Origin of the sequence: Paenibacillus sp. ALJ109b, assembly GCF_010747435.1 — a bacterium.
In the GTDB taxonomy this organism is placed as follows: domain Bacteria; phylum Bacillota; class Bacilli; order Paenibacillales; family Paenibacillaceae; genus Paenibacillus; species Paenibacillus taichungensis.
On record NZ_JAAIFP010000023.1, the window covers coordinates 115,343 to 173,013 of the forward strand.

The 57,671-nt window shown below is 46.6% G+C and carries 51 protein-coding genes, 2 tRNA genes and 1 riboswitch (2 of these 54 running past the window's edge); of the genes, 8 read left to right on the top strand and 45 right to left on the bottom strand.

Features of this window, described 5'->3' with window-relative positions:
* Positions 1–211 carry the 3' end of a YitT family protein gene (locus G3352_RS20995; RefSeq protein ID WP_076289902.1) on the top strand. 695 nt of this gene lie to the left of the window's left edge, so only the last 211 of its 906 coding nucleotides appear in the window; its start codon lies beyond the left edge, outside the window; it ends in the stop codon at positions 209–211.
* Positions 212–312: 101 nt separating this feature from the next.
* Here G3352_RS20995 and G3352_RS21000 read toward each other — a convergent pair whose 3' ends face one another.
* The 6 genes from G3352_RS21000 to metA form a co-directional block, all read right to left on the bottom strand.
* Positions 313–1,326, bottom strand: coding sequence for a zinc-binding alcohol dehydrogenase family protein (locus G3352_RS21000; protein ID WP_163759438.1), 1,014 nt, complete (start codon positions 1,324–1,326; stop codon positions 313–315).
* The gene (locus G3352_RS21005) at positions 1,323–2,300 is read right to left on the bottom strand and encodes an aldo/keto reductase (protein WP_163759440.1); all 978 of its coding nucleotides are present in this window, start codon (positions 2,298–2,300) and stop codon (positions 1,323–1,325) included. The genes G3352_RS21000 and G3352_RS21005 overlap by 4 nt, the downstream gene beginning before the upstream one ends.
* Positions 2,301–2,551: 251 nt before the next feature.
* Positions 2,552–3,688: a cyclic dehypoxanthinyl futalosine synthase gene (mqnC, locus tag G3352_RS21010; RefSeq protein ID WP_063564227.1), complete on the bottom strand. Its 1,137-nt coding sequence runs from the start codon at positions 3,686–3,688 to the stop codon at positions 2,552–2,554.
* Between the two features lie 243 nt (positions 3,689–3,931).
* Positions 3,932–5,125 carry a trans-sulfuration enzyme family protein gene (locus G3352_RS21015; protein ID WP_163759449.1) on the bottom strand — a complete coding sequence of 398 codons (1,194 nt, stop codon included), beginning with the start codon at positions 5,123–5,125 and terminating at the stop codon, positions 3,932–3,934.
* Positions 5,118–6,305 carry an aminotransferase class I/II-fold pyridoxal phosphate-dependent enzyme gene (locus G3352_RS21020; protein WP_163759451.1) on the bottom strand — a complete coding sequence of 396 codons (1,188 nt, stop codon included), beginning with the start codon at positions 6,303–6,305 and terminating at the stop codon, positions 5,118–5,120. Before G3352_RS21020 ends, G3352_RS21015 begins: the two co-directional genes overlap by 8 nt.
* 24 nt (positions 6,306–6,329) lie before the next feature.
* Positions 6,330–7,247: a homoserine O-acetyltransferase MetA gene (gene metA / locus G3352_RS21025; protein ID WP_063564335.1), complete on the bottom strand. Its 918-nt coding sequence runs from the start codon at positions 7,245–7,247 to the stop codon at positions 6,330–6,332.
* 234 nt (positions 7,248–7,481) lie between these two features.
* Positions 7,482–7,606, bottom strand: a riboswitch (SAM riboswitch).
* Positions 7,607–8,059: 453 nt separating this feature from the next.
* Here metA and corA point away from each other — a divergent pair.
* Positions 8,060–8,995, top strand: a complete 936-nt coding sequence (corA, locus tag G3352_RS21030; RefSeq protein ID WP_163759453.1) for a magnesium/cobalt transporter CorA — start codon at positions 8,060–8,062, stop codon at positions 8,993–8,995.
* A 92-nt stretch (positions 8,996–9,087) separates the two neighbouring features.
* Here the strand turns inward: corA and G3352_RS21035 are convergent, their stop codons facing one another.
* From G3352_RS21035 to G3352_RS21070, 8 genes are all read right to left on the bottom strand, one after another.
* Positions 9,088–10,089 (bottom strand): HRDC domain-containing protein, encoded by a 1,002-nt coding sequence (locus G3352_RS21035; protein WP_163759454.1) that lies wholly within the window; start codon positions 10,087–10,089, stop codon positions 9,088–9,090.
* 183 nt (positions 10,090–10,272) lie between these two features.
* Complete coding sequence (locus G3352_RS21040; RefSeq protein WP_063564224.1) at positions 10,273–11,151, bottom strand: ROK family protein; 879 nt, start codon at positions 11,149–11,151, stop codon at positions 10,273–10,275.
* A 71-nt stretch (positions 11,152–11,222) separates the two neighbouring features.
* Complete coding sequence (locus tag G3352_RS21045) at positions 11,223–11,918, bottom strand: MOSC domain-containing protein (RefSeq protein WP_163759456.1); 696 nt, start codon at positions 11,916–11,918, stop codon at positions 11,223–11,225.
* A gap of 29 nt (positions 11,919–11,947) precedes the next feature.
* Complete coding sequence (locus G3352_RS21050) at positions 11,948–13,054, bottom strand: phosphodiester glycosidase family protein (protein WP_205524979.1); 1,107 nt, start codon at positions 13,052–13,054, stop codon at positions 11,948–11,950.
* 5 nt (positions 13,055–13,059) lie between these two features.
* Positions 13,060–13,953: a 5'-3' exonuclease gene (locus G3352_RS21055; protein ID WP_072734037.1), complete on the bottom strand. Its 894-nt coding sequence runs from the start codon at positions 13,951–13,953 to the stop codon at positions 13,060–13,062.
* A gap of 404 nt (positions 13,954–14,357) precedes the next feature.
* Positions 14,358–14,723, bottom strand: coding sequence for an arsenate reductase family protein (locus G3352_RS21060; protein WP_163759460.1), 366 nt, complete (start codon positions 14,721–14,723; stop codon positions 14,358–14,360).
* Between the two features lie 326 nt (positions 14,724–15,049).
* Positions 15,050–16,033, bottom strand: a complete 984-nt coding sequence (locus tag G3352_RS21065; RefSeq protein ID WP_163759462.1) for an RluA family pseudouridine synthase — start codon at positions 16,031–16,033, stop codon at positions 15,050–15,052.
* The gene (locus G3352_RS21070; RefSeq protein ID WP_163759464.1) at positions 16,030–16,611 is read right to left on the bottom strand and encodes a cob(I)yrinic acid a,c-diamide adenosyltransferase; all 582 of its coding nucleotides are present in this window, start codon (positions 16,609–16,611) and stop codon (positions 16,030–16,032) included. The genes G3352_RS21065 and G3352_RS21070 overlap by 4 nt, the downstream gene beginning before the upstream one ends.
* Positions 16,612–16,836: 225 nt before the next feature.
* Between G3352_RS21070 and G3352_RS21075 the strand changes: the two genes are divergently transcribed.
* Positions 16,837–17,448, top strand: a complete 612-nt coding sequence (locus tag G3352_RS21075; RefSeq protein ID WP_163759466.1) for a DedA family protein — start codon at positions 16,837–16,839, stop codon at positions 17,446–17,448.
* Positions 17,449–17,551: 103 nt separating this feature from the next.
* On the opposite strand, the gene G3352_RS21080 is transcribed toward G3352_RS21075, so the two are convergent.
* The 7 genes from G3352_RS21080 to G3352_RS21110 form a co-directional block, all read right to left on the bottom strand.
* Entirely contained in the window at positions 17,552–18,088 is a 537-nt protein-coding gene (locus tag G3352_RS21080) for a bifunctional adenosylcobinamide kinase/adenosylcobinamide-phosphate guanylyltransferase (protein WP_163759469.1), read from the bottom strand.
* 37 nt (positions 18,089–18,125) lie between these two features.
* Positions 18,126–18,677 carry a type 2 periplasmic-binding domain-containing protein gene (locus tag G3352_RS21085; protein ID WP_063564218.1) on the bottom strand — a complete coding sequence of 184 codons (552 nt, stop codon included), beginning with the start codon at positions 18,675–18,677 and terminating at the stop codon, positions 18,126–18,128.
* A 159-nt stretch (positions 18,678–18,836) separates the two neighbouring features.
* The gene (locus G3352_RS21090; protein ID WP_053780449.1) at positions 18,837–19,103 is read right to left on the bottom strand and encodes an aspartyl-phosphate phosphatase Spo0E family protein; all 267 of its coding nucleotides are present in this window, start codon (positions 19,101–19,103) and stop codon (positions 18,837–18,839) included.
* Between the two features lie 145 nt (positions 19,104–19,248).
* Entirely contained in the window at positions 19,249–20,457 is a 1,209-nt protein-coding gene (locus G3352_RS21095; RefSeq protein ID WP_090895166.1) for an aminotransferase class I/II-fold pyridoxal phosphate-dependent enzyme, read from the bottom strand.
* A 13-nt stretch (positions 20,458–20,470) separates the two neighbouring features.
* Complete coding sequence (locus tag G3352_RS21100) at positions 20,471–20,971, bottom strand: Lrp/AsnC family transcriptional regulator (RefSeq protein WP_024628343.1); 501 nt, start codon at positions 20,969–20,971, stop codon at positions 20,471–20,473.
* 158 nt (positions 20,972–21,129) lie between these two features.
* Complete coding sequence (locus G3352_RS21105) at positions 21,130–21,525, bottom strand: spore coat protein (protein WP_076289917.1); 396 nt, start codon at positions 21,523–21,525, stop codon at positions 21,130–21,132.
* Between the two features lie 35 nt (positions 21,526–21,560).
* Positions 21,561–21,794: a hypothetical protein gene (locus G3352_RS21110; RefSeq protein WP_053780447.1), complete on the bottom strand. Its 234-nt coding sequence runs from the start codon at positions 21,792–21,794 to the stop codon at positions 21,561–21,563.
* Positions 21,795–21,894: 100 nt separating this feature from the next.
* On the opposite strand from G3352_RS21110, the gene G3352_RS21115 reads away from it, so the two are divergent.
* Entirely contained in the window at positions 21,895–23,115 is a 1,221-nt protein-coding gene (locus tag G3352_RS21115) for an NAD(P)/FAD-dependent oxidoreductase (protein WP_163759472.1), read from the top strand.
* Positions 23,116–23,178: 63 nt separating this feature from the next.
* Here G3352_RS21115 and G3352_RS21120 read toward each other — a convergent pair whose 3' ends face one another.
* From G3352_RS21120 to G3352_RS21135, 4 genes are all read right to left on the bottom strand, one after another.
* Positions 23,179–24,393, bottom strand: a complete 1,215-nt coding sequence (locus tag G3352_RS21120; protein WP_163759475.1) for an MFS transporter — start codon at positions 24,391–24,393, stop codon at positions 23,179–23,181.
* A 128-nt stretch (positions 24,394–24,521) separates the two neighbouring features.
* Positions 24,522–25,088 (bottom strand): hypothetical protein, encoded by a 567-nt coding sequence (locus G3352_RS21125; RefSeq protein WP_113051626.1) that lies wholly within the window; start codon positions 25,086–25,088, stop codon positions 24,522–24,524.
* 120 nt (positions 25,089–25,208) lie between these two features.
* Entirely contained in the window at positions 25,209–25,628 is a 420-nt protein-coding gene (locus G3352_RS21130; RefSeq protein ID WP_162842430.1) for a DUF350 domain-containing protein, read from the bottom strand.
* A 72-nt stretch (positions 25,629–25,700) separates the two neighbouring features.
* Positions 25,701–28,070: an endonuclease MutS2 gene (locus G3352_RS21135; protein WP_163759478.1), complete on the bottom strand. Its 2,370-nt coding sequence runs from the start codon at positions 28,068–28,070 to the stop codon at positions 25,701–25,703.
* Positions 28,071–28,258: 188 nt separating this feature from the next.
* Between G3352_RS21135 and G3352_RS21140 the strand changes: the two genes are divergently transcribed.
* Together G3352_RS21140 and G3352_RS21145 are read left to right on the top strand one after the other, a co-directional pair.
* Positions 28,259–28,624: a phage holin family protein gene (locus G3352_RS21140; RefSeq protein WP_053780442.1), complete on the top strand. Its 366-nt coding sequence runs from the start codon at positions 28,259–28,261 to the stop codon at positions 28,622–28,624.
* Positions 28,625–28,829: 205 nt separating this feature from the next.
* On the top strand, positions 28,830–29,213 hold the full coding sequence (locus G3352_RS21145; RefSeq protein ID WP_163759480.1) for a cupredoxin domain-containing protein: 384 nt from the start codon (positions 28,830–28,832) through the stop codon (positions 29,211–29,213).
* A 104-nt stretch (positions 29,214–29,317) separates the two neighbouring features.
* Here G3352_RS21145 and zapA read toward each other — a convergent pair whose 3' ends face one another.
* The 15 genes from zapA to leuB form a co-directional block, all read right to left on the bottom strand.
* The gene (gene zapA / locus G3352_RS21150) at positions 29,318–32,026 is read right to left on the bottom strand and encodes a cell division protein ZapA (RefSeq protein WP_163759483.1); all 2,709 of its coding nucleotides are present in this window, start codon (positions 32,024–32,026) and stop codon (positions 29,318–29,320) included.
* A gap of 138 nt (positions 32,027–32,164) precedes the next feature.
* A complete protein-coding gene (pheT, locus tag G3352_RS21155) occupies positions 32,165–34,618 on the bottom strand; it encodes a phenylalanine--tRNA ligase subunit beta (RefSeq protein ID WP_163759486.1) in 2,454 nt (817 codons plus the stop codon).
* Between the two features lie 72 nt (positions 34,619–34,690).
* On the bottom strand, positions 34,691–35,725 hold the full coding sequence (gene pheS / locus G3352_RS21160) for a phenylalanine--tRNA ligase subunit alpha (protein ID WP_024628331.1): 1,035 nt from the start codon (positions 35,723–35,725) through the stop codon (positions 34,691–34,693).
* Between the two features lie 458 nt (positions 35,726–36,183).
* Positions 36,184–38,076: a ribosomal protection-like ABC-F family protein gene (gene abc-f, locus G3352_RS21165; protein WP_163759490.1), complete on the bottom strand. Its 1,893-nt coding sequence runs from the start codon at positions 38,074–38,076 to the stop codon at positions 36,184–36,186.
* Positions 38,077–38,567: 491 nt separating this feature from the next.
* Positions 38,568–38,638: transfer RNA gene (locus G3352_RS21170), tRNA-Gly, on the bottom strand.
* 11 nt (positions 38,639–38,649) lie between these two features.
* Positions 38,650–38,723 (bottom strand) — tRNA-Pro (locus G3352_RS21175).
* Positions 38,724–38,865: 142 nt separating this feature from the next.
* Complete coding sequence (locus G3352_RS21180; protein WP_163759493.1) at positions 38,866–40,992, bottom strand: bifunctional diguanylate cyclase/phosphodiesterase; 2,127 nt, start codon at positions 40,990–40,992, stop codon at positions 38,866–38,868.
* A 405-nt stretch (positions 40,993–41,397) separates the two neighbouring features.
* Complete coding sequence (locus G3352_RS21185) at positions 41,398–42,354, bottom strand: aldolase catalytic domain-containing protein (RefSeq protein ID WP_063564204.1); 957 nt, start codon at positions 42,352–42,354, stop codon at positions 41,398–41,400.
* Between the two features lie 83 nt (positions 42,355–42,437).
* On the bottom strand, positions 42,438–43,754 hold the full coding sequence (locus G3352_RS21190; protein ID WP_163759496.1) for a DUF4129 domain-containing protein: 1,317 nt from the start codon (positions 43,752–43,754) through the stop codon (positions 42,438–42,440).
* Complete coding sequence (locus tag G3352_RS21195; RefSeq protein ID WP_163759499.1) at positions 43,751–44,866, bottom strand: DUF58 domain-containing protein; 1,116 nt, start codon at positions 44,864–44,866, stop codon at positions 43,751–43,753. Before G3352_RS21195 ends, G3352_RS21190 begins: the two co-directional genes overlap by 4 nt.
* A gap of 3 nt (positions 44,867–44,869) precedes the next feature.
* Positions 44,870–45,838, bottom strand: coding sequence for an AAA family ATPase (locus tag G3352_RS21200; RefSeq protein WP_163759503.1), 969 nt, complete (start codon positions 45,836–45,838; stop codon positions 44,870–44,872).
* Between the two features lie 127 nt (positions 45,839–45,965).
* Complete coding sequence (locus G3352_RS21205; protein WP_076289929.1) at positions 45,966–47,069, bottom strand: ATP-binding protein; 1,104 nt, start codon at positions 47,067–47,069, stop codon at positions 45,966–45,968.
* A gap of 443 nt (positions 47,070–47,512) precedes the next feature.
* Positions 47,513–47,929 (bottom strand): hypothetical protein, encoded by a 417-nt coding sequence (locus tag G3352_RS21210; RefSeq protein WP_024628323.1) that lies wholly within the window; start codon positions 47,927–47,929, stop codon positions 47,513–47,515.
* Positions 47,930–48,286: 357 nt separating this feature from the next.
* Positions 48,287–48,826 carry a peroxiredoxin gene (locus G3352_RS21215; RefSeq protein ID WP_024628322.1) on the bottom strand — a complete coding sequence of 180 codons (540 nt, stop codon included), beginning with the start codon at positions 48,824–48,826 and terminating at the stop codon, positions 48,287–48,289.
* Between the two features lie 273 nt (positions 48,827–49,099).
* Positions 49,100–50,185: a 3-isopropylmalate dehydrogenase gene (leuB, locus tag G3352_RS21220; RefSeq protein ID WP_024628321.1), complete on the bottom strand. Its 1,086-nt coding sequence runs from the start codon at positions 50,183–50,185 to the stop codon at positions 49,100–49,102.
* A 231-nt stretch (positions 50,186–50,416) separates the two neighbouring features.
* Here leuB and G3352_RS21225 point away from each other — a divergent pair, with 231 nt between their 5' ends.
* Positions 50,417–51,397 (top strand): aldo/keto reductase, encoded by a 981-nt coding sequence (locus tag G3352_RS21225; protein ID WP_163759506.1) that lies wholly within the window; start codon positions 50,417–50,419, stop codon positions 51,395–51,397.
* 226 nt (positions 51,398–51,623) lie between these two features.
* Here the strand turns inward: G3352_RS21225 and G3352_RS21230 are convergent, their stop codons facing one another.
* The 5 genes from G3352_RS21230 to G3352_RS21250 all read right to left on the bottom strand — a co-directional run bounded on the left by G3352_RS21230 (position 51,624) and on the right by G3352_RS21250 (position 57,041).
* A complete protein-coding gene (locus G3352_RS21230) occupies positions 51,624–53,165 on the bottom strand; it encodes a 2-isopropylmalate synthase (RefSeq protein WP_064639488.1) in 1,542 nt (513 codons plus the stop codon).
* A gap of 123 nt (positions 53,166–53,288) precedes the next feature.
* On the bottom strand, positions 53,289–54,281 hold the full coding sequence (ilvC, locus tag G3352_RS21235; RefSeq protein WP_024628318.1) for a ketol-acid reductoisomerase: 993 nt from the start codon (positions 54,279–54,281) through the stop codon (positions 53,289–53,291).
* Between the two features lie 301 nt (positions 54,282–54,582).
* Positions 54,583–55,065: an acetolactate synthase small subunit gene (ilvN, locus tag G3352_RS21240; protein WP_091001074.1), complete on the bottom strand. Its 483-nt coding sequence runs from the start codon at positions 55,063–55,065 to the stop codon at positions 54,583–54,585.
* Positions 55,062–56,813: a biosynthetic-type acetolactate synthase large subunit gene (ilvB, locus tag G3352_RS21245; protein WP_063564197.1), complete on the bottom strand. Its 1,752-nt coding sequence runs from the start codon at positions 56,811–56,813 to the stop codon at positions 55,062–55,064. Before ilvB ends, ilvN begins: the two co-directional genes overlap by 4 nt.
* A 78-nt stretch (positions 56,814–56,891) precedes the next feature.
* Positions 56,892–57,041: a hypothetical protein gene (locus tag G3352_RS21250; protein ID WP_163759509.1), complete on the bottom strand. Its 150-nt coding sequence runs from the start codon at positions 57,039–57,041 to the stop codon at positions 56,892–56,894.
* Between the two features lie 373 nt (positions 57,042–57,414).
* Between G3352_RS21250 and G3352_RS21255 the strand changes: the two genes are divergently transcribed.
* Positions 57,415–57,671: the 5' portion of a GNAT family N-acetyltransferase gene (locus G3352_RS21255; RefSeq protein ID WP_163759649.1), read on the top strand. Its footprint extends 187 nt past the window's final position; the window shows 257 of its 444 coding nt (coding positions 1–257); its start codon is at positions 57,415–57,417; the stop codon falls past the right edge of the window.

The window sequence follows — 57,671 nt, forward strand, 5'->3', positions numbered from 1 at the left end:
TGAAAAAGCCATCCGTAAACGGCTGCGCCGTGAACCTGGAACATTGGATCCTTCAGCGGATTCAGGACACCCTGCTGTAGCTGAAGGTTGGATCCAACACGTTCCGGGAGCACTCTACTATGAGATTCATTTCCTTGAAATGATCTGGCTCAAATCCATTGTGCGTCATATTGATCCACATGCAGGTATTGTGACGAACCCGGAAAAATAATCAAGATTTCTATAGGCTAGGCGCACAAAAACTCTCTCTGATTTCCCATGGATGTTAACCATTCATTCAGGATCAGAGAGAGTTTTTTTCAGTTATTCTTTTTATAACTCCACTATCGCTTTCACTACATGCGAATCCGGTTGTAACCAGGTGTCGATCGAATCAGGCAATTGATCAAAACTCGTCCGGTGTGTAATGTAGCCGTCCATGTTCAACTTCTTCTCCCGTAAGATCGACATGACCTGTTCAAAATCTTCCCGTGTGGCGTTTCGGCTACCTAAAATGCTCATCTCACGCTTGTGAAAGTCTGGATCATGAAAGGAAATATCGGCTTTGACCAGTCCAACAAAGATTAATTGTCCACCATGAGCCACGTACTCGATGGCATTATTCATCGATTGCATGTTTCCTGTTGCATCAAAGACAGCCGTCGCATAGTCCCCATTCGTGATTTCAGCAACTTGCTGTGCCGCTTGTTCATTGGCCTGAACCATAGCATCCACTCCGGCCCATGTGCGGCTAAGTTCCAGCCTGTCCAGATTCCGGTCAATAGCAATGACCCGAGCACCCGCCTGTTTGGCAAATGCCATCACACCCAGACCAATAGGTCCAGCTCCAACGACAACAACCTGTTCACCAGGCCTTAGGGCTGCTCTTCTGACCGCGTGAGCACCAATACTGAGCGGTTCTACCATCGCAGTTTCATCCAGTGTAAGTCCTTCAGCTTGGATCAGATGGGAGACAGGCACAACGATTCTCTCTCGCATGCCGCCGTCCACGTGTACACCCATCACCTGCATGGACACACAACAATTCGTCTTCCCTGATCGACAAGCGATACAATGACCACAATGCAAATATGGAATAATACTAACCTGATCTCCCTTCTTCAGTCCCGCTTCATTGTCCCCAATTTCTTCAATAATTCCTGCAAGCTCATGACCCAGTACACGAGGATAGGTGAAAAAAGGCTGATTACCTTTGTAGGCATGCAGATCTGTGCCACAGATTCCAATTCGGCGGATGGTTACCAGCGCCTGATTCTCGTTTCTTTCAGGTTCAGCTATGTCTCGCAACGCCAAACGATTTATTTCTTCACATATAACAGCTCTCATTCCTGTTCCCCCTCGGATGATGCTTGTGACTTCATGTTATGTTCAATGTTATATTCAGGGCGTCCGCTGGCCCAGCTTTCATTACGAATTGGAGCCAGAATACGCAGCACCTCTGATAACAGTTCCTGGTCTAATGGTTCCTCAATCCAGGCTGCATTGTTGCGGATATTATGTTCACTTGCACTGCTGACCAGTGTTGTTGGAATCCGTTCATTGGCTGTTGCAAATTGCACGGCAAGCTTCGCAATATCAGTGCCCTGTTCCGCGCAGAACCGCGCCGCTTGCAGGCAAATCTGCTTCACGCGATCATCTGCCGGGTGCCAGGCTGGAGCTCCTCTTGTGCTTAATAAGCCCATAGAAAGAGGCGAAGCATTCACAAGGCCAACTTCTTTCTTTTCCAAAAGCGGCAGCAAGGACAGCAGTGAAGTATCATTTAATGCATAATGGCAGTAGGAAATGATGGCATCGGCATCAATCTGTGGCAACACTGTTTCGAATAACGTCAGCGGTAAGCCACAAATCCCTGCATGGCGAATGACTCCCTGCTCTTTCAGGCGAAGCAAGGTTGGGAAAGCTTCTTCAATAATAATATCGGCCGGGACAAACTCAATGTCATGCAAGAACAGGATATCGATATAATCGGTATGCAGTCGATCCAGACTCTCTTGTACACTATCATGTATCCGCTTACGCGAAAAATCAAATGCATTCTCCCCATAACGTCCAGCCTTGGTCGACAACGTAAACGAACTACGTGGCAAACTACGGATGGCTTCTCCAAGCACCGATTCAGCCTTCGTTAATCCATAATAGGGCGAAACATCTATATAGTTCATCCCTGCATCTACAGCGGCGTGAACCGTACGAACACCCTCACCTCGGTCAATATCACGAAATACTGAACCTAGAGAGGATGCTCCAAAGCTCAGTACAGGTACTTCCAGTTCCGTCTTACCAAGTCTTCTTGTTTTCATCGGCCTGCCCCTTCCCAGCATGTCTGCTTACTCACGTGTCCTTTCATTGTAACAGTTGAATTTCAAACTAAAATATCGCCAAATGTGTAATATGTACTGTTTAATGATCTGTGAATAATCGCTTGGTGTGAAGTGAAATTAAAAAGTCCGCCGATTCCCCTTATAAAGAGTAATCGACGGACTTCATATCCACACTGACTGAATGATCTTATCCATTCATTTCATCAGCGTGAGGTGCTATAAAATAAAAATTAGTTCTGCATTACAAAATCTTGTTGAATGGCATTATTCTCATCAAACGTCCGCAGGATATCATATCTCGTGTTACGCTGTGCTGGAATATAACCGGACTCCCGAATCAGTTGCGTAATGGAACCAATGTTGACTTTGTACGTTGCGCCTGCAGCAGATACCACGTTCTCTTCAATCATGGTGCTACCAAAGTCGTTGCAGCCAAATTCAAGTGATTTTTTGCCGACTTCAGGTCCCATCGTTACCCATGAGGATTGAATGTTTTTGATGTTGTCCAATACCAGTCGACTGATCGCTACCGTCTTCAGGTACTCTTCTGGCGTCTGACGTTCCAACTTCAGATTCGTATTATCCGGTTGGAATGTCCAAGGAATGAACGCCAGGAATCCTTCGGAATCATACTTGTTCGCAATGCACTCATCCTGAGCTTCACGTACACGAAGCAGATGCAGTGCGCGCTCTTCCATCGTTTCACCAAGACCGATAACCATCGTTGCCGTTGTGTTCATACCGATACGGTGAGCTGTCTGCATAACGTCCATCCAATCGCGCCATGAACCTTTCAAACGGCTGATTTTGCGGCGTGTACGGTCATCCAGGATTTCGGCACCACCACCAGGCAGGGAATCGAGTCCCGCTTCGTGAATTGCACGTACAACCTCTTCCAGAGTAAGACCGTCGGACACTTCAACCATTTTCATGATTTCGGCTGGCGAGAAGGAGTGCATTGTAATATTAGGGAAACGCTCCTTGATCGCTTTGAGCAGGTCGGTGTAATAACTAAACGGCAGATTCGGATTCGTACCGCCTTGCATCAGAATCTCGGTACCATTCACGTCTTCGGTTTCTTGGATCTTCTGGAAGATGACTTCATCGGGAAGTACATATCCTTCGTCAGAGCCAGGTCTGCGGTAGAAAGCACAAAAACGGCAGTACACATCACACACGTTCGTGTAGTTGACGTTACGCCCAATTACAAAAGTTCTGTATGGTTCGGGGTGCATGCGTTTTACAATCACATTGGCGGCTGCCCCGATTTTGTCTACTTCATTTGATTCAAACAGCTGAATCGTGTCTTCCAAGTCCAAACGTTCGCCCCGAAGGGCTTTATCTAAGATACGGTCTACCGTACTCATCGTAAAAAAGCCTCCCTCATGAAGAGAAAATATAATCACGATCCGTCCCAACTTGCTCATATAGATGAAAGTTTTGGTGGCAACATCGCATTTCTGTACTCCACATATCGTAACACAGGTTACATGTGAAAAAAAGCACCTTATGATAAGGTGCTTTAAAAATTAATAAAAATGTTTACATATGCCATCTATTTCATTTCTTTTTCAGCGGGCTCTAACACCCGTGTTTCAATACTATCTACTCTACGAGTCCTGAAGTGCCTGATCCAGATCTGCAATCAGGTCATCGATGTCTTCCAGACCTACCGAGAAGCGCAGTAATCCGTCAGTTATACCTCGATCACGGCGAACCTCAGCCGGCATAGCCGCATGAGACATCATCGCAGGATAAGACAAGATACTTTCAACCGCACCCAAACTCACGGCAACAATTGGCAATTTCACACGGTTGAGTACAGCCTTGGCACGATCTCCCGAACCAACGTCAAACGAAACGACTGCGCCGTATCCGCTTGACTGACGTTCATGAGCTTCACGGCCGGGATGATCCAGCAGCCCCGGATAAAATACAGCCGTAATATCACTGCGTCCACTAAGCCAAGCAGCCAGCTTCGCTGTGCTTTGTTCACTGTGTGCCATGCGCGCACCCAAAGTTTTCATGCCACGCATCAGCAGCCAGGATTCCTGGGCACCAAGCACGGTTCCAAGTCCATTCTGCAATTGTTTTAGCTGTGTACCCAATGAATCCGTACGAGCAACGGCTAAACCTGCCAGCACATCACTGTGTCCGCCAAGAAACTTGGTCGCACTATGTACGACAATATCCACACCAAGCTCGATCGGACGTTGGTAATAAGGCGTCATGAAGGTGTTATCAAGAATGGAGATTAGCTCATGTTCCTGTGCCCAGGAAGTGACAGCAGCAATATCCGTGATCCGCAGTGTCGGGTTGGATGGTGTCTCCATATAGACTGCCTTCGTGTTCGGTTTGAGCGCTGCCTTTACTTCCTCAATATTGGTCATATCCACAAAGGTAGTCTCAATCTGCATCCGGCTCAGAATGGAAGTAAGTAGTCGATACGTTCCTCCATATACATCTTCCGTCACAATCATATGATCGCCTGCCGAGAACATCATGAATACACTGGAGATGGCAGCCATTCCTGAGGAATAGGCAAATCCGCGTGCCCCACCTTCCAATAATGTAATGTAATCCTCCAATGCCTGACGAGTCGGGTTACCGGAACGACTATAATCATGTTGAGGTGGATTAAAAATATCAAAATGATGGAATGTGGAGGCCTGGTAAATTGGCACACTGGAAGCCCCAGTGGTTTTATCGATTTCGTCACCGAAATGCAGCAGCTTGGTATCGAACTTCAGGTCGGAATGAACATTCCGTTCATGATTTTTGGCATTATTGTTTTGCTCACTCATGATGCGTTCCCCCTTCTATCTCCTGCTGTGCAGCTGTGAGTGCATTGCCCAGATCGGCAATCAGATCTTCGGCGTGCTCGATCCCTACAGAGAAGCGCAACAGACGGTCATCTACACCTACCGCGTCACGAATTTCAATCGGAATATCCGCATGGGTCTGTACCGCAGGATAAGTCATCAATGACTCTACACCCCCGAGGCTTTCCGCAAAAGCAATCAGTTTGATGTGACGAAGCAATGGTTCAACATAACGAGCATCCTTTACTTTGAAAGAGAAAATGCCTGTATTTCCACTGGATTGTTTATTCTGTATTTCAAATCCGGGATGATCCGACAAACCAGGATGATACACTTCATTAACGGCTGGGTGCTCCAAAAGGTACTTGGCAATCGTCAAAGCATTATACTCATGCCGCTCCATGCGAAGAGCAAGTGTCTTCATGCCTTTCATCAGCTGATAGGAGTCGCTTGGAGACAACACTGCTCCAATAGAATTGTGCAGGAATGCCATTTCGGCCGACAATTCTTCCCCTTTGGTAATAATTAATCCGGCAAGTACATCATTATGACCACCCAGATACTTCGTGGCACTATGGATGATGATATCAGCACCGAGTTCAATTGGACGCTGGAAGAACGGAGTCAGTAGTGTATTATCCACAATGGTCAGCAAGTTGTGGCTCTTGGCCCAGGAGCATACCGCTTCCACATCCGTAATCATCATCAATGGATTGGTTGGTGTCTCAATAAATACCGCTTTTGTATTGGGCTGACAAATACTTTCCAGAGCTGCCAAGTCATTGGTATCTACGTAACTTGCTGTCACACCAAATCGAGACAGGATGCGTTCAAGCAAACGATACGTTCCGCCGTACAGATCCAGCGATACAATCAGATGATCCCCTTGTCCGAATAAAGCGAAAATCGTTTGCAAAGCAGCCATTCCAGAGCTACAGGCAAAACCTGCATCACCAGATTCCAACGCTGCCGCTGCTTCTTCCAACACTTTACGGGTTGGATTGGTCGTACGAATATAATCAAATCCCGTGCTTTGTCCAAGCTTTGGGTGGCGAAACGCAGTGGATTGATAGATCGGAAAATTAATGGCGCCCGTTACCGGTTCATTGATAGACCCAATTTGGGCCAATCGACTTTCGATTTTCAACTTGTTGTCTTCCATTGCAGCATCCTCCTGTAATGTCGATTAGATTTGCGGACCAATATCGTAAGGTGTCTCTTGATACACATAGTAATTGAGCCAATTAGAGAATAATAAGTTTGCATGTGCCCGCCAAGTGGCAGGGGGGACACGGGAAGGATCGTCATTCGGGAAATAATGTCTAGGAAGCGCAATGTCCATGCCTTTAGCTGCATCACGGTCATATTCCCATTTCAATGAAAGCGGGTCATACTCGGCATGTCCGGTTGCAAAAATCTGTTTGCCGTCTTTGGTAGCAACCAGGAAAATACCCGCTTCCTCTGATTCAGCCAATATTTCAAGGTTTTCATTTTTTTCAATATCTTCACGTCGCACTTCCGTATGGCGGGAATGCGGGACGTTGAATACTTCATCGAATCCGCGCAGCAGCTGCACATTGGATCTGTTGATCGTATGTGAGAATACGCCAAAACATTTTTCATCCAATGGAACTTTGGGAACTCCGAAATGATGGTATAAACCGGCTTGGGAAGCCCAACATATATGCATGGTCGAAGTCACATTGGTTTTGGTCCATTCGAAGATCTCCTGGATTTCTTTCCAATAGTTCACGTCTTCAAAGTCCATTTGCTCTACAGGAGCACCTGTAATGATCATGCCGTCAAAACGGCGGTGTTCGATCTCATCAAAGGTTTTGTAGAACAAGTCCAAATATTCCTGGGAAGTGTTCTTGGACGTATGAGACTTCGGATGAACCAGAACGATATCTACCTGAATTGGTGTGTTACCCACCAGACGAAGCAATTGAGTTTCTGTCGTTTCCTTTGTGGGCATCAGGTTTAATATAGCGATACGTAGTGGACGAATGTCCTGCTGGTAAGCGGATGTCTCGTCCATGACAAAGATGTTCTCTCCTGCAAGTACTTCCTTGGCAGGCAGTGTGTCTGGAATTTTGATTGGCATGGTGTTTCTAACTCCTCCTTGTGCATAGATAGATGCAGCCACTGCAGATTCGATACGATTCGCATCCGTACAGTTATAGGCTGCCATGAACTTGCCTGCAGGCGCTGAATTGCAACCACATTGCTGGCGGCAAGCTCAAGTTCCTTAGCGAAAATCACTGCTGAGAAGTCGGTGCATATAACAAAGACCTTCCTCGGATTCCGAGAAAGGTCATATGTAAATAGATATGCGCCTCTCTCATCTCTCAGTTACAACAGTGTCACTTGGACACTTGGTCGCTGCAAGAATTAGCACCGTGCGGTATACCGCCGGTTGCCGGGTTTCATCGGGCCAGTCCCTCCACCTACTCTTGATAAGATTTCGCTTTATTCAATTGTAAAAACTAGTGTGGTTCACCTTTTACTTTAAGACATTAATCCCCTCACGTCAAGGTGTAGTTCAATGTCTGTTCCTCAGGGTCGGAACCGTTCATCATCCGTTGTCATACACTGCTCCAGGGCGCGAAATCGACACATTTTTGCGCTTGAAAGGACCCTGTACCAGCGGTATACTAGACAAGTGTTATAAACCCTTATGTGAGAGGTGACATATTCAATGGATGGCGACCCGAGGCCTGACTGGCAGCCGAATTCCGACAAACTGCATAGAGAATTGATATCAGCATGCCGGCAGCGGGACGTTACTTCCGTTTGATTATAGAGCGAACGCAGTCCTGACTTCCAGGCTCCGCTGCCGACCGGCTGATCTGTTCTTTTTGCGCCCATATTGATGAAATCCGCCCATTTGGCGGGTGCAGAAGGAGTAGATGAATAATGAAAATCCGGTTGGTAAATAACGGTGTATTTATTCCGGTGGACGACATTCAGCAGGCGCTGACTCCACCAGCGGAGGGATTTTACTGGATTGATGCAGACGTAGACGATTTGGCGGTACTTCAGCCGCTGTTCATGATGCATGATCTGGCCGTGGAAGACTGTTTGAGTGACGAAGAACAACGTCCAAAGATTGAAATTTATGAGAGCCATTATTTTATTGTTATTAATAGCATTCGTTTTGATGATGAAGAGATTTTTTTACGTGCCGTCAACTTGTTCCTTGGCAGACACTTTATTATCAGTGTTACCAAACAGAAAGTCAGCGAATTGCGGACATTGAAACCAATCCTGTGGGAACAGGAAATCAGTACGCCAGATAAGCTGCTTTATCTGCTGGTTGACTTGATTGTTGATAATTATTTCACTGTCGGTGACCGAATTGAAGCGCGCATCGAGAAGCTTGAAGAGGACATTCTGATGCATACCAAGAAGTCTCATCTGAATGAGATTATCGGGCTGCGCAGTGAGATTTTGTGGCTGAAGAAAGTGCTAGGTCCTCAGAAAGAGGTCATTAACACACTCAATAAAAAAGATCTGCGTCTTATTGATGATCAACTGCAAAAGTATTTTAGTGACATTTATGAGAATGCTGTGAAAATATCCGAAACCTTTGAGACTTATCGCGACTTGATGGGGAACTTACGAGAAGCTTACCAATCCAGTATCGCCAACCGGGCGAATGAAATCATGCGTGTGTTCACCGCCATTACCACGGTGTTCATGCCGCTGACCGTAATCACTGGCATCTATGGGATGAACTTTACGAACATGCCCGAGTTGGACTGGAAGTATAGTTATTTTGTAGTTATTGGCCTGATGGTTACCCTGGGCCTGAGCATGTTCTTTATTTTCCGCAAAAAAGATTGGGTTTGAAATAGCAGAAGACGAAGCGCTCCACATCTGGAGGCGTCTCGTCTTTTTTTATTATCCGCTTAATTTATGACAACTAACGTCCTATTTCCAATCTAGCCTGCATTCTGCTCCGTCTCTGTGTGACGACGAAACCGGATGCGGATCATGCGCAGTCTTTCGTAGACCTGCTCCAGATTGCTCCCGCCAGGCTTCTCTTCTCCGTACACCTTATGTAACACGGGCTTAAGGAACGCATCTCCCAGCTCCTCGTAGGCACTCCATACTGCCTCTTGCTCCTCTTCAGGCATGACAGCAAGCTCCGCATCAAGTAGACAATCGGTGTCATACCCCTCCAAATCCAGTGTCTCCAACAGTTCAATTAGCTCCCGACGGGACAATCCGGAACGATTCACGATCTCTTCCAACGTATATCCTTCTTTCATGCCTTCAAGTACCTGCTTCCGTGTGGTGAATCTGTCTAGCTCCTGCTTGTACTTCTGCTCTCTCTGTTTGTACAGCCAGCTCTCATATTCTTGTTCCTTCAGAACCGAGTACACCCAATCTAGCGGGAAAGATGTGGAACGTTCCAGTCCATTCGTAAGCTCCAGCCATTCCTCTCCGTACTCGGAAGCCTTGCTCTCTCCTACGCCTGGCAGTTGCATCAATTCATCGATGGTTTGTGGAACAAATGCACTGATCATGCGCAACAACCGATTCGTTGCAATAAAATAGGGGGCCTTCCGGTCAGAAGCTGCTCTCTTCCTGCGCCATATGCACAGGTCCATATACAGCCCCTCATTGCCATATAATTCACTGTAACAATGAAGACGTTGACCGCCATAATTGCGCGACTTCAAATCATCATTTTCGTGAAACAAACCTTGCAGCAACGGACGATATCCTTCGCCCATCTGTATGGCTAACTGATGACGATACACATGCAACAGCTCGTCCCACGAACTGCCAACATACCAGATAGCATCCGTACGATCTCCTTCTTCATATCGGCTCCATCCCAGATGCCACGCCCCTTCTTCTTCACCGATCCACAGTTGCGCATGCTCTTCATTCTGACCTAACATTCTGGATAATCTGTTCATGAAAATGACTTCCATTTCTTGTCCCTCCTTCAATAGTTCAGCTCGACACAGTCTGTATTCTGCTAAATTAAGCAGCACAAAAAACACCTCTCCTGCAAAATCCATGCAAGAGAGGTGCTTCCTCATTAACCGTGCTATGCTGTTGCTCATATATTACCACAATGGAAAAATTCGTCAACTACTTGTTTGTAAAGCTATTTACTTGTTCAAAGCTAGTTTCGCCAGCGCAAGCGAACCACACAACCCCGCATTATCACCAAGTCCCGGTGAAACGACATACTGGTCAATTTCGGACTGAAGTGCAGGATGCTGAACGTATCCAGCGAGCAATTCCTGCAGTTTGCTGCGAACCATTGGGAACAGATGCTCCTGCTTCATCACACCGCCACCCATTACAATTTTCTGTGGAGTGAGGATCAACACATAGTTCATCAGGGCATGCGCAAGGTAATGTGCTTCAATCTCCCAGGCCTTATGATCGGCTGGTAGTTCGTAAGCTGGTTGCTCCCAACGTTTATTGATGGCAGGACCTGCGGCAAGCCCTTCCAGACAGTCTCCATGGTACGGACAGAAACCTTCATACGTATCTTCAGGATGTCTGCGTACAATGATGTGTCCCATCTCTGGATGAGACAATCCATGGACCATTTTGCCACCTACAACTGCGCCTGCACCAATACCCGTTCCTACAGTAATATACAGACAGCTATCCAGGCCTTGTGCAGCCCCCCAGGTTGCTTCCCCAAGTGCAGCACCGTTTACATCCGTGTCGAACGTCATCGGTACATCAAAGTGCTCCTTGAGCTTACCAATTAGGTTGTACTGACCCCAATGCGGTTTTGGTGTTGTTGTGATGTAACCATAAGTCGGGCTTCCTTCAATCGGATCAATTGGACCAAATGAACCTACACCCAAAGCTTCAATACCTTTACCTTCAAAAAAAGCGATTACTTGAGCCATCGTCTCTTCCGGTGTTGTCGTTGGAAAACTTACGCGTTCAAGAACTTCTCCTTCTTCCGTACCGATACCACATACAAATTTGGTTCCTCCAGCTTCAATTGCGCCTAAAATCGTCATGTTAGTCACTCTCCCAAGTAGTTTAAAATTAAAATGGATCTTCGAATCTGTTCTCTTAACGAGGGCATGAATTAATCCTGTTCAGCAGTTTCGAGCTTGGCCAATCGCTTCAATAAGGTCTGCTTCCAGCTGTCGGCTAACGTTGGAATGGCCAACAAAGCACGCATAGCAATCGCATCCTGCTTCCCCTGATGCATAATTCGATTGGCTTCCAAAACGGTCATTGATGCAGGGTCTGTGCTTATTCGTCTGAAAGTTGCAGAAGAAGTTACCTCGCCCTCTTGCAACACCCGAAAATAAAATCCGGTATGCCCGCTATCCTGAAAATAAACAGGCAGCTCTTTGTAATCATACCGTGCACCAAGCTTGAAGCAAGGCTGCCTTGGCTGGCTCACCTGTACCGTGGCTCCCCCCAATTCATACACATCACCAATCCGGACTTCTTCCTCCATACAGCCTTCAACTGTCAGATTTTCTCCACAAGCTCCCCAGTCCAGCTTGCGATCCATCAGTTGTTCAAGCGCCGGATAACGACTGTAATCGTATACACAAACCGCCTTGTCAGGCCCACCATGATGCTCTAGATCCGCCTGGGCATCTCCTGTCATTCCAGTGAATGACAGGTAGACCGGGCTGGATATGGGATGTTTCACAATGCCGCTCATCACTTCGCGCTTCTGGCCAGGCAAGGCCTGAAGTTGCCCTACGTTTACAGCTAATACCGCCGTTTTGTTTTCATCTGGCTTCCGGTTATGTGTGAGTGTCATCTGATCCTACCTCCCATATTAGCTTTCTTTTAACGAACAGAGCCACCAAAAACAAGTGTATTACTTAACAAGCGGCCCGGGGAAGTAAGCATTTTGCCGCCAGCATACATGCCAGAAGATGCACCACCATCCAGGTTCATTGCCTGCTTGGCACCAAGCTTCTGCATGACAGCAGCCCACTCCTTAATCGTCGCTCCTGAAACGGTAGCCAACATAACCGAACCATCGGCCATAATGGCAATACCACTTCTCGCGCCGGAGGCATTGAGAATTTTGGTATCCTTGAAGCCCTCACTCGTTGGATTTACGGCAACTTTGCCGTCTTTCACCAGACGTGGACCTGCGCCCACAGCGGTGACTACATCTTGCCAAGGGATCTCTTTGCCTGCTGCATTGGTGTATTTATAATTCATCTCTACAGTTGATCCAACGGTAAAGCGGTCCGACGAAGATTTCTGATTCCCCGTGAAGACCAGTACCGATCCATTCTTCGGAATGGCTACATTGGTATTCGGTACTTTCTTGGTGACAATCCCTTTCTCCATCACAACCGCCGTACCCCCTTTGAACCCGACTGTAGATCCCCGCTCTGGTGTGTATAACATCGTAATACTCGCATTCGCGGAAGGTGTTCGGTTAATAAAGGTCGCATACCAACTGCGTGATTTCCCTTCTGTATCTGTTACTTTACCTGTCAGGCTCACTTGAAGCGAATCCATGATGGCTGAGCCATCTTCCTTAAATCCAATCGTTGTTCCGTATCTTCCAATATGTATAACTTTACCGTTTGCTATTAACATGCCGTATGGATCTGGAGCTCCGTTATACGCTTCAAAAAACGCTCCGTTAATGGCCGCTTGCGCGCCATATGCCTTAACAATCGAAGGTAATGTTGCAGTCTGACCAACCTGCTTCTTCGCTAATCCTACGGTAACTGGTGTACCCTTGGGAATACTAACCGTCTGCACGGTAAAACTGCGTCCTGCTGCTTTTACTTTCTGTACCTTGGTGCTAATTGCCGCTTTGGCATCTGCTGTCTGTGGAGCACTCACCGCTCCTGAAAGGACTACAAGCAAAGCAAGGACGAGGGCCATAGCCCCTGTCCACCACTTTTTGCCCGTCCGTTTTGTCTGCATGCTACTCACCCTATTGCCACTCCCATCCAAGAGCCCAGGCTCTTCATCTCAAGTTGTTCGAACTTGTCCATCACCATATCCGGATCAAGACGCAATTCACATACATCCAGTGCACATGCTACCGGAACAGCACAGTGAATCTCTGCCAGTTTGCGGGACAGATGAAGCATGTCGAGATCATTCTCAATCTTGTTACGTACCGAAGGGGTAAGCTTATCCATATTGTCCAAAATACCTTCAATGGAGCCAAACTCCTGCACAAGTTTCAAAGCCGTCTTCTCCCCAATGCCCCGTACCCCAGGATAATTGTCACTGGCATCGCCCATCAGACCTTTCATGTCAATCACTTGACGAGGTGTCAGTTGTTTCTCCGTCATTAGAGATTCAGGCGTATACACCATGTAATTGCCATGACCTTTTTTCATAATAATAATGCTTGTGCGATCATCAATCAGTTGCAGCATATCATGGTCACCCGTAAGTACCATCACGTTCATATCCGTCTGCTCGGTGTAGTACTTGGCAAGTGTACCGATGCAATCATCAGCTTCATATCCTTGAGCGCCAATATTCGGAATGTTCAAACTATCCATCACTTCGCGAATCAGAGCAAACTGAGGAATCAGATCATCCGGAGCTTCCGGACGGTTCCCCTTGTACGCTGCATACTCTTCACCGCGAAACGTCTTGCCCCCCATATCCCAACAGCATACGACATGACTTGGTCCAAAGGTCTGAACCGCATCCCAGAAATAACGGATAAATCCGTATACTGCGTTGGTTGGCACGCCTGCCTTTGTACGTCTGATATATCCGCTTGCAGATGTTGCATAGAACGCACGGAACAACACCGCCATACCATCTACCAGCAACAAAGTAGGTTCATTACGTTGATTCACTTGAATTTGTTCTCTCCTGTCCTGATTCCATAGAAAATTGAACTAAAGAATATTTACACTTGCCACTTCGATGACAGAACAACCTTCTGTTCGCTGTTATCCCCAGATTTTTTTGATTCCCTTCTTCAAAAGGGAAAATCCGGTGATAAAGGCGAAGTGTATGCTTCCGATGGAGCTTTCTTTTAGAAAGCTTTTAGCTCCGCTTCCTCAGGTTATTTCTTTCCTCTCCATTCTCGTGTAAATCTTTAGCTAAGTTTCTATAGCAAATAAAATATCGAACTAATTCTATCATTATAGCATAGTTCCGCCAAGGATCGACCAGCCAAAAAAGCCCTGAAATTGAACATTCAGAGCCTTTTTTACCTTGGTTCATTTAACAATCAATGAAATCATTCATCAATAAATTACGCGTTGTTCCATTCCTGCTCATACGTATCTTCCTTGAAACCTACGGTCACTTTGTGACCATCCGTAACGATTGGACGTTTAATCAGACGACCATTGGAAGCCAGCAAACGAATCTGCTCTTCTGTGGACAACCCAGGCAGCTTGTCCTTCAATTGCTGCTCCTTGTATACTTCCCCGCTCGTATTGAAGAACTTCTTCACTTCAAGTCCGCTCTTCTGAATCAATTCCGTTAATTCTGTTTCGGATGGAGGTGTGTCGAAAATAGGGATTAATTCCAGCTCATGTCCCTGAGCTTCCAGCCATTTTACGGCTTTACGGCACGTGCCACATTTGGCATATTGATATACTTTTAGATTACTCATCGTACTTGTCCTCCTGAAATGCTGCGGTTTCGGTTTCTCGCTTCCCTTGGTTTGCTTCGCAAATCCAAAAGTCGCTCTAAACCGATACCATCGCACTGTAATTGTGAACCGCTTTGCGAATGAAAAAAATATCCATTCGGCTATATGATTTTAAGATCAAAAACCTTCAGACCTTCAGACCTTCAGACCTTAGCCTACGGCATTTTTTTCGGGTGCGGTTGCATCCCTCACCATAGGTTCATCTAACTAAAAACATTGATACACAGTAGGGCACCGCGCACTGAGATGCTACACACAGCGCAAATTGCAGGCTGTTTGATAGATTCCTACAACACTTCCCTTGGTGATGCCTCGACATCCAGTCGTGCCTCCAATGCCGCCATATCAGCGGGCAAAGGGGCATGGAACGTCATCCGTTTCTGCAAAATGGGATGGTCAAACGACAGCTCGCATGCATGCAATGCCTGACGGGCAATCCAAGAGTCTCGTTCATCCCTAACAGCCATGGTCTGCTCATCGATCACATGCACAGGAAGGGTCTTGTACATCCGATCCCCAATTAACGGGCAGCCGATCGATGTCATATGTACCCTTATTTGATGGGTTCTGCCACTCTCCAGCTTCAGGTTCACTGCACTGGCACTTCCGCCCGCCCATCGGGCAACTGTCGTGTATAACGTTCTTGCCGCATACCCGTCAGGTGTAACGATTCGACGATGCGGTTCTTCGGGATCACGATCAATCGGGCCATCGATGGCACCCTCTTCTTGGGCAGGACTACCGTGCACAAAGGCAATATATTGTTTATCTACCATTCCTGCGATCATCTGTTCAGACACATGCTGGTGCACATATGGATTTTTTGCGATTGCCAGCACACCCGATGTTTCCTGATCCAGTCGATGAATCGGTCTGAAACGGAAACGCTCGCCTTTGGACTTCCAATAATGGACAACCCCGTTTGCCAATGTACCTGTGTAATGCCCATGTGTTGGATGTACGATGACACCTGAATCTTTGTTCACAATAAGTAAGTGCTCATCTTCATACAGTATTGTAAAGGGAATCGGTTCAGGTAAAATATCATCTGACTCTTCCTGTTCCATCCGGACTTCCAGGACGTCACCTGCGCTAACTTTGACGCTGATGTATACCCGCTCGCCATTCAGCATAATTCCCTGCTCTGTAAGTTTGATTCTTGACAGGAGCTTGCGCGAAACCTGTAGGCGCCGCTGAAGCACGGTCTTCAGCAGCCAGCCATCTTCATTTTCGGGAACCGTGTAAGTAAGCGGTGAATAATAATCGCTCATTCTTTGTCTTTGCGGCGGAATACTTTTTTGCTCCGCACATACTCAATGTCAGCTACCTGTTGTCTCGCATTGGCTGTCCGAGCTACAACGAAGAAATAATCAGACAGACGGTTCAAATAACGTCGTACAGAAGGGTTGATATCCGTATGCTGTCCGAGTGTTACAGCGCGGCGCTCAGCGCGGCGACATACTGTGCGGCAGACATGTAATGTGGAAGAGAGCAGGCTGCCCCCAGGCAAAATAAACCGCTCCACCTTCGGATTCTCCGCATCATACAGATCAACCCATTGCTCAAGCCGGGTGACCATCTCATCCCGCACTTTATATTTGGTTTCGCTAATTTTTACAAAGGCGAGATCGGACCCGCAATCAAACAATTCTTGCTGAATTTCGAGCAAGTGTTCACGCAAATCCTCAAATTTCCCGTTTGCTTGATCAATAAAACTGATGGCCTGCCCAACAAAACAATTCAGCTCATCAATTGTCCCATAAGCTTCAACCCGATCATCGTCCTTGATAACCCGTCCACCAATGACTGAGGTCTGTCCCTCGTCACCTGTTCGTGTATATATGCCCATTGTAATCCCTCCTATTGTAATATCATTCGCATGGTAGAACGCTGGGGTTAAATATAAATGCATGCCCTTCTAGAGTTTAACTTAATCAGTATACTTGACCTACTATGAATACGGGAATGCTATTATTTTCAGAAACCAGTGAGATCCTTCACACGTATATATGATTTGGTGTACTCTGCCGAGTATACGCCAAATCCTTGCAAACCAAAAGTAGAGGAGACGATTATGCAAAACTGGATAACCGATTTCATGGAACAATACGGCTACATAGGCATTGCACTCATTATTGCGCTTGAAAACGTATTTCCCCCCATCCCCTCCGAAATCATATTACCTTTTGGCGGCTTCATGACCACCTACACCAGCCTGATCCTTCCCGGTGTTATTATTGCTGCTACCATTGGTTCTGTGCTTGGGGCTGTCATTCTCTATGGAATCGGACTGCTGATTGATGTCAATCGGCTGGAGAAGATTGTAGAACGTTGGGGTCATATTCTGCGGATCAAAAAAGAAGATATCCACCGTGTCGATGCATGGTTTGACAAATATGGAATGTGGACCGTACTATTCTGTCGCATGGTTCCCCTTGTTCGCAGCCTGATCTCGATTCCTGCCGGCATGTCCAACATGAAATTTGGTTTATTCCTACTCTTCACAACCATTGGAACGCTGGCCTGGAATATTATTCTCGTCTCGGTTGGTGCGGCTCTCGGTGCGTCATGGGAGAGTATCCTGCACTTTATGGACGTGTACTCCCTGATCGTATATGTACTTCTGGCGATTATTGTTGTTGGCTGTATAATCTGGTGGATCAGACGAAATAAAACTCGGAAATAAAGAAATTTACACGCATTGCATTTGTCATAAAATAAAGCCTCCACACCACATTTGTGGTGACGGAGGCTTCTTTAGGCTCGTCCATCATTAACATTATGAAATGCTAATCTTCATAGCGCAGCCCTCGATCTTTGAGATCAACAGGCAGGCCAGATATTAACAGATACATCTGATCCGAATGCGCCTGCAACGCCCGGTTAACTGACGCCATTCTTGCTGCAAAAATTCGTTCTTCCTCTGAAGGATACAAAGAGCCGTGCATTTCATTGGTAATCACAAGCAGTTTTCCCTGGTAAGACAGAAGAGCGTCCAGCAACAGCTGTGTCTCTGAACGCTGCTGATCCAGATCATCACTTGCCCTGAACCCGGCTGCCATCCATGCGGTCAGACTATCCACAATGACAATACGCTGATCTGCCAGGAAGAGATTGGATTCCCGATTAATCTGGTGAAGCACCTCCGTCAGGTGCTGGCCATTCCCAGCCTGGATGGCACGATAATGAGCGGATGGCAATTCGGGAATCACGGGATCATGATCACCAGTGGATAAATAGATGCCCTCCCGGCTAATCCGGGCTGCGTATCCAAGCGCAAATCGGGTTTTACCACTGCCTATGCCGCCTGTGACCGTAATTAGCAATCCGCTCCCCTCCTTCAGTAGCCGTACTAGATTGCATTTACTCTGTCAGCGCCTTCAGCACTTTCTTGGATTCTTCGACATTAGACGCCGACACTGGAATGGTAGCAAACAGATTTTGCGCAGCATAATCTACATCTTTGAACATTTGCATATCTTCCAGCGGAATGCCATAGAGATGTGATTCTGTCTTAATATCTGAACCGTCATCTCCTTCACCCTTCTCAACCAGGACACCGCCTTCAAATACACCGCGCTTATACTTCTCCGCATCAAATGTATCATCCAGCGGAATATTGGAGCCGTTACTTCCGTACTGTTTCATATCAGCCTCAGGTAAAATGAAAATATCATGACCACCGGCCGCGTACTCTACCATAATTTTCTGAACATCATACATCGCACTGGTGATAACCTCCACCTTGGGCTCCTCGCCCAGCTTCTGCTGCAAATTAGCTTGCAACTGCTCCGAGATCACGGATGGATTTCCTTGGTTATCAATGATAAAAATTGTAAAACCGTCCTTACCGCCACAGCCAGCAAGCAGAAAAATCATAGAAATGATTGCGGTAAGCCCCCAAAATCTCTTCATTCCAGTTCCCCCTTTAGTCTCCTATGTACAATATATCACAATTGTTCCACGCAAAAAAATACCCCTGCGAATCCGAAGCAATCTGTTCATAGATCAAAAAAAGACCCCTCGGGGTCTTCTTTGAATTGCATATGCGTAACGTTTCGATACAACGAAAAATTACTTTCCCTTGATCGGATTAGCCTTCATGTATTCATTGATCTTCAAATCTAGCAAACTGCTAATTTCAATTACAATATCGGATGTGAAAGATTTCTCTTCAAGGAATATCTGTTCCATCTTGCGGCGTAGCATATGGATCTCATCTTCCAAGGAAACGTTATGCAAAGATGCGTGATCCGGTTTCACCGACCATCGGTCGCCATGATCGCCTTCTGCCAAATAATGCCCACGATTAGTCGGTAAATCATATTCAACACAAAACAAAGCCAACCCCTCCTTGGAAAAATTAGTTTCCAAATACAAGAAAAACATATTTCAAATTGAAATTATATCACAATATTTTGTAAAAGAAAGTTATTTTTTTCTAGTTTGAAAAATGTTCATATTACTCAAAGGCTTCTAATCCCTATTAACCCTCTTTTTGCAGTTTGTAAACAAAGTTTCCGATTCGTTCCAATGCTTCATTCAATTGGGTCACCGATGTTGCATAGGAACAACGAAGAAACCCTTCACCTTGTGGACCAAATACATTACCCGGAACAGCGGCCACTTTATTTTCCGTGAGCAAACGCTCAGCAAAAAGATCCGAACTCAGCCCCGTCTTCTGGATACTAGGAAATGCATAAAATGCTCCCTGGGGTTCATGACAGTCCAGCCCGATATCTCTAAAACCCTGCACGATAAGGCGTCTGCGCTGATTATAGGATTCAACCATTCTATCCTTTTCACCTAAACCGTTTGTCAATGCCTCAAGCGCGGCCACCTGTCCCATGGCAGGTGCACACATCACCGTATACTGATGAATTTTGAGCATGGCTGCAATTAGTTCAGGATGTCCGCACATATACCCGATCCGCCAGCCGGTCATGGCAAAAGCCTTGGAAAACCCACTAACCAAAATGGTTCGTTCCTTCATATCCGGAATCGAAGCGAAACTAACATGTTTTTGCGTATAAGTCAGCTCAGCATAAATCTCATCCGCAATGACGATCAGGTCATGCTTTTTGATCACTTCAGCAATAGGCAGCCATTCTTCATAGGTCATGATGGCACCTGTAGGATTGCTCGGATAACATAGAATAAGAACCTTGGACTTCGGCGTAATTCCTGCTTCCAATGCCTCGGCAGTCAGTTTAAACTGATCCTTCGCATACGTTTCTACACCAACCGGTATGCCTCCACCAATCGAAGCGATCGGTGAATATGCCACATACGAAGGTTCTGGAATCAGAATTTCGTCTCCAGGTACGATCAAGGCACGTAATGCCAAATCAATGGCTTCACTACCACCAACGGTAACAATAATTTCGTCCTTTGGATCATACTTGGTATCAAACTGAGTATCCAGATACTCGCTAATGGCTTCCCTCAGTTTCGGCATACCTGCATTGGAAGTGTAACTGGTCATTCCTCTTTCGAGTGAGTACACACAAGCTTCACGCATATGCCATGGTGTTACAAAGTCCGGTTCACCTACACCCAGTGTGATGATATCTTTGTTATCGCCAACCAGATCAAAAAATTTGCGTATGCCGGATGGCGGTATCTGTTGAACCAATGGTGCCAGGTACGAAGTCATTTTCTTGTTGTTTCCTGTTGTCTGTTCATTCACTATCATGACACATCTTCCTTTACGGCGAGATCATGAGACGGTTGTCTTCCTGATGGTCTTCAAAAATAATCCCGTCCTGCTTATATTTTTTAAGAATAAAATTCGTTTTGGTTGAAAGTACAGAGTCAATCGGAGACAATTTCTCCGATACAAAATTAGCGACTTCACGCAGGTTGCCACCTTCTACTTCCACGAGCAGATCATATGCACCTGACATGAGATATACCGATTTCACTTGCGGATACAGATAAATGCGTTCAGCGATCCCTTCGAAGCCACGACCACGCTCAGGCGTAATCTGTACTTCAATCAAGGCTGTTACTTTCTCATCATCAATCTTGCTCCAGTTCACAACGGTTGCGTATTTCACAATCACGTGGTCCTGTTCAAGCTGGGCCACGGCGTTCTTGATCTTATCTTCCGACTCCCCCAGCAGCGTCGACAGCAGTGCGGGAGTCCTTCTCGCGTCTTCCTTCAACAAATCCAGAACTTTTAATTGCAGATCGTTCAGATCCTTCATGTCTTTCCCTCCAGCGTCATCCAGGTTCCTGAAAATGAATTAATACTTATATTACATGAATTCAACGATCATGCAAAGACAAAAACCGCCCGCCCTGAATTCGGGCAAGCGGTGGTATGGTCTGCAACAGTACCTGCTTCAAACCATAATGACAAAGGTTACATGTAATAAGGGTTACCGTAATTCGGTTGATGCTGGGGTACATTAGGCGCTTGGCTGTAAGCACTCGTCTGAGTATTCTTTTCCTGAATGAACTGTTGACATTTCTGTTGGGTCTGGTGGGCCGATTGAATCTGCTTGTCCACATCCTGACGCAATGCCTTCGAACCTACCGAATACATGTTGTTCTGCTGCATCACATTGAACAGCTCACCTTGCAAACGGAGTGTATCATTGGTCAAGTCTGTGAACATCCGACGTGTAATAGGACAGGAAGCTTCGGTAGTTGCTGTCGTATATTCGCGCGCGGTTCGTCTTAAATCCGCAAGAATCGACTTCAACAAATCCTGCTCCTGCATAAATGATCCATTAGATGATAAAGATTGAGAATACACAACGTTTCCTCCTATACGGTTAGATTCGGCTTCTATTACTGTGCTTGTGTTGGAGCAATAGATTGATGTTGCTGCAAAGCATTGACAAGTGTGTTCAGATGCTGTTCATGGGAACGAACATAGTGATTCAGTGCCTGCTGAATTTGCGGATGTTGTGAGATGGAAGCTGTGGCCGCACACTGTTTGATTAGCAATTCTTCATTGGTTATTGAATCCGCAATATAATTCAATTCTTTCGGACTCAGTGCTTGCATGGATTGATTCTGCATGTTCTGGTTGACCTCCTCGGCATAAAGTTATGCGCAATTATTGTTAACCCGGTCACTCAAAAGTATACTCACTTAATACATTCTTACTGAGGTGAATCCTATGGAACTTATAAATGGCAATCCATTCTGGCCTACCACAATACAATCAAATTCCAGTTATCCCCTTCTCGAAACAAACCTCTCCTGTGATACCTTGATCATCGGAGGAGGCATGGGAGGGGCACTCTCAGCCAAGCTCTTAACAGATCGTGGAATAGACACGGTTGTCATTGATAAAAGAAAAATAGGCACGGGGAGCAGCATGGCTAACACAGGATTGCTTCAGTATACCAATGACAAAACACTTACCTCGTGCATTAATACGTTTGGTGAGGAACAAGGAGTAAGATTTTATGAATTGTGCCGCAATGCGATGCAGCAGTTAAAGGAAGTCGTGTCGGGTCTTGAGATGGACACCTGGTTTGTTCCTCGGACGAGTTTATACTGTGCCAGCATAGAAGACGATGTGACCAAGCTGGAAGAGGAGTATCATACCCTGAGACGTTATGGATTTGAAGTAGAGCTATGGAATCGTGAGAAGATCGAGAGTCATTTCCCATTTAGCCGTTCAGCGGCTTTATATACATATGGGGATGCTGAAGTTAATCCTTACCGATTAGTGCACGCTCTTCTTCATTCGTCTGTACAAAAGGGTGCACGGGTATTCGAAAAGACTGAAATGACACACTGTGACTTTAAGGAAGATGGCGTTGTCTGTTATACCCCCAATGGCACTATCAAAGCCAAAAATGTAATCTTCTCCACAGGTTATGAAACGCAGGAGATCAAAAATGATCGTGGTGCCTATTTACAGAGTACTTATGCGATTGCGACCAAACCATTGAATGACCTCAGCAACTGGTATAAGCAAAGCATGATTTGGGAAACATCTCGTCCTTATCTGTACATGCGGACAACACCGGATGGCAGGATTATTGCTGGTGGTCTCGATGAAAATACGCCTCGTGAGGACCAGCGTGCTATTCGAGCTCTGAACAGAGCACAGGTTCTGCTGGAGAGAGTTGCGGAGTATTTTCCACTGCCAGACCTCGAAATTGATTATGCTTGGGAAGCCACTTTTGGCAATACACATGATGGACTTCCCTTTATCGGACCGCATCCGGAGTATCCACACTCCTATTTCCTGGAGGGATATGGCGGTAATGGTACGGTATACAGCATGATTGCTGCATCCCTTTTGACGGATGCTATAACAGGGAAAGAGAATAAGGATCTGGAACTTTTCTCATTAACGAGAACGAGTAAACCGTCTCCTGTGTAAGCAAACGTCTCAAATAAATAAGGGTACAGCTCAGGATTAAAACCCTGTACTGTACCCTTTTCCCTACGCAGAGGGTTCTTGCTGATCGGGATGCACTAACATGTTGCGCATAAATATCCAGCCAATGAGTGGGAACGCCCCAAGCGCTACAATAAGCCAGGTTAACGTTTGTAATGAAGGGCCATTCATGACCGTCAGAATAAATACAGCAAGGCCAAGTAAACGACCGACCATCAAACAAAGCTCCCTTAATACGACAAGTTCAACCCTTTTCTCTACATTTTCGCCGTTCGCCCCCATCAGGTCGAATCCTGCCGAAATCATCGGCAAAATATACAACGGCATCGACAAAGCAGATCCAATTCCCATAATTAAAAGCGTACCATAACTAACCTTCCATAATAGCGGAATCAACACGATGAATAACAATATCGCGCCGGTTAACATCCCCTTGGATCTGTATTGAGGCTTAAACCATTTTCCTGCGGCCCAGTAACTCACCAGTGCTACGGCAGAAGTGATTAGCGAGAACTGCCCAAGCTTATATTCCTGCTTAGTTGCCACATAGACGAGCAACGCAATCAGAAAGGCAAATACGCCTTCCCGCACGCCTTGCGCAAACAGTCCCATGCCAAGCGGCCTCCATGCGCTATCTTTGGCAGACAGCTGTCGCCACGGTTCAGACCAGCGGTATGTTCCGCTGACCTCCCTTTTTTTCAGAAAAAAACTGAACACAACGGCAATCACATAAATCACCAACGACACCGTAAAAATAAGGCGATAACCCGAATTATCAACCATTCGTGAAATAATAAGACCTGAGAACCAAGGGCCGATAATACCTGTCATGGAACCCAGTAAACCCACCCAACCATTGAACAGGTCCCGATTCTCCCGGTCAGTCACCTCAAAATAAACCACATTGAACGCAATCCAGAACAATCCCAGTGCACATCCAAACAAAATCCCCAGAGGCCATATCCAGTCAACCGCTTTTGGCCCGGCCCATAACACAAGCATGTAAAAAATACCTGACAATGCCGTTCCCAAGCGCAACGCACTCATTTTGTTATGTTCCTTGACCCACTTTCCCGCAAGCCAAAATGTGAGTCCCAGTGCAATTTGCTGGCTTATCGTGAACCATCCCAGCATGGCGTAGTCCGGGCGGCTTTTCCAAAGATACACGTTCAGAAACGTCCCCGACAAAGCTCCAGCTAACACAAACAATCCATTCACGCCTAGTAGCAGAATGGATTGTCGGCCCAGAGAAATCTTCATCTGCTCCCTCCTTATTCCACCTGAAGTCAGCACTTCACAGGCAAGGTCTCAGGGTTAACGTACCCCAAGCAGAAGGAAAACATGATGAATTTCCGGAATATTATATATTTTCAGAGCAATATACTCCCTTATTTCCGCGCACTCAAATTCTGGATCAGACGCAGACGATCATCCTCAGACAGGTTATATTGAACCTGGAAGCAGCCTGAGCATACATACATTTGTACAGAGAACGGCGCATCAAGCAACGAATCCGTACCAGTTACGGCATTGGCAACAGGATTGAACGTATCCTTGCTTGCCTTCTGTGTACCCGTAAGAATCATGAATTCACGGCAGTGTGGGCATTCTGGAACTTCTTCTTGCAAATCAAGCTGCTTCTCCACGCCTTCTTCGTATTGAATCAGATCATTGCCCTCATCCGCATACTTCGTCAATGTGCGAAGCTCCGGCAATTTCAGCTCTACTTCATCTCCCCACAAATTGGCGAGATCCGTAGTTTGTTCATCGTCCTCAACATCATCCATATCATAGATGTCTTCCTCAGCTTCATTGTTCTCTTCGTCACCGATATTGATGTTTAGTGTACGATATCCCTTTAATTCATTGTGACAGTAAGGGCATTCTTCTTCAGGACCTAGCTCCTCATCCCATACAATCTCGGTGTGGCACCATGGACATACTGTTGGTTCCATATTGAATCAACCTTTCTCTTTCAAATAATCATGTGTTCAACACATAAATGACGCCAATGGCAAAAAATACAATCGATGCAGCAAACAGAATCCGTATCAATATTTTCATGAACGGTCCCCCTACATGATGCTCGCGCCAATAACAAATGACAACGAGACGGAAATAATCATGGATATCAATCCAACGGCCCGGTTATCCGCTTCAATCTCCTTGTCAATGGAGAAAACCGGGGTCAGAAACTCGAATAGAAAATAGGCAATGAGCAGAAGGACAAATCCTACAAATGACCACGTCATCGCTTCATACACCGATGATTTGGCCTGAATGCAGAAATGAAGCACGTTGCAGATTCCAAAGATTTTGCCTCCTGTAGCCATTGCAACCGCCACATTGCCCTTCTTGATTTCATGCCAGCATTTGTACTTGGTCACCAGTTCAAAGCAAGCCAGAAATACAAGCAGCTCCATAATCGCTACGGAGAAAAATCCGAGCACCATCCCCAAGGGATGAGACAGCAATTCGTCAATCGTCCCTTTCACTCACCGTTCCCCTTCCCCATTCTGCTGCCTGAACTCAGTCAGGCGGCAGAACTTCTTTGATTCCTGGTCGGGCTATTCCAATTCTGCGACGGTCACACCGTTTCCGCCTTCTCCGTAATTGCCCAGCCGGTAACTTTTTATATGTCTATGCTTACGCAGGTAATCCTGAATACCGGAACGCAAAATTCCTGTTCCTTTACCGTGGATAATGTAAACCTGACCCAGATTAGCAAGGAAAGCCTCATCGATAAAACGATCTGTCTCCATCAAGGCTTCTTCCAGATTCGTCCCCCGCAAATCCAGTTCACTTTTCACATTGTCATCGCGAGTTCGTTTCACACCGGTTACCGGTTTCTGCTTCGGTTTGGCTTCAGCTGGTGCAGACTGCTGTAATTCAAGATCATTCAGGGATACTTTCATTTTCATGATCCCTAATTGAACCATTGCATCCTTGGTGCCTGACATCTCCACCACATGACCTTTTTGATTCAAACTGTAGACAAGAACTTCATCGCCCGGTCCGATGACCCGAGACTTCGTTGCCGTTGAAGTACGTTTAACTGTCTTCTTGCGTTTCTCAGGTTCAGCTTCATCCAGTTGTTTGCGAGCAGCAATAAGTTTGTGCTCCTTCACGGATGCGCCTTCTTCCATGGCGAGCTGGCGAAGATCAGCTATAATCTTCTCGGCTTCCGCTCTGGCCTTGTCCACAATGTTGCGGGCATCTTCTTCCGCTTTTTCAATGCGTCGGTCACGCTGCTGTTCCAATTTCTCCAGTTCGGCTTGATGACGGCTGCGCAAATTCTCCATATCTTGGCGCAAACGCTCTGCACTCTCACGTTCTTGCTCCGCAGTAAGCCGGTTCTCTTCCAGGGAAGCGATCATATGCTCTACGCGCTGGTCTTCCTCTTTCACTTCGCCACGCGCGTAATCCAGAATGTATCCTGGCAGGCCCAGCCGCTCCGCAATTGCGAACGCGTTACTCCGTCCCGGCACACCAACGAGCAGTCGGTAGGTAGGGCTCAGTGTGTTAACGTCGAATTCCATGCTCGCATTAATAACACCTTTGCGCTCATACGCGTAAGCTTTCAGCTCACTGTAATGCGTTGTTGCTACCATGCGGCATCCAGTCTGATGCATATGCTCCAGAATGGAGATCGCCAGCGCAGAACCTTCTGCAGGGTCGGTACCTGCCCCAAGTTCATCGAGCAGCACCAGACTTTTGGTCGTCATGTTCTTCAATATCCGAATGATGTTCGTCATATGACTGGAGAATGTACTCAGGTTCTGTTCAATACTTTGTTCGTCACCGATATCCGCATAAATCGCATCAAATACGCAGAGCTGGCTGCCGTCTTCGGCCGGAACGAACAAACCCGACATCGCCATAAGGCTCAGTAACCCAATTGTTTTGAGCGTTACTGTCTTACCACCTGTATTTGGACCCGTTACGATAATCGACGTATAATCATTGCCGAGTTCAATATCGGTTGGCACCACATTTTCAATCGAGATCAGCGGATGGCGTCCTTTTTTGAGCTTGATGAATCCGCGATCGTTCATACGTGGCAATGTGGCTTTCAATTCACGGGCAAGACGTGCTTTGGCAAATATGAAATCAAGCGATCCCAGCAGGTCAACATCATACAATAACCACTCTGCCTGTTCACTGACAAGTGCTGTTAATTTCTGCAAAATCACTTCAATTTCGCGCTCTTCCCGGATTCGGGTCTCGCGTAATTTGTTATTCATCGCAACGATGGACTCTGGCTCAATAAACAGCGTTGCTCCCGAACCGGATTGATCATGTACAATCCCACCAAAGTACGAGCGATATTCCGATTTCACGGGAATCACGAAACGGTCTCCCCGAATTGTAATCAGCTGGTCCTGCAGCATTTTGGATACCGTAGAAGAACGGATCATCGAATCCAGTTTCTCACGGATGCGAGCTTCACCACCGCGCAGCTCACGACGAATCTGCGCCAGTGTTACACTCGCGCTGTCTGAAACTTCGGCATTGTCGTCAATACAGATACGAATCGCATCTTCAAGTGTTTTTTGCTCAGATAACTGATCACTGATATAGAAAATGGATTCCACTTTTTCATCATCGTGGAGTGCAGCGATCTGACGTTTCAATCGACGTGCTGCCAAAGTGGTGTTGGAAATTCCCAGTAACTCATGCGGGTTCAACGTGCCCCCTATTTCGGCACGTTTGATCGAAGCGGTAATATCCACAATTCCCCCAAAAGATGGAGAGCCTTTCAGACGGTCAAACGTAAAAGCTTCATCGGTTTGCTGGAGCAGTCTCTTCACTTCTTCCAGTTCACTGATCGGCTCCAATTGTTCTGCTTTCTTTTTTCCCATCGTAGTCTGGGCAAAGCTTTGCAATGTATTTAAAATTTTGCGATATTCCAATGTTTGTAAAATTTTCGTGTCCAAGTGTACAACTCCTTCCAAACTATAACTGTATTATAACGAAAGAAACTTTCTAGCGCTATTTAACGAATCCTTCCACACATAACTTGGGACATAGCGCCGCAAACTACAGGTGTCAGGATTGTGCAACCTCACCAATGAACAGGATTGTACAATGCTTAATCCGATTTGAATAAAGGAGGTATAACACAATGAATTTTCTGGGACATGTCGTGCGATTTATCATCGCCGCAATTGTATTGATGGTCGTCAGCTGGATCGTACCCGGATTCGCCGTCGGTGGTTTCTGGAGCGCGCTGATGCTTGCTCTGGTTATCGCTCTGCTTGGCTGGGTTGTTGAAGGCATCTTCGGTAAAAGGGTTAATCCTTTTGGCCGCGGTATAGTCGGCTTCATCGTCAGCGCACTGGTGATCTGGATTGGTCAATATGTCGTAGATCATGTACATGTCAGTCTGCTTGGTGCTGTTCTGGCTGCATTGGTCATTGGGATCATCGATCTGTTCATCCCGGTTTCCACCCCTTTTGATGCCGGAAGAAGATCCAAAGATCACGCATAGGCTCCAACTTACCTACTCCCCATAGGCTTCCCCTAAACCTCTGATGGCTTAAACGCCTGATGAGGTTTATTTTTTTAGGTTGTGAGCATGCTGATGTTCAAAAAAACGACATAGGCAGCATGTACAGGCATCGCCAATTTGCGGTATGATGACTGGAGAAATCATTCAAATTTTATCCATATCACGGTTTTTAAGGAGGCATATGATGAAGAAAGGTATGGCATGGCTTGCAGCCTGTATGTTGATTCTGGTCCTTGCTGCCTGTGGTGGAACTGGACAATCCGCAGAATCAAACGGCGAGTCCGATTCGAGTGCAACTGCAAGCGAAGAACTGGTAATCAAAGCAAGCAACTATGAATTTGACCAACCTGAATACCATTTGAAAAAAGGTGTCCCGGTTAAGATTGTTTATGAAAATACAAACGGAAATCATGGTGTTTTCGTGCCTGAGCTGAACCTTCGGCTGGATACCAAGAACAGTTCCAAGGTGATTACTCCTGACAAAGCAGGAGAATTTGAAATGTCCTGTTCCGTCTATTGCGGAAGCGGTCACGGCAGTATGATCTCCAAAATTATTGTTGAAGAATAGTGTTCAAGACAAGGAGCCCCCGTAGCGACGGGAGCTCTTTCTTCATTATAACAAATTGTACAAGAGTGCGCTGTCCAGGATTCCAGTTATGACATAATCATCAGCTAGGTCTGATCCTGCTCAATCAATTCAATCCATTCGTTATATTCCGTCTGCAATTTTGTATATTCATCCCGCAATTGGCGGTAATCTGTATTCAGTTGCTCCGCTTTCTCCTGCTCCATCTCACGTTCAATCTGCAGCAAACGCAACTGATTGGCCGCGAGTTCATACCGCTCACCGATATCCAGCAGTTCATTTTCCATCGTCTGCTTTTCTTCGATTGCTTCTGCACGCTGCTGGGCAAGCTGCTGCCGCTCGTGTTCCAGCTCTTCTACCTTCTCAACACTGGCAGCACTTTCTTTCTGCCAGAGATTCAATTCATTCTCCAGTGTAGTCCATCGATCTTGCCAGGACTGTTCCTGAGCCGCCCATTCATCAGCACGACGTTGCCAAACCTGATCTTGTTGTTCCGATTGTTCTACTCTGGATTTCAGCTCAACTTCCCGAGCAGTCAGCTCTTGCAGGCGAGAGGAGAGCTCTGCCTGTTTGGCAGACAATTCTTCATGCTTAATCTGCCACTCAAGTGCTTCTTCTTCTGTCTGAGTCAGTAAGCTGCCTTGTTCATCAATCCGCGCAGATAGCTGATTGGCATGCTGCCTGGATTCTTCAAGCGCACGCACGATTTCTTTCTTTTCTTCGCTCATCTCATTCAGCTTGCGAGTATAGTCTTCTTCGCGCTGCAATGCATCACCATAATCCTTGCGGATTTGTTTATAATTTTCCTGCAGCTTGTTCAGTTCTTCACGTGCTTCATTCAATTCACCATCAAGCTCTTTATGTTGTAGCTCCAGACGACCAGCTTGTGCAATGTAACGTTCTGCTTCTTCGCTGGCGTGACGAGCTTCTTCTTTAACAACGGATAATTCATCATGAAGGGACTGTACACCTGACTCCAGCGTTTCATTCTGTTCTGCAGCTTCAAGTACCTGTGTCTCCAATTCGCCGATCTCGATCAGACGTTGTTCAGCCTGCTCTTTCCAGGATTGCTCGCTCTGAGTCAGTGCACCAAGTTCATGTTGTAATGTGCGTACTGCCGCATGGGCCTGCTCAAGCACTTTTTGCAGCCTGCGCTGCTCATCCTCGGATTTCACTTCGGCTTCACGGAGTTTCTTGATTTCCTGCTCCAGTTGACCGTGCTGATCCTGTACTTTTCGCAGCTGTGCTGTCAGAGAAGATTCACGTTCAACGGTCTCGTTATACTGCTGTTTCCATTGCTGTTCCGCTTCCCGAAAATGTTCGGCCTCAGCTTCTGTGTTGCGGAGTTGTTCAGTCAGCAGAGCACTATCCGCTTTTAGTTGTTCCAGTTGCTGCTCCAATTCCGTAATTCGACGAAGCTGAACATCCTGCTCCTGTTTGTATACGGCTTGTTCACTGCGCAACGTTTCAGTTTGATTACGCTCGTGTTGGAGCTGTTGCTCCTGATCCACAACAACCTCTTGAGCATTCTTGAGCTGCTTACGTACCTCGGCTAATTGGCCTTCAACATCGATTAAGCGCGATTTGGCCTGTTTACGTTCTTCTTCCAACTGCTGCTTCAGCTTGCCTTGCTCTTCTTGCAGCAAAGCTTCAGCAGTTGCCGCAGCTTCGTTCGCCTGAGTCTGGGCTGCTTCCTGGATTTGCTGAAGCTGTTCTTCATAAGCCGCTTCTTTTTCCATCCACTCCAATTCCGCCAGTTCAGATGACTCCTTGAACGTTGCATTCAGCTGTTCAATATCAGCCAGTCGCTTCTGCTCTGCTCGTTGCTGCAGTGCGACTTGTTCTTCTTTTGCCTTCTCAGTCAGTTCTTGAGCCTGATTGACGGCAGCTTGCTCTGCCTGCTGTATACGCTGCTCCATCTCGGATTGAAGTTCACGGTATTGAAGCTGGGCTTCTTCCTGAACCTTTTGCAATTGAGCCTCGGCTTGTTCCAATTCAGACAAAATTGCTGCTTCGGCTTGTTCCTTCGCCGTTTGTACTTGCTGTGCGGCCTGCACCTCAATTTTTTGACGTTCTGCCACGGCCCGAGCTTCGGCTTCTTTCAGTTGAACTGCGGTCTTATCCTGCAGCTCCTTGTATTGTGCAGTCGCTTTGGCCTGTGCTTGCTGCAACTCATTTGCTGATCGTGTCTGTGCTTCCTTCAGCTGCGCTGCCGCCTGAGTCTGCGCATTCTTGAGTTGATTCGCTGCTTTTTCTTCCGCTTCTTTAAGACGCGCCTGCGCCTTCTCCTCAGCCGCTTTCAGTTGCGCCGCAGTTTGAGCCTGAAGTTTTTGCTCGCGAACTGCTGCCTGAGCGCGTTCCTGCTCCAATAATGTATTCAGCTTGGCTACTTCTGCCTGCTGATCCTTCTGGAGTTTCGCGATGGCCTGTTCCACCTCAGCCTTAAGTTTCATTGCTTCAGCGAGTTCTTGGTCCCTGCGTTCCAGTTCCTGCTGATGTTCATTTTGTATGGCATTCAGCCGATTGAGTTCATTTCTCAGTTCGGTACGTTCACCGGTCAGCATTTTCAGCTCATTTCGAATTTCCTGAGTCTGAAGAGACTGCTCAGCCATATGTACAGCTGCCAGAACTGCAATACGCGGGGTATCCAGTCGGGAATTATGTTTGGAGATGGCGCTCATTCGCTCATCCACCAGGCTAGCTACTTGTTTCATATAGTCGGCACTGCTGCCAACCAGTTTATAGGAAGTCCCGTAGATCTCTACGGTGACGCGTGTACGATCAGGTATAGTCACAGTTGTGCCCTCCTTAAAGTCTGTATGTTGATTCTAAGCTGTAAAACAAAAAAAGTCACATCGATCCTCTAATGCTAAGGATTCGATGTGACTTCAAGCAATTCCTGCTAATCTTTGTTCAAAAAATTGACTTATGTTCTATTTACGCAATTCGGCTCCAAATTGCTCCTCCAGACGAGCAACAACACGAGCATGAACCTCAGTAATTTCCTCATCCGTCAATGTGCGTTCACGGTTGCGATAAACGAGAGCCATCGCTACGCTCTTCTTGTCTTCACCCAACTTGCTGCCTGTGAACACGTCGAATACCTGTACGGTTTGCAACAGTTCGCCAGCAGATTCACGAATCGAACGTAGCATATCCCCCGCTTCGATATCTTTACTCACAACAACAGCGATATCCCGCTCAACTGCCGGGAAACGTGGAAGCTCACGATAACGGATATCCGCATCCGCTTCACTATAGATGGCTTCGAGACCAATCTCCGCGAGGTACACGTCGTTCAGATCATATTGCTGCTGCAGTTCAGGATGCAATTGACCCATTGTACCAATCAGTTTGCCCTCTCCGCCATCTTTTGCTTCAAGGTATACTGATGCGGAGCGACCAGGATGGAAGCCTTCTGGACTGTTTGCCACCAGGCGAATGCGCTCCTCCAGACCCACATAGGCGAACAGGTTCTCAAGTGCACCTTTCAGATCGAAGAAGTCCACTTTCTCTGCTCCCACATTCCACTGCTGGGATGCACGATTTCCGGTAAGCAACAAGCTCAGAACCGGAATTTCATGCGGTTGCTTCGTCAACTTTTCTTCTTCAGTGAAGAACACACTGCCTACTTCAAATACAGCCAGCGAATCATGTTTGCGGTTCATGTTATACACCGTTGCATCCAGCATTTGTGGCAAGATGCTCTTACGAAGCACGCTGCGGTCCTCACTCATTGGCATAGCCAACTTCACGGCTTTACTACCTTCTGTTAGAGCAGGGAACAAGGATACTTTATCCGGGTGTACGAATGAATAGCTGATCATTTCCTGCCAGCCACTACCTGCAAACAGGCCACGAATGGTACGACGCATTGCTTGCGAACGCGTGTAAGCCCCCGGTGTTGTTGGTCCTTCGATCAACGTGGTTGGAATATTGTCGTATCCGTACAGACGGGCAATCTCTTCAAACAGATCAACATCAAGTGTAATATCCCCTCTGCGGCTAGGCACTTCAACATCAAGCAAACCCTGCTGCGCATCACCACATGCAAAGTGCAAACGGGCGAAAATGGTTTTCACTTCAAGCAGGGACAACTCGGTTCCCAGATAGCGATTCAGTTTATCCAGCGACAGCTGCACAACATGCTTATCCGCTGCGGCTGTTCCAGCTTCCACGATCCCCTGATGAACTTCGCCTTCCGCATAACGCTGAATCAATTCAGCCGCACGGTTCAATGCCGTAATGACAGCAGCCGGATCGACTTCTTTCTCAAAACGCATGCTTGCTTCGGAACGCAGCCCCAGTTGGCGCGACGTTTTCCGAACGGTTCCGCCGTCGAACTTGGCGGATTCCAACAACAGATTCACTGTGGTTTCCGTTACCTCGGAATTCTCTCCACCCATAACACCCGCGATGGCTACAGGTTTCACGCCATCCGTAATGAGCAGCATATGCGGCTCCAACTTGCGCTCTTGGCTATCCAACGTCACGATCGTTTCGCCTTCTTTGGCCATCCGCACTTCAATGTGGCCCTTCTCCAGCTTATCTGCATCAAAAGCATGCAGCGGCTGTCCGTATTCCAGCATGACATAGTTCGTGATGTCAACGATATTATTGATTGGACGGATGCCAGCGGCCATCAAACGGTTTTGCATCCACTGCGGGGAAGCTCCCAGCTTGATCCCAGTGACATAGCGGGCTGCATAATGACTGCATTGTTCGCCAGCCGTAATCTCAACCGAGATATGATTCGCAGCCGCATCACCGATTTCCACCAACTTTTGAGTTGGATCAGGCAGTTTCACTTCACGACCGAGAATTGCACCTACTTCATAAGCTGCACCCAGCATGCTCAGACAGTCGGAGCGGTTCGGTGTCAGGTCCAGTTCAAGAACATGATCGTCGAGACCAAGCACTTGGCTGATTGGTGTGCCAATTTCCGTTTGTGCCGGCAATACGAGAATGCCTTCCTGTTGGTCCTTCGGCAGCAACTTGTCGTTCATGCCCAGTTCTTTCGCAGAGCAGATCATACCAAGGGATACAACGCCGCGCAGCTTGGCTTTTTTGATATCGAGTCCACCAGGGAGCTTCGCTCCTACCAGGGCAACGACTACCTTTTGACCGGCATCCACATTTTTCGCACCACATACGATCTGCAGATCTTCTTCCTGTCCGGCATCAATCACACATACATTCAGCTTATCAGCGTCAGGGTGTTTCTCTTTGCTCTTTACGTAACCAACAACCACTTTGTTTACGCCCTGGTTCCGGTTCTCCACTACATCAATCTCAATCCCCGCACGGGTGATTTTCTCTGCCAACTCCTGCGGTTCCACGCCTTCCAGCGCGATATAATCAGACAGCCAATCTGTCGATACTCTCATGGACGTTCACTTCCTAATCTATGAATTGGTGTTGCAAATGAAGGGCGTTCGCCCTGTATGCTACTTCGGTAATTACAGTCGTCCGAATTGTTTCAGGAACGCCATATCACTGTTGTAGAAATGACGAATATCATCAATGCCGTATTTCAGCATGGCGATACGCTCTACGCCCATTCCGAATGCAAACCCACTATATTTCTCCGGATCATAACCGCCCATCTCGAGCACTTTCGGGTGAACCATACCGCCGCCCAAAATCTCAAGCCAACCTGTCTGTTTACATACACGGCAGCCACTGCCTCCACATTGCACACAAGTCACATCCACTTCAGCACTTGGCTCTGTGAACGGGAAGAAGCTTGGACGCAGACGAATCTCGGTGTGTGAACCGAACATTTCGCGTACGAATTGCAGCAAGGTACCTTTCAGGTCACTCATGCGAATGTTCTCGCTAATAACCAAACCTTCAACCTGATTGAACTGGAACGAATGCGTCGCATCATCATCGTCCCGACGGTATACTTTACCCGGACAGATGACTTTAACAGGCACTTCACCTTTCATGCTTTGCATAGTGCGAACTTGAACCGGAGACGTATGCGTACGCATCAACAGATCTTCTGTTACATAGAAAGAATCCTGCATATCACGCGCCGGGTGGTTCTTCGGCAGGTTCAGTGCTTCGAAGTTGTAATAATCCATTTCAACCTCAGGACCTTCCGCTACGCGGTAACCCATACCGATGAAAATATCTTCGATTTCCTGTACCACTTTAGTCAGTGGATGCAGTCCACCTTGACGTCCGCGACGTCCTGGCAGGGTCACATCAATTTTTTCGGATTGCAGGCGTTTCGCCGTCTCTTCCTTCTGGAACTGCTCCTGCTTGCTATCAATGACTTCTTCAATCGCGCCGCGAACATCATTGGCAACCTGACCAATCACCGGACGTTCCTCTGCACTAAGCGCACCCATACCGCGCAAAATCTCGGTCAATGCACCCTTTTTCCCCAAATACTTTACACGCAGATCACTCAGCGTCTGTGGATCGTTCACGCCAGACAGTTGCTCCAGCGCTTCGATCTTTAATGCCTCCAAACGTTCTTTCATGTGTAAATGCCCCCTTTATGTGGTTTAATGCAACAAAAAAAGGCCTTCTCTCCCCAAAAGGGACGAAAAGACCGTGGTACCACCCTTGTTAGACATTCAGTGCTGCCCGGCCCTTCCGGCCTGCAACATGTTTGCCTCACTCTATACGGAATAACGACCGTTAACCGTTACCCCCTACTGGCTCCTGCGATGAATCGCATGATATGGTTCAGGGTACCGCTCCGGAGTGAATTTCAGCAGCCTTGTTCTACAGAAACGCTCTCAATCTACGGCGCTTCCTCCCTGTACAGAGGCACTGCTTACTTGTCTCCATCATCACGTTTGCATGTCAGATAAACCTTCAAATTTACTGATGATCGTCCATTATTATATGCAAAATCGCTCGAAATAGCAAGCCGTAAAGCCGCATGTTCAAACGTTAAGCCAAAAAGTAAAACGGCATAAGCTTCGTCAATCGATTACTTATGTTTTCGCAGCTCGCGCAACTGTTTCAAACGACGCTGAATTTCGCGAACCTCGGCAAACTCAGCCGCCCGTTCAATTACATCATCAGGCTTAGTCAACACATCATTGCTCGCACTGTTCATGGGAGATAATAGCTCGGATAAACGCATTTCAAGCAGCAGCCGTTCATCATCTGACTCCCGAACCTCAAGGGCGGACTCTCGTAGTTTAATGGATTGCTCCCAATCCTCCACTCCACCTTCATACAGTGTAGCCTTCCCGCCGGGTTCTAAATCAAGCAAGCGGCTGGCGAGTACTTTGGTCAACATGCGGTCATGGGATACGAGCACCAGTGCTCCGGATGCCTGCTTCAATATATTCTCCATCACTTCCTGTGTGTCAATATCCAGATAATTGGTCGGTTCATCCAGCACCAGCACGTTAGATCCCCCGAAATACAACCGTAGGAATGCAACTCTGCACTTCTCTCCCATGCTTAGATCCCCAATACGCTTAAACACATCATCTCTTGAGAATAAAAAGCATCCGAGAATGGTACGTGCAGCACTTTGTGTCATGGATGGAAGACTGAGCAAACTATCCAGAAGTGTCTCACTTTCCGGTAACCCCTCAAGCTCTTGCGAAAAATAACCGATCTTCAGTTGTGGATGTCGTGTCACTTTGCCCTGGGATGGTTCCAGCTCTCCAATTATCAGTTTGAGCAGTGTCGTCTTGCCTGTGCCATTCGGACCACGTACGGCAAGACGATCTCCACGTTCGACCGCAATCCTGATATGGTGAAGCAATGTGGGGCTCCCCGGGTAAGCAAAGCTAACGTCTTCCAGTGCAAGGAGTTGGCGGGCAGCCAGCGTGTTCACTTGCAGCTCCATGTTCAATTTTGCAGCTTCGCGGGGTTTATCCACGCGTTCTTTCTCCAGGCGCTCCAGTTGTTTTTGCTTGGCATGGTAGCGAGAAATGTTCTTGTTGGCTTTCGCTTTGTAAAAGCTCTGAGTTATTTTCACTTCCACATCGCTTGCTGAATTATGAGCCTGATGAAACCATTGCTGATAATTGCGGATCGTCTCTTCTAGCGCTTTCCGTTCCAGCTCCTGCTTGCGATAGGTTGCTTCCTGCTCACGTAATTCGCGTTCCTTATGCCCTTTGTAGTCGGTGTAGCCGCCTTTATATTTGGTCAGTGCATCCGGGCTAAACTCAATGACACCCGTTGCGACCTGATCAATAAAGGTCCGGTCATGAGAAACAAACAACAATGTTCCAGCATAGGCCGAAAGCCATTCTTCAAGCCAGCGCATGCTCTCTTCATCCAGATGATTCGTCGGTTCATCCAGAATCAGAAATTTGGGTTTACTGACCAGCAATCCTGCGAGACGGGCCTTCGTTTTTTGCCCACCACTCAAAGAATGATACGGCCGATTCCAATGTTCCGACGATAACCCCAGACGAGTCAGTACCTTCTCTACCTCAGTCTCCCACATATACCCGTTCAATTGCTCATATTGCTCCATCGCTATCGTATAAGCTTCGAGCAGCCGCTGCTCATCTGCCGCTCCACTGTTGCTCATCCGTTGTTCCAGTAATTCCAGGTCACGCTTTACCTCGTAAATCCGTCCACTTTCCTGCCGGACAGCATCAAGCACATTCATCTCAGGCTTGATCAATGAGCGCTGGCGCATAAAACCCCATTCCTGCTGCGGAATGTGACGTTCGATGCGTCCACCACCCTCTTCTTCACCAAGAATGATGCTTAATAAGGTGGTCTTGCCACAGCCGTTGCGACCTAGAATGGCGAGCCGCTCACCTTCATTTATTTCGAGATTTAATCCTGCAAACAACTCATTCCCGTTCCACTCTTTCGATACTTCATGTAGGCGTACCATTGTCATCATGAGGCCTCATCCTTCCTGCAATTCAAAATAAAAAAACCGCTGGCATCAGCCGGCGGTCTGGCAATTCAGGATTGGATAAAGCGTCAAAAAACAAGCATAAGATACCCCACGGTATGAACAAAGAACCCTTAAAAGGGTATACACAAGCTAAGCCAGAACAGCCTGCCTGTTTCCATACCTGATCCCATAGCTGAATTTGGACACACGAATCCCCTCATTGCTCAGCCGCTTTTTGGCTGACTGCGTCATAAACTCTCTGCAGTTACTGGGGTTGAATTCATGTGTTTTACTTCATGGGACGTATGGTTACCTCTCATTCATGTGTAGTATCAATTTCTCCGTTATTGTACCAGATGATGGGGAAAAAGCAAAGGTTTTCAATTCAGCTCAATGATATTCTCCATTTAAACATGACTTAAAATACACTATCTAACTTCTAGAAAAAGAAAAAACCCTTGTTTTCACAAGGGTTTCAGGTCTTACATTAGTTAAGCGGGTGATGGGAATCGAACCCACGCTATTAGCTTGGAAGGCTAAAGTTCTACCATTGAACTACACCCGCGCGAATGACGATCGGGACGACACGATTTGAACATGCGACCCCCTGGTCCCAAACCAGGTGCTCTACCAAGCTGAGCTACGTCCCGTCAAGTTCCGAGGAACATTAACATGAATTTTACAAAATTAATATACCATGATCATCCAACGCTTGCAACTTCTTTTTACCATGTTCCCTCTAACATATCGAAACAAAACAAGACAGAAGCGTGTCCACGCCCCTGTCTATCCTTAACCGGTGGGTTTATCCACATCTCTCAAAAACTTTTTTTCAAAATCGGCTGCCACAATCGGTTTGCTGAAAAAGTACCCTTGAGCCTCATGACAATGCTGATCACGAAGAAATGAAAGCTGGTCCTCATTCTCAACACCCTCAGCCGTCACTTTCAACTGCAGGTGATGAGCCATCGACGTAATGGTCGACACAATTGCCGCGTTATTGCTGTCCTCCATCACTTCATTGACAAAGGAACGGTCAATCTTGAGGCGGTCAATCGGCAGATCTTTCAAATAATGCAGTGAACTGTACCCGGTGCCAAAATCATCAATACTAATGTGCACACCAATTTCCTTAATTTTGCGCAACTGCTCAAACGCACGATCCTTGTCAAACGTCATGCTCTCCGTAATCTCAAGTTCAAGCCACACTGGTTCCAAGCCTGTCTCTTTGAGAATACCGCTGATGTTGTCCAGCAGATGGGAATGCCTGAATTGTCTCATGGACAGGTTAACCGATACACAAAGCTTGCGGTAGCCGGCTTCTTGCCAGCGTTTGTTCTGTGCACAGGCCTCACGCAATACCCATTCTCCAAGCGGCACGATCAGCCCGCTCTCCTCAGCAAGAGGAATAAATTCCCCAGGGGATACAGAGCCTCTCAGCGGATGCTGCCAACGCACCAAAGCCTCCATACCCACAATCAACCCACTCGCCAGATTAACCTGCGGCTGATACACAAGATAGAACTGCCCACGATCCAGCGCTTTGCGCAAATCATTCTCAAGCTGCAAACGTTCCTGGGCTTTCATCTGCATCGCATGGGCATATCGGTTTAGCTCTATTCCTTGCTCTTTGGCATTATGCAGCGCCGTATCCGCATTCTGGATGATCTCTTCCGGTGAGTCTCCATCATGCGGGAATATCGCCATACCAATACCCAACGTGAGATGATACTCGTTCCCATCCACCGTTACAGGTTTTTCAAACAGTTGCAAAATCGATCTTGTCCGCTGCAATGCCGTATCTGTTGTGCAGAAGTCTGTCATTGTCAATACGAACTCATCTCTTCCCAGTCCGAACACTTCCTCTCCCGGAAGCGAAGAATGCTTCAAACGCTGTCCTACCTGACGAAGTACACGGTTAGCCGCTTGTTGCCCTAACGAATCATTAATCGTTTTGAACCGGTTGATATTCAATACCAAGACACCGACAAGCTGTTCCTCTACCATCGCAGCATTCATCATCACTTTCAGTCGCTGAGAAAGACGACGACGATTCGGCAGTCCTGTCACATCATCATGGTGAGCAATAAAGTTCATTTTCGCTTCAGCCACCTGTTGTTTCAGGAAAGGCGTATCTACCACAGACGAATATAGTCCCTTCTGGATGAAGAAATAGCCCAAACAATCGCTTAACAGACCTAGCAACAGATTGAGATCATTAATCTTCGTAGCAGAGACAAAGTAACATTCCCCAAAGAAAAAACAGAGGATTGCACAAAGAATGGTAGGCAGATCACCATCTTTGCCTTTTTTCCATTGAACGAATAACACGACCGCAGTCACGCCATACAGCATTCCGATCAGAAAATGAATTCGGGTAAACATGCCGCCAAGCACATTCCCCTCCAACAAGTTCGGCAGAATAGCCCATTCCTGAATTGCAACTGTATACAAAACAACAAAAATACCGAGTGTTCCACTGAAAATTAGAAATTTGCGTGGTAACGCAATTCCCCTCTCGTTGACTGCATATATGAACAGCAAACCTGCCGCACAAACAAGAGATCCTAGTGAAATCATCTTCAGCGAGAATTCCGACTCCACCATCGCGCCATTTGGCATTTCTTCGGCAAAAGAAACGATGTGAACCAACTCAAACAAACCAATCAATAAAAACAACGTAGTCATGAGGACCCTACGGAGGGTCAGTCTTTGAGTCTGAAATAACCAGCTTTGATTATAAATGCCGATACAGGCCGCTGCCGCAGCGAAGCCACCCAAGAGTGTCAAAACCGGGTAAACCGATATGATCAGATCAGAGCTTGCGGAGGAACGAAACCATTGACTTGCGAGGAAACACAATAAGCCGCCTATCGCGACCCAACCTATTTTTCTCTGATCTTGCTGATTAGCCTTCATGCCGTGTTTTTTCCTTCCCGGGATCGCCTATCCTGAAATAACCTTAACGATATAAATCTAATTTGTTACAATATTCGACATTTTCATCTCTATCAACGTTCAATTCACATGTGAAAACATGCTATCTGGTACATAATAACATTTATTTCCGCAGACGTGAACAAAAAAAATGAGCATTCCTAGGAATATTTATTCATAGATATGTAGAAAAACAAGGCAATAAGAACTAAAAAAACATGAACTCCCCATTGGAGTCCATGTTTTTTTAGTTTGCAACTGTATTTCAGACTAATTTTCGCCATATGTGTACTTTTCGACTTAAAACGCTAATGCGCTAAAGTTATAGACGTATTAGATCCCTTCTCTTGCTGACTTGAAGTCAACTTCAAGAATTATGCATCAAGCTTATTTGTCAAAATTAACTTCTGGTGTTGTCAATTTATCATAGAAATCAACAACCTTATCTTTGTCTTCCGACGAACGCAGTGCCATCGCCGAGCGAGGGTGCTCGTCCAATGTACCTGTAATCATATAAGGCAAAATGTAACCCCACTCTTCTTTTTCACGAAGAGGGACCATCAATTGCTCCAATACACCAAGGACTGGACGCAGGTTGTATTTCGTGCCTTTCAAATGAGCAACAAGCAGTTCAGTAGGGCAGTTCCCTGCAGCACGTCCCATACCATATACGGAAGCATCCAGCAGTTCAACACCAAGCTCAGCTGCTACCAACGAGTTCGAGAACGCCAGTTGCATGTTATTGTGTGTGTGAACGCCAAGACGTTTGTTCGGCAGATGAGTCTTGAACTTCTCCACCAGATATTTCACATCGTTATGATCCAGGCTTCCATAGGAGTCTACTATGTATACAACATCCACAGAACTTTCCTTGATCAGTTCAAAAGCTTCCAGCAGTTCATTTTCCATAACATTAGACAATGCCATAATGTTCAGCGTTGTTTCATATCCACGATCGTGGAATGTTTGAACCAGAGCAAGTGCCTTATCTACATCTTTGCTGTAGCAAGCTACACGGATCAGATCCAGCATGCTTTCGCTGCGAGGCAGAATGTCATTCTCGTCCACACGTCCAACGTCAACGAGTGCAGACAGTTTGGTATTTCCTTTTTGCGGAATTACTTTGCGCAGGAAATCATCATTCAGAAAACGCCATGGTCCTGCTTCTTCTGCACCTTTCAAGAGCTTAGGTGAGTTTTTATATCCAATTTCCATATAATCAACGCCAGCTTCATTCAATCCAGCATAGAGCTGTTGAACAAAGTCCACGCTAAAGTCCCAGTTATTTACCAATCCACCATCACGGATTGTACAATCTACTATTTTGCAATGATTTGTCTTCATTAATGTCTGCTCCTTTTCTGACCAACTTGTGTATTCCTCTCATGATACTTGAACGTAACAAGAAAAGTAAAGGGATTCCCGACTTATTTACTTCGATAAGATTTCCATATCCGATCAATCTCACTCATCTCGGAATCGTCTGGAGATTTCTTCCCATAGCGCACAGCGTTATAGGTATCTGGTAGCATTGCAGAGAGCTTCTGATCATCTTCTCTGGCTCCATGCTGAACAATCGCCTCTGCAGCCTCCAGTGGCGTATGTGCACCCTGTATATGCACGCCCCGGTGTGCAGCTCTGTCGATCCACTTCCGATAATAAAATCGAACACGTTCAGCTTCCTGTGAGGGTAGCGACTCCTTCTTGCGGAACCAGGATTTGCGCGTTTTTGCAGGCGCCTCTAACGTTTCGCTAATGTCCACATACTCCGTCCGTGGTTCTACCTTCTTCTGACCGGGCTGCAGCAGCCCTTTGAAACGCTCCATAAGTTTGTTTATCGCCTTCTGCCCCAAACGCAGGATAAGCCACAAGATCACAACTACGACAGCCCCCATGACAACCCAGCCCAGGATATCCCAGAAAATGGAGGGCTCCCCTGCCGGTTCCATCCCTTCAGGTATCATTGGCGGTTCATTTGGAGCTGTAGGTGTAATAGGAGGTTCCTGATTGGAACTCGAGCCTATTAAACCTCTGATCCAAGCAAGCAGACGGTCACGCAGTGGTCCTAGCCAGGCAACAAGACTGGGAAAAGCACCAATTCCAGCGATCACAATCAGCATCCATAACAGACGCTGGTGATTCGCCCGGGCAAACTCACGTAACACGATCCGTTTTGAGCCATCATTTAATATCGCACGATCCAGCTGCACACTGTATTGGCCTACTAGCCAGCCAACAAAACTGATTACTCCTGCTGCATATATGGTTCCGGTGTAAGTCCGAAGAGGTTGCATGAATTCAATTCCATTGGCCGCCCCACTGAGCACAATTGCACTGACTACACCCCAAATCTGCAAGCGCCAAATCAAAATCGAACGGAAGACAGGTTGAAAATTCAACCCAATATAGGCTGAAATCACACCCCATACCACTGCCGTCAGTAAATCAGGTAAAGGAAACGCCCACACTAGGGCAATTACCCATGAGATCAACAGCCCCAAAAGCAACGCTGCACCCCATCGAATAAACGTGTTCTTTTCGCTGATGGTTGGTAACCTGTGCTGTACCCACTGACCTAACCAGCCAGCAATAACAAAGATAGCCATTAATGTGTATGGAAAATGACCGGTTGCATAGAGGGAAGTAAGCGTTAATAGCGGATAAAAATATACCCCAATCAACAGAACGGCCGACATGAATAAAAGTACTTTTTCCTTGGTATTGTTGCTGTTGGTCTCATTCATGCACTCACCGCCTTGGAATCGCTTTTCCCGCCCTCTACGGGGAGTATGGTCACACGGTGGCCTTGCTCATGCAAACGCGCAATTTCATGTTCCATAGATGGAGATACATAGGACGTAATTAAGAGATAACTGCGAACCTGCTGAGCCTCTTCATTCCGTTCTACTTCATCACTCAGGAACTGCTCCATGGGAACCATGCATTTCAGCTCCGTCTCTGCCATAGCTTCCAGTAACATTTCCAGATGAGGACTGCCGTAATCAGGCTCAATCCGCAATGGATCGCGCCCTCCACTCACACGACAGCCATTATGAGCAAATCCCGCGGGTAACCCTCTTCCAATTGCATCTACCGCTGCTGTTGCCGCATAACGAAGTGCCCGTTCGATCATCTCCGGGCGGGTAACGACACTCCACATGTCCGCCGACTCCTGAATATTGACCACAATCCAGGATTGAGGGTCCGCAGTCCATCCCTGCTTATAAACCTGCAATTCTCCAGTGCGTGCACTCGCTTTCCAATGAATACGGTTCATCGGATCACCCGCACCATACGGTCGTACCCCGAGAATCAGAAAAGGATCTTCAACAATCCAACGGGATACCTCAACCTCACCTTGCCATACCTGATAGATCGCAGGCAGATCCTCCGCATGAACAAGTGAAGGATATACGACCATGGACAGATGAACGGGAATAGGCTTCGAGGTACGCCAAAGGCCGAACAAGTCCCCTCCGGTCATGGTTACTGTGTTTAACGTGTAGATCCCACGTCTGCTGCATACAAAAGGATGCTTGCGCGTAATACGGGTAAACGGTTTCAAAGTAAAGATACTTTTATGATTCTGATAAATATCTCCCTGACTGATATCCATGCCCGAGCCCGAACGAAACACAAATGAAACTGGCATCATAGCTTCAAGTCTGAGCCATGGAACCGATATTCGTTTTTCATTCGCAATCGTCTCAACCATCTCCAGCTCATCCCCGGCGTAACAACGCATTTTGCTGAATTCTCTGGTGTACTTCAGCTTGCGTAAAGCCGGACGGCCGAACCATATGCCGTGTACTCCAATAACAATGCCTCCGACAATGACTAGCCATAGTAATGCCATATGTTATCGCCCGCTGCCTGTAGCAAAATTCTCCGTCGGCACTTCAGTCTGGCTCAGAAGTTCCTGAATAATACGCTCCGCCAAGCCCTCTTGTTGTCTCACTCGGTTGCGGAATACAAGCCGATGGGCTAACACGGGCTCCGCCAATATTTTAATATCATCAGGGAGAACGAAGTCTCTGCCATGTAAAGCAGCCCAGGCCTGACTTGCCTTGAGCAACGCCTGCGCTCCTCGTGGACTTACGCCCAGTGAAAGCTCGGGATGCTGCCTAGTCGCTTCTGTCAGACGGATAATATATCGCAATAGATCTTCGTCAATTTGGACTGATGTATAAGTGCTCTGTGCCTCAAGCAGCTGCTCGCGACTAATGATAGCGGACAGATCGGCAACAGATCGGCTCGATACCGTACGTCTCAAAATTTCTACACTATCTTCACTGCTTGGATAGCCCATTCGGATCTTCATCATGAAACGATCCATCTGTGCCTCGGGTAATGGAAAAGTTCCCTGGTTATCTACTGGGTTTTGGGTGGCAATGACGATAAATGGTCGTTCCAGCTGTCTGGTTGAACCATCAATACTGATCTGCCGTTCCTCCATACACTCCAGCAAACTGGACTGGGTACGCGGTGTAGCCCGGTTAATCTCATCTGCCAGCACCAGGTTGGCAAACAGGGGGCCAGGTCTGAATTCAAAGTCACCTTCTTTTTGGTTAAAAAAATGAATACCCGTTAAATCGGATGGCAAAAGATCCGGTGTGAATTGAATACGCTGGAAGGTACAATCCAGTGAAGAGGCTACTGATTTGGCCAACATGGTTTTCCCCGTACCGGGTACGTCCTCCAGCAGGACATGCCCTGAAGCGATGATGGCTGTCATCACAAGCTCAATCGTATGGTCTTTGCCCACAATGATTTTCCCTACATGGTCCATTAGCTGTTTGTTCATTTGTTCCATTCCCTGGATATTCATAATTAGTTCTTCCTCCCGTGAATTGAGCTATGTATTCGCATTCATTCTAACTATAACCCTAATCGTCCCAACAAAAAACAACAGGAATCGGCGGGTAGGCCAATTCCTGTTCGCATAACTCTTGTCTTTACACCAAAGGAAGCATAATGATGAACCGGGTGCCTTCCCCTTTTTTGCTATCCACAGAGATGTTGCCTCCGTGATTTTTGATAATGCGATAACTCACGGAAAGCCCCAGTCCTGTTCCGCTCTCCTTGGTGGTGAAAAACGGGTCAAACAGGCGCACAAGGGTGTTGTGGTCCATCCCCTGTCCATTATCAGCAATAGAGATCTGCACATACTTGTTCTCGGTTCCCGTGGAGATCTGAATCAAGCCAGTATGCTCTTCGCCCACATCCTCGATGGCATCCATTGCGTTTTTAACCATATTCAAAATTACCTGCTTAATCTGTTTGACATCAATGGACACATTTAACGGGACTTCTGCTTCATCCAGGGTAATCTCGCACCCCTTCATTAATCCTTCGCTTTCTGTCAGCAAGACCACCTCTTTGAGCAAAGAGTTAACAGACATAATGGTCTTCTGAGGAGCTGACGGTTTCGAGGAATTCAGAAATTCGTAGATAATGTCGTTCGCCCTGTCAATCTCCGTTAGAATGATTCGAGCGTACTCGTCTTTCCCCAATTGCAGCAAATGAGGACGAAGCAACTGGATAAATCCGCGGATAGCCGTCAAAGGATTGCGAATTTCATGGGCAATCGATGCCGAAATCCGCCCCAACATTGCAAGTTTGTCATTTTGATAAGCGGTCTGCTCAATCTGTTTATAATCGGAGACATCCTTCACACTGAAGAGAAAGTCCCCATCCATCTGATCCCCATACGTTACTGTAACCAGCCAATGCCTGCCATACTCGTCAATCAATTCATGATAGCGCTTACGATGAAAGATAGTTTCCCGATAGATGCGTAAAATTTTCTTTTTCTTGAATCGGCTCATCTGTGGATGATGCAGCATCTGCATCAGAGTGCAGCCGCTCAATAGACTCCTAGGAAGCTCCAACAATTTTGCCATTTGAACGTTAATAAACGTCAATACACCATTACTGTCAAACAACATTATACCGCTATCCAGATGCTCCAGGACATTCTCATACTTGTTGTTATCCAGATGTACAGGCGGGAATCCATTCGTTGGTCGAGGCACTGTATCCTGAAATTCACTAATCATGTCAGGTTCCTCCTTTTCACGTAAATGATAAACTTGCCATTCGGACATCATATCATCACAGAAACAGGAAGGGCCGATTTTATTTTTCATTACCGGTGCCCTTTCATTAGGGGGCTGAGCCGAAAATATGGATGGCATGTCCGGAACCCAAGCTGGTCTATTCCGGGTAACCAAGAGTCGATCCGGAAAACATTATACGTCTGTTCCATTCTAACCTTCTCCTATTCCCAAACACGAACATTTTTTGCTCCGCCTCTTTTGCAAGTCTGTTTTTATCATAGACAAGTTTATAGAAGGGAGTCAATCGGAGAAAGTGTCGAATGGAAATTATTTTAAGAAAAACCGTGAATTAGTTTCTATATACAACAAAAACGAAGCTTTTTCGCTCGATTAGCGAATAAGCTCCGTTTGTATAGTTTAAATTTTAAATAATTAAATTCAATCTATAGTCCACTCTTGTTATGCTGAATTTTAAGTCTGCGCTGACTCATGACGGCTAAGCGACGCTTGAGTTCACTTTCCCACTTCTCATCCTTCATTTCCTTGGCAAGACGAAGTAGATCCAGAGACATGTCGATCTGACGCTGCACAATGACCATAGCATCTTCGCTTTCACGATTCACGCAATTTTCAAAAATCGCATCTTCATCTTCCGTCACGTAATCTTGAAAATCAATCTCCGACGCACCATCTCCATGCGCATATTCAGCCAAAATTTCATATTCATTTTCCACTTTATAATGCACTTCTACCCGGTGACACACCGGACAAAACAGCAGGGGAACATTATGAACCTGGGTGCGGTAATGCTTCAGCGTGCCCTTTGTTCCCACCATACTTGCCCCACAACAGTAACTCATTTTTGTTCACCCTCCTTATAACGTGCCGAGACTTTTTAATGGATAGCAGTCCCGTACACTTCAAGCACTTCCGAAAAAGGAATAGTTCCATCAGTGTATCACATTCATGTACAAATTATAAATGCAGAGCACCGGAATATTTACCGGGTTTCCATACCCTATTCGCCTTGAGGCCCTTCGATTCCTCTTTCCAGAGATAAAATGAAGGCTTTCTTCTATTACATCATTACCACGTTTACGTCCCTATTTAAACACTTTTCTTCCTTTAGGCCTTATATTCTCGCAAAAGGGTGCAAAAAGCCCTCAATCCCATGAGGGATGAGGGCTTGAACAATAAACGTTCAAGTTCAATCAGGCTTACAGGTTGTTGTCGCCTGGTTTCCAGTTCATTGCACACAATCCACCGGATTGCAAAGCTTGCAGTACACGAAGTGTTTCTTCAACACTACGGCCTACATCATTGTGGTTAACTACTTGGTATTTCAATTCGCCTTCTGGATCGATGATGAACAAGCCGCGCAGTGCAACGCCTTCTTCTTCGATCAGAATGCCATAATCTTTAGCAACTTGTTTCGTGATGTCGGAAGCAAGTGGGAAGTTCAATTGACCAAGACCATTGCTGTCTTTAGGTGTGTTGATCCAAGCTTTGTGGCTGTGTACGGAGTCAACGCTCACGCCAAGAACTTCAGTATCCAAAGCTTTGAATTGCTCAGCAGCATCACTCAAAGCTGTAATTTCAGTTGGGCACACAAAAGTGAAATCCAAAGGATAAAAGAAAAATACGAGCCATTTGCCACGATAATCGGACAGTTTTACGGAACCAAAGTCTTGTCCATCTCCCGATACTGTTTCCATTGCAAAATCCGGTGCGGGTCTACCAACCAAACGTTCTGCCATAACTAACAATTCCTCCTTTGGGATTATGTAAGCACTCAAGTTGAATGCTCATCATCAAGAAAAACGAGAACGCTTTTCCTGTAATTAAAATGGGTTTGTTACTTGATAACAAGTACAAGTAAAATGTTATCATCCGGACTTCTCAAAGTCAAGATTATAATCGTTGTTTTATTATAATAATTATAAATAAGGATTTTTCGTGGCAAAAATCATAAAGGAACAGCCCTCTGCAATTCCAAATCGGAGCAAAGGGCTGTACTGTTCTTACTATTATTAAGCCTGTTTCTGAATTGCCGCGACGATCAGATCGCCCATCTCTGTCGTACTGATCGCTTTGCTCTTGTCTACAGCGATATCGCTTGTACGATGGCCCGCATTCAGCACATCAGACACAGCTGCTTCAATTGCGTCAGCACCTTCTGCATAACCAAAGGTTGTACGGAACATCAATGCCAGCGAAAGGATCGTTGCGATCGGATTCGCCAGTCCTTGACCTGCGATATCCGGCGCTGAACCGTGTACTGGCTCATACAGACCAAAACTGCCTTCACCCAGTGATGCAGATGCGAGCATGCCGATTGAACCTGTCAGCATCGCTGCTTCATCACTCAAGATATCTCCGAACATATTTTCAGTCACGATAACATCAAAGCTGGATGGACGACGCAGCAACTGCATTGCACAGTTGTCTACAAGTACATGTTCCACTTCAACATCCGGATATTCCGGTGCTACACGGTTAACCACTTCTCTCCAAAGACGGGAAGTTTCCAGCACGTTGGCTTTATCTACTGAAGCCAGTCTTTTGCTACGTCCTTGGGCAATTACAAATGCCTGACGAACAATGCGCTCCACTTCGGTTACATTATATACGCATGTATCCACTGCTTCTTCACCTTGTGCACCTTCACGTCTGAACTTTTCACCAAAGTAGATTCCACCGGTCAACTCACGCACGACCATCAGATCCGTACCTTCCAGCACTTCCGGTTTCAAGGTCGAAGCATCCTTCAAGCAATCAAATACCACTGCCGGACGCAGGTTCGAGAACAGTCCGAGCGCTTTACGAATGCCAAGCAAGCCTGTTTCCGGACGCAATTCCTTGCTGTTGTTGTCCCATTTTGGACCACCAACGGCTCCGAGCAGCACTGCATCTGCACTCTTACATACTGTCAGTGTTTCTTCAGGAAGAGGTGTACCTTTCTCATCAATGGCGATTCCACCAAACAGCGCATGCTCTGTCTCAAAACGGTATCCGAACACTTCCTCCGTACGTTTGAGAACTTTCTCTGCCTCTGCTACAACTTCAGGACCGATTCCGTCGCCTGCGATAACTGCAATTTTTTTCACGTCTGCCATGGGTTGTCCACTCCTTATATCTATTCATTCGGGTTATTCATTCAATGATTAACGTGTCATTTTTAACTCTCTCTTTTGTATCATATTCAGAGGTCATTTGACCAAGATATACAATCTATGACTTTAATAGTTTTTACCTATAAGCGGTTTAAGATTGGTTGTTCTGTACCTCTGACTGAGTTAAAATAAAGCCTGAAGACAAATTCAGGTAACTCAGGAGGGATTGCAATCATGCAATACACGTACTTGGGAAAATCAGGTCTTAAAGTCAGCCGGATCTGTCTCGGCACGATGAACTTTGGTCCTGCTACAGACGAAAAAGAGGCATTCCGCATCATGGATGCGGCACTCGATGCTGGTGTGAACTTTTTTGATACCGCTAACATTTATGGCTGGGGCGAAAATTCGGGTCTCACCGAGGAGATCATTGGGCGCTGGTTTAAACAAGGCGGCGGCAGACGAGAAAAAGTCGTTCTTGCAACCAAAGTTTATGGCTCAATGCATGATGATACAGACGGTCCAAACAATGATGCAGGTCTCTCCGCCTACAAAATCAGACGACATCTGGAGGGTTCCCTCCGCCGCCTGCAAACTGATCATGTTGAACTGTACCAGATGCACCACGTTGATCCCGCCATCTCATGGGACGAGCTGTGGGGCGCTTTTGAGAACGCTGTTCATCAAGGCAAAATTGGTTATGTAGGTTCAAGTAACTTTGCTGGCTGGCAGATTGCCGTTGCCCAAAGTGAAGCCAAGAATCGCCATTTCCTCGGTCTTGTATCCGAGCAGCATAAATACAGTCTTAACTGCCGTTTGCCTGAGCTCGAAGTGCTGCCCGCAGCGAAAGAGCTGGGCCTTGGCGTTATTCCATGGAGTCCGCTTGACGGTGGGTTACTTGGACGCAATGCGCTCCAGAAGCTGGAAGGTACACGCAGTGGTGGCATTGCTGAACGGATTGAGTCCCATCAAACTCAGTTGGAACAGTTCGCAGCACTTTGCCGTGAACTCGGCGAACCGCAGGATACCATAGCTTTGGCTTGGGTTGCCGCTAATCCGGCAGTTACCGCACCCATTATTGGGCCGCGTACGCTGGAGCAGTTTGAAACTGCGCTCAAATGTTTGGATGTTAATTTGGATGAAGCGGTCCTCAAACGTTTGGATGAAATCTTCCCAGGTCCGGGAGGACAAGCTCCGAACGCCTATGCTTGGTAAAAGCATATCGGCTTAACTGAGTACGTCATTTCAATGAAAATGCTCTAAATAATAATGCAATTATCCTATACGTAACAACAAAAAAGTCTGACCTTCAAATGTTGAGGGTCAGACTTTTTATGTACCTCACTGAACTACAATACTTAGGGCTGGGAACTCCATCTCAGCTTCTCCAGCCAAACGAATTCCAGTCCAATGAAGAGCTTTGCTTGCTGCAAATGATGTGTTACAGGTTCACATTAACGCGATTCGTATACGTCTTGCGTTTCTCAATCAATTTGTTCAATCCATCGACATAAGCACGTGCACTGGCACCCAGAATATCAGTACTTACACCACGTCCTTGTACGGATATTTGGTTTTGAGTAAGTACGACGTGTACTTCTCCCAATGCGTCCTTACCATGCGTAACGGATTTGATTGAGTAGTCGGATAACGTTACTTCTTCTCCGCTCACTTGGTCAATCGCATTATAGATGGCATCTACCGATCCATTTCCTTCTGCTTGTTGTTCCACCGTATCACCATCAAGTGTAGCAATACGAACTTTAGCCGTTGGAGTGGATTCATCACCATACGTCACAAAGATGGATTCCAGTTTAAACACCTCAGGTGCATCCTGCAATTTCTCTTCGATGACCGCCAGTAAATCCTCATCTGTCACTTCTTTTTTCTTATCAGCCAGATCTTTGAATTGGGCAAAAGCACGGTTCAATGCTTCATCTTCCAGTTCATAACCCAACTCAATCAAGCGCTCACGGAAAGCATGACGTCCCGAGTGTTTACCCAGTACGAGCTTACTTTCCTTCAGACCGATGGTCTCTGGCGTCATAATTTCGTACGTTGTTTTCTCCTTCAGCATGCCATCCTGGTGAATTCCAGATTCGTGTGCAAACGCATTCGCACCAACAATCGCTTTATTACCAGGCACAACCATACCCGTCAAACGACTCACGAGACGACTGGTCCGAGCAATTTCAGAAAGTTGCAGCGAAGTTTTCGCCTGGAAAAATTCCTGACGTGTCTCCAGTGCCATGGCAATCTCTTCAATCGCGGTATTACCTGCACGTTCACCAATGCCGTTAATAGTGCCCTCAATTTGATCGGCTCCATTCAGAATGGCTGCAAGTGTGTTAGCAGTGGCCATCCCCAAGTCGTTATGACAGTGTGCACTCAGCTGCACTTTATCAATGTTGTGTACGTTCTCCTTGAGATGTTTGAAAATATTACCGTACTCATATGGGCTCAGATAGCCCACCGTATCCGGGATATTTACAACAGCTGCGCCTTCTTCCACAGCCATATTTACCATTTCAACGAGGAAATCATACTCGGTACGACCTGCATCCTCCAACGAGAATTCGAGCTTCGAAAAAGTTTTCTTCGCATAACGAATTGCAGAACGAGCTGTATCGAGAACCTGGGCTCTGTCCATGCGCAATTTGTGCTGACGATGAATGGGGGAAGTTGCCAAAAAGATATGGATACATGGGTCTTGAGCGCCCTTCAACGCTTCTTTCACCGCGTCGATATCCTGCTCTCTGGAGCGGGACAAGCCAATGACGGTAACGTTTTTGACCGCTTTGGCTACTGCATTAACTGCCGCCAAATCGCCTGGAGAGGCCGCGGGGAAACCGGCTTCCATCCGGTCAATACCAAGCCGCTCGAGCTGGTGAGCAATTTCCACCTTTTCACGAGTATTCAGATTGACCCCCGGGGATTGTTCTCCATCACGCAGCGTTGTGTCAAATACATAGATTTTACGCACGCCTCGCACCTCCTAGACATGTATTTTATGTTCATCTAAACCAGTAATAGCGGCACACGCATATGCACGGCCGCTATTCCCGGTTAAAGCTGTAAGTTTACTAGAATACCTTAAAACGAATGCTTACTTCTTGATCCAGTGCATCATCTCACGCAATTGTCCGCCAACCACTTCGATTGGGTGTTCAGCTTCGTTGCGACGAGTTGCTGTCAGGAACGCACGGCCGGATTGGTTTTCCAGGATGAAGTCACGTGCAAATTTACCTTGTTGGATATCTGTCAGGACTTCTTTCATTGCTTTCTTCGTATCTTCAGTTACTACGCGAGGTCCAGTTACATAGTCACCGTACTCAGCTGTGTTACTGATGGAATCACGCATGCTTGCAAGTCCACCTTCATACATCAGGTCAACGATCAATTTCAATTCGTGCAGACACTCGAAATATGCCATTTCAGGAGCGTAACCCGCTTCTGTCAATGTTTCGAATCCAGCTTTCACCAGTGCACTTACACCGCCACACAGAACAGCTTGCTCACCGAACAGGTCTGTTTCTGTTTCTTCACGGAAGGAAGTTTCGATAACCCCTGCACGCGTGCAACCGATACCTTTAGCATAAGCCAAACCGATATCTTTTGCTTTACCTGTTGCATCTTGCTCAATTGCGATCAGGCCCGGTACACCGAATCCTTCCACGTAGGTACGACGTACCATGTGGCCAGGGGACTTAGGAGCTACCAGCAATACATCGCTGTCTTTTGGAGCAACGATTTGACCGAAATGAACGTTGAAACCGTGGGAGAAGAGCAATGCAGCGCCCTTTTTCAGGTTTGGTTCGATTTCGTTTTTGTATACAGAAGCTTGTGTTTCGTCAGGCAGCAAAATTTGAACTACGTCTGCACGGCTAGTAGCTTCAGCCGGGGACAGAACTTCAAATCCGTCATTTTTTGCAGTGTCAAAAGATTTACCTTCACGAAGTCCGATGACTACGTTCAATCCACTGTCACGCAGGTTTTGAGCTTGGGCATGGCCCTGGCTACCGTAACCGATGACCGCAATCGTTTTTCCTTTCAATACGCTAAGCTCTGCATCCTGTTCATAATAAGTAGTTACTGGCATGTTTATAAGTCCTCCTTTGTATTGTAAAGAACCCTTCATTAATGAGCGGGTGTCTCAAGGGACCGGCACGCTTTTCCAGCTTTAGCGTCTCTGGTCTGATCCGATCCGTTCAGACACCCGCCCGTTAATGCGGGTGTGTGGCTATATTGTCAAGCGTTACATCACTAAAATGTTAAATTGCAACTTATGCGGGACTGGCACCTTATCTAAGATTAACGATATTTCTCAGCTTAATGCTGCTAACACACCTTTGTCGTTCCGTTGATAAGCATCAGACCATGCTTTTTTTCAATATGACTGTTTAAACGTTGCCTCGTACCAATGCAGTTACGCCTGTACGTGACAGTTCACGAATACCGTATGGTTTAAGCAATTCAATCATCGCATCAATTTTTTCTGTATCCCCGACCACCTGTACAATCAGGCTGCCTGGACCAACATCTACAACAGATGCGCGGAATGTCTCCACCACACCCAGAATTTCTGGACGCTCGGATGGCTCTGCCTTGACCTTGATCAATGCAAGTTCACGGGCAACCATCGGTTTCAGACTGAAATCAACTACTTTGATGACATCGATGATTTTGTACAGTTGCTTTTCAATCTGTTCCAGCGTTTTGTCATCACCAATCGTCACAATGACCATCCGGGACAAACCCGGTTCCTCGGATTGACCTACCGTGATACTCTCAATGTTGAATCCCCGTCGACCGAACAACCCTGATACCCGCTGCAGGACGCCAGGCTGATCATTGACCAATATCGAAATCGTATGTCTTATCATTCCTCAGCATCCCCCATCAGCATTTGATCGATTGTCGCTCCTTGCGGAACCATTGGATATACATTTTCTTCCTTGCGTACTACGAATTCAACAACGACCGGTCCTGGTGTATCCAGGGCTTCTTGCCAAGCACGCTCGGCTTCTTCCTTGTTGGTTGCACGCAATCCTTTTACCCCATAAGCTTCAGCAAGTTTTACAAAATCAGGGCTACCTGCCAGATCGATATGACTGTAACGGTTCTCATAGATGATCTCTTGCCACTGACGTACCATTCCAAGGACCTGATTGTTGATAATAACAATTTTCACCGGGATGTTGTTAATGGCACAAATTGCGAGTTCTTGAGAACACATCTGCATTCCGCCGTCACCGTTGATGGAAATAACGAGTCTGTCCGGGTTGGCCATTTGAGCACCGATTGCAGAAGGGAATCCAAAACCCATCGTTCCCAGTCCACCTGAGGTTACCCATGAACGTGGTTGGTTGAATTTGTAATACTGAGCAGCCCACATTTGATGCTGTCCAACGTCCGTAGTCACAATTGCTTCGCCTTTGGTTGTATCATTGAGCATTTCCACAACCCATTGCGGTTTTAATACTTCATCTGAATCTGTGTAGCTGTAAGGTTTCTCTTGTTTCCATTGTTTGATCTGATCTCTCCAAGCATCCGCACGTTCAGCACGTTGAACCTCTTTGTTCGCTATTTCGAGAACCGTTTTCACATCACCAACGATTGGAATGTCGGTTGCGATGTTTTTGCCAATTTCAGCCGGATCAATATCAATGTGCACAATTTTGGCATGTGGAGCGAATCCGTCCAACTTGCCTGTTACCCTGTCATCGAAGCGTGCTCCGATGTTGATCAGCAAATCCGATTTTTGAATCGCCTGATTGGAAGTGTATGTTCCGTGCATACCCGGCATCCCGGTCCATAATTCGTGACCACTTGGGAATGCTCCAAGTCCGAGAAGTGTTGTCGTGATTGGAATGCCTGTCTTCTCCACAAATTCGAACAGTGCTTCGTGTCCACCGGAGTAAACTACACCGCCGCCTGCCAGAATCATCGGACGTTCCGCTTCCTGAATCGCCTGAGCCAGACGATCAACCTGAAGTTTGTTCGGTACTGTCCGTGGGTTGTACCCTCTCAATGTAACAGGTTCAGTCACCGGTTCAAACAACGTTTTGTTTGCCGATACATCCTTCGGAATGTCGATCAATACGGGGCCTTTACGACCTGTATTCGCAATATGGAATGCCTCATGAATGACACGTGGCAGATCTTCTACGTCTTTTACCAGGTAACTGTGTTTGGTGATTGGCATTGTGATTCCAGTAATGTCCGCTTCCTGGAAAGCATCTGAGCCGATCAGGCTGGAAATTACATTCCCGGTAATGACTACGAGTGGTACGGAATCCATATACGCTGTTGCAATACCCGTAACTAGATTCGTTGCTCCAGGTCCGGAGGTAGCGATACAGACACCCACTTTTCCGCTCGCCCGTGCATATCCGTCAGCTGCATGAATGGCGCCTTGTTCGTGACGAGTTAACACGTGCTTGAAATCCTCGAAACCATACATCGCATCGTAAATGTACAACACTGCGCCGCCCGGGTAACCAAAAACACACTCTACACCTTCCAGCAACAAGCTTCTCAGCAGAATTTCTGAACCGCTAATGACCTCCGGCTTCATCCATTTTTCACGTAATTCATCTGTCGATCGTACTTCTGGAATTTGAGCTCCCATCAGTCATCCTCCTCTCGGAATTTACATCATTCTGACATTTAAAGTTACAAAAAAAACCTTCCATCCCTGCAAACAAGTTTATGCTTGCGAGGGACGAAAGGTTGTTGCTTCCGTGGTACCACCCAACTTTGTCCGAAATTTCGCAATAACGGACCTTACCAGGTACAAAAAACGATAGATCAAACGGATATACCCGTTCTCCATACCTGTTGTCTGTAACGCAGACATACGATTTCCCCTAATAACCCAATGGAGTGACATCCAATGCTTTTCAGGAAAACAGCTCCGAGGTGAGCTCGTATATAAGGGGTAATGGTGGTGGTTTCAGCAATTCCAGCCACTCTCTGAGCAAAAGAGCCCTTAAAACTTCGTCCTCTTCATAGCCGATGAAATATTCTCGTTAAATGTTAGGAACATTATATGATTCCTCCAACCGATAAGTCAATACCCCTTTTGTATAAAAATTCAGAACGTCCTTAATCCTTCACTCTCCATCTTTAACGTTACCCCAATCCCAACGCTTCATTCAGTCACCTTTCAACTTGCCTCAGGCATAGGATATACGAGCAGCACGACTGGTCCTGAAAGGAGGCTTCCGATGGTGATTCGGCAACGTAAATCCAAGCTGGATGATGCCGCCATAATGAGGCTTATTGACTCTCAACTTGTACCTCTATCTCATATGAGTGAAAGTGAAATCAATAAAATACGCAAAGAAATACCCCTGCGAATGAACAGGGGCATGACCTTTGTTGTCTCACAAAATCCTGACAACGAAGCTGTCGCATTCATCCATTTTCTCATGCACGGTGAACTGCTGTATGTGGATATGATGGCTGTTGCCACAAAAGAACAGCG

Excerpts from the sequence above, each read along its gene's own strand:
- G3352_RS21000 (WP_163759438.1), bottom strand. The coding sequence starts at position 1,326 with ATGAGAGCTGTTATATGTGAAGAAATAAATCGTTTGGCGTTGCGAGAC.
- G3352_RS21005 (WP_163759440.1), bottom strand. The coding sequence starts at position 2,300 with ATGAAAACAAGAAGACTTGGTAAGACGGAACTGGAAGTACCTGTACTG.
- mqnC (WP_063564227.1), bottom strand. The coding sequence starts at position 3,688 with ATGAGTACGGTAGACCGTATCTTAGATAAAGCCCTTCGGGGCGAACGT.
- G3352_RS21015 (WP_163759449.1), bottom strand. The coding sequence starts at position 5,125 with ATGAGTGAGCAAAACAATAATGCCAAAAATCATGAACGGAATGTTCAT.
- G3352_RS21020 (WP_163759451.1), bottom strand. The coding sequence starts at position 6,305 with ATGGAAGACAACAAGTTGAAAATCGAAAGTCGATTGGCCCAAATTGGG.
- metA (WP_063564335.1), bottom strand. The coding sequence starts at position 7,247 with ATGCCAATCAAAATTCCAGACACACTGCCTGCCAAGGAAGTACTTGCA.
- corA (WP_163759453.1), top strand. The coding sequence starts at position 8,060 with ATGAAAATCCGGTTGGTAAATAACGGTGTATTTATTCCGGTGGACGAC.
- G3352_RS21035 (WP_163759454.1), bottom strand. The coding sequence starts at position 10,089 with ATGGAAGTCATTTTCATGAACAGATTATCCAGAATGTTAGGTCAGAAT.
- G3352_RS21040 (WP_063564224.1), bottom strand. The coding sequence starts at position 11,151 with ATGACGATTTTAGGCGCAATTGAAGCTGGAGGAACCAAATTTGTATGT.
- G3352_RS21045 (WP_163759456.1), bottom strand. The coding sequence starts at position 11,918 with ATGACACTCACACATAACCGGAAGCCAGATGAAAACAAAACGGCGGTA.
- G3352_RS21050 (WP_205524979.1), bottom strand. The coding sequence starts at position 13,054 with ATGCAGACAAAACGGACGGGCAAAAAGTGGTGGACAGGGGCTATGGCC.
- G3352_RS21060 (WP_163759460.1), bottom strand. The coding sequence starts at position 14,723 with ATGAGTAATCTAAAAGTATATCAATATGCCAAATGTGGCACGTGCCGT.
- G3352_RS21065 (WP_163759462.1), bottom strand. The coding sequence starts at position 16,033 with ATGAGCGATTATTATTCACCGCTTACTTACACGGTTCCCGAAAATGAA.
- G3352_RS21070 (WP_163759464.1), bottom strand. The coding sequence starts at position 16,611 with ATGGGCATATATACACGAACAGGTGACGAGGGACAGACCTCAGTCATT.
- G3352_RS21075 (WP_163759466.1), top strand. The coding sequence starts at position 16,837 with ATGCAAAACTGGATAACCGATTTCATGGAACAATACGGCTACATAGGC.
- G3352_RS21085 (WP_063564218.1), bottom strand. The coding sequence starts at position 18,677 with ATGAAGAGATTTTGGGGGCTTACCGCAATCATTTCTATGATTTTTCTG.
- G3352_RS21095 (WP_090895166.1), bottom strand. The coding sequence starts at position 20,457 with ATGATAGTGAATGAACAGACAACAGGAAACAACAAGAAAATGACTTCG.
- G3352_RS21100 (WP_024628343.1), bottom strand. The coding sequence starts at position 20,971 with ATGAAGGATCTGAACGATCTGCAATTAAAAGTTCTGGATTTGTTGAAG.
- G3352_RS21110 (WP_053780447.1), bottom strand. The coding sequence starts at position 21,794 with ATGCAGAATCAATCCATGCAAGCACTGAGTCCGAAAGAATTGAATTAT.
- G3352_RS21115 (WP_163759472.1), top strand. The coding sequence starts at position 21,895 with ATGGAACTTATAAATGGCAATCCATTCTGGCCTACCACAATACAATCA.
- G3352_RS21120 (WP_163759475.1), bottom strand. The coding sequence starts at position 24,393 with ATGAAGATTTCTCTGGGCCGACAATCCATTCTGCTACTAGGCGTGAAT.
- G3352_RS21125 (WP_113051626.1), bottom strand. The coding sequence starts at position 25,088 with ATGGAACCAACAGTATGTCCATGGTGCCACACCGAGATTGTATGGGAT.
- G3352_RS21140 (WP_053780442.1), top strand. The coding sequence starts at position 28,259 with ATGAATTTTCTGGGACATGTCGTGCGATTTATCATCGCCGCAATTGTA.
- G3352_RS21145 (WP_163759480.1), top strand. The coding sequence starts at position 28,830 with ATGAAGAAAGGTATGGCATGGCTTGCAGCCTGTATGTTGATTCTGGTC.
- pheT (WP_163759486.1), bottom strand. The coding sequence starts at position 34,618 with ATGAGAGTATCGACAGATTGGCTGTCTGATTATATCGCGCTGGAAGGC.
- pheS (WP_024628331.1), bottom strand. The coding sequence starts at position 35,725 with ATGAAAGAACGTTTGGAGGCATTAAAGATCGAAGCGCTGGAGCAACTG.
- abc-f (WP_163759490.1), bottom strand. The coding sequence starts at position 38,076 with ATGATGACAATGGTACGCCTACATGAAGTATCGAAAGAGTGGAACGGG.
- G3352_RS21180 (WP_163759493.1), bottom strand. The coding sequence starts at position 40,992 with ATGAAGGCTAATCAGCAAGATCAGAGAAAAATAGGTTGGGTCGCGATA.
- G3352_RS21185 (WP_063564204.1), bottom strand. The coding sequence starts at position 42,354 with ATGAAGACAAATCATTGCAAAATAGTAGATTGTACAATCCGTGATGGT.
- G3352_RS21190 (WP_163759496.1), bottom strand. The coding sequence starts at position 43,754 with ATGAATGAGACCAACAGCAACAATACCAAGGAAAAAGTACTTTTATTC.
- G3352_RS21195 (WP_163759499.1), bottom strand. The coding sequence starts at position 44,866 with ATGGCATTACTATGGCTAGTCATTGTCGGAGGCATTGTTATTGGAGTA.
- G3352_RS21200 (WP_163759503.1), bottom strand. The coding sequence starts at position 45,838 with ATGAATATCCAGGGAATGGAACAAATGAACAAACAGCTAATGGACCAT.
- G3352_RS21205 (WP_076289929.1), bottom strand. The coding sequence starts at position 47,069 with ATGATTAGTGAATTTCAGGATACAGTGCCTCGACCAACGAATGGATTC.
- G3352_RS21210 (WP_024628323.1), bottom strand. The coding sequence starts at position 47,929 with ATGAGTTACTGTTGTGGGGCAAGTATGGTGGGAACAAAGGGCACGCTG.
- G3352_RS21215 (WP_024628322.1), bottom strand. The coding sequence starts at position 48,826 with ATGGCAGAACGTTTGGTTGGTAGACCCGCACCGGATTTTGCAATGGAA.
- leuB (WP_024628321.1), bottom strand. The coding sequence starts at position 50,185 with ATGGCAGACGTGAAAAAAATTGCAGTTATCGCAGGCGACGGAATCGGT.
- G3352_RS21225 (WP_163759506.1), top strand. The coding sequence starts at position 50,417 with ATGCAATACACGTACTTGGGAAAATCAGGTCTTAAAGTCAGCCGGATC.
- ilvC (WP_024628318.1), bottom strand. The coding sequence starts at position 54,281 with ATGCCAGTAACTACTTATTATGAACAGGATGCAGAGCTTAGCGTATTG.
- ilvN (WP_091001074.1), bottom strand. The coding sequence starts at position 55,065 with ATGATAAGACATACGATTTCGATATTGGTCAATGATCAGCCTGGCGTC.
- ilvB (WP_063564197.1), bottom strand. The coding sequence starts at position 56,813 with ATGGGAGCTCAAATTCCAGAAGTACGATCGACAGATGAATTACGTGAA.
- G3352_RS21250 (WP_163759509.1), bottom strand. The coding sequence starts at position 57,041 with ATGTCTGCGTTACAGACAACAGGTATGGAGAACGGGTATATCCGTTTG.